General features: G+C 68.9%; 39 protein-coding genes and 2 pseudogenes. 19 read left to right on the top strand and 22 right to left on the bottom strand.

The window, feature by feature from the left end; translation table 11 throughout:
- Positions 1 to 249 precede the first annotated feature (249 nt).
- Positions 250 to 482, top strand: a pseudogene (locus ACWER9_RS23480) (IS630 family transposase); the annotation flags it as partial.
- 46 nt (positions 483 to 528) lie between these two features.
- On the opposite strand, the gene ACWER9_RS23475 reads toward ACWER9_RS23480, so the two are convergent.
- Both ACWER9_RS23475 and ACWER9_RS23470 read right to left on the bottom strand, forming a co-directional pair.
- Positions 529 to 1,392, bottom strand: coding sequence for an RNA polymerase sigma factor (locus tag ACWER9_RS23475; RefSeq protein WP_452303881.1), 864 nt, complete (start codon positions 1,390 to 1,392; stop codon positions 529 to 531).
- Positions 1,393 to 1,706: 314 nt separating this feature from the next.
- The gene (locus ACWER9_RS23470) at positions 1,707 to 3,974 is read right to left on the bottom strand and encodes an MMPL family transporter (RefSeq protein ID WP_452303880.1); all 2,268 of its coding nucleotides are present in this window, start codon (positions 3,972 to 3,974) and stop codon (positions 1,707 to 1,709) included.
- A gap of 293 nt (positions 3,975 to 4,267) precedes the next feature.
- Between ACWER9_RS23470 and ACWER9_RS23465 the strand changes: the two genes are divergently transcribed.
- Positions 4,268 to 4,903, top strand: a complete 636-nt coding sequence (locus ACWER9_RS23465; RefSeq protein WP_452303879.1) for a PadR family transcriptional regulator — start codon at positions 4,268 to 4,270, stop codon at positions 4,901 to 4,903.
- A 302-nt stretch (positions 4,904 to 5,205) separates the two neighbouring features.
- Here ACWER9_RS23465 and ACWER9_RS23460 read toward each other — a convergent pair whose 3' ends face one another.
- The gene (locus ACWER9_RS23460) at positions 5,206 to 5,406 is read right to left on the bottom strand and encodes a DUF808 family protein (RefSeq protein ID WP_452303878.1); all 201 of its coding nucleotides are present in this window, start codon (positions 5,404 to 5,406) and stop codon (positions 5,206 to 5,208) included.
- A 543-nt stretch (positions 5,407 to 5,949) separates the two neighbouring features.
- On the opposite strand from ACWER9_RS23460, the gene ACWER9_RS23455 reads away from it, so the two are divergent.
- From ACWER9_RS23455 to ACWER9_RS23425, 7 genes are all read left to right on the top strand, one after another.
- Complete coding sequence (locus ACWER9_RS23455) at positions 5,950 to 6,462, top strand: flavin reductase family protein (RefSeq protein ID WP_452303877.1); 513 nt, start codon at positions 5,950 to 5,952, stop codon at positions 6,460 to 6,462.
- On the top strand, positions 6,463 to 7,527 hold the full coding sequence (locus tag ACWER9_RS23450; protein WP_452303876.1) for an ABC transporter substrate-binding protein: 1,065 nt from the start codon (positions 6,463 to 6,465) through the stop codon (positions 7,525 to 7,527).
- Complete coding sequence (locus ACWER9_RS23445) at positions 7,524 to 8,360, top strand: ABC transporter permease (RefSeq protein ID WP_452303875.1); 837 nt, start codon at positions 7,524 to 7,526, stop codon at positions 8,358 to 8,360. Before ACWER9_RS23450 ends, ACWER9_RS23445 begins: the two co-directional genes overlap by 4 nt.
- Positions 8,336 to 9,073, top strand: coding sequence for an ABC transporter ATP-binding protein (locus ACWER9_RS23440; RefSeq protein WP_452303874.1), 738 nt, complete (start codon positions 8,336 to 8,338; stop codon positions 9,071 to 9,073). The genes ACWER9_RS23445 and ACWER9_RS23440 overlap by 25 nt, the downstream gene beginning before the upstream one ends.
- A gap of 2 nt (positions 9,074 to 9,075) precedes the next feature.
- A complete protein-coding gene (locus ACWER9_RS23435; protein ID WP_452303873.1) occupies positions 9,076 to 10,407 on the top strand; it encodes an LLM class flavin-dependent oxidoreductase in 1,332 nt (443 codons plus the stop codon).
- 20 nt (positions 10,408 to 10,427) lie between these two features.
- Positions 10,428 to 11,492, top strand: coding sequence for an aldo/keto reductase (locus ACWER9_RS23430; protein ID WP_452303872.1), 1,065 nt, complete (start codon positions 10,428 to 10,430; stop codon positions 11,490 to 11,492).
- Between the two features lie 206 nt (positions 11,493 to 11,698).
- Positions 11,699 to 12,778 (top strand): LLM class flavin-dependent oxidoreductase, encoded by a 1,080-nt coding sequence (locus ACWER9_RS23425; protein WP_452303871.1) that lies wholly within the window; start codon positions 11,699 to 11,701, stop codon positions 12,776 to 12,778.
- A gap of 242 nt (positions 12,779 to 13,020) precedes the next feature.
- Here ACWER9_RS23425 and ACWER9_RS23420 read toward each other — a convergent pair whose 3' ends face one another.
- Complete coding sequence (locus ACWER9_RS23420; RefSeq protein ID WP_452303870.1) at positions 13,021 to 14,556, bottom strand: chitinase; 1,536 nt, start codon at positions 14,554 to 14,556, stop codon at positions 13,021 to 13,023.
- Positions 14,557 to 14,661: 105 nt separating this feature from the next.
- Here ACWER9_RS23420 and ACWER9_RS23415 point away from each other — a divergent pair.
- Positions 14,662 to 15,174 (top strand): annotated as a pseudogene (locus ACWER9_RS23415) (SMI1/KNR4 family protein); the annotation flags it as partial.
- A 381-nt stretch (positions 15,175 to 15,555) separates the two neighbouring features.
- Here ACWER9_RS23415 and ACWER9_RS23410 read toward each other — a convergent pair.
- Positions 15,556 to 17,817 carry an alpha-L-fucosidase gene (locus tag ACWER9_RS23410; RefSeq protein WP_452303869.1) on the bottom strand — a complete coding sequence of 754 codons (2,262 nt, stop codon included), beginning with the start codon at positions 17,815 to 17,817 and terminating at the stop codon, positions 15,556 to 15,558.
- A gap of 180 nt (positions 17,818 to 17,997) precedes the next feature.
- Here ACWER9_RS23410 and ACWER9_RS23405 point away from each other — a divergent pair, with 180 nt between their 5' ends.
- The gene (locus ACWER9_RS23405) at positions 17,998 to 18,417 is read left to right on the top strand and encodes a hypothetical protein (RefSeq protein WP_452303868.1); all 420 of its coding nucleotides are present in this window, start codon (positions 17,998 to 18,000) and stop codon (positions 18,415 to 18,417) included.
- Positions 18,414 to 18,605: a hypothetical protein gene (locus ACWER9_RS23400; RefSeq protein ID WP_452303867.1), complete on the top strand. Its 192-nt coding sequence runs from the start codon at positions 18,414 to 18,416 to the stop codon at positions 18,603 to 18,605. The genes ACWER9_RS23405 and ACWER9_RS23400 overlap by 4 nt, the downstream gene beginning before the upstream one ends.
- Positions 18,606 to 18,612: 7 nt before the next feature.
- Here ACWER9_RS23400 and ACWER9_RS23395 read toward each other — a convergent pair whose 3' ends face one another.
- The 6 genes from ACWER9_RS23395 to ACWER9_RS23370 all read right to left on the bottom strand — a co-directional run bounded on the left by ACWER9_RS23395 (position 18,613) and on the right by ACWER9_RS23370 (position 26,220).
- A complete protein-coding gene (locus tag ACWER9_RS23395) occupies positions 18,613 to 19,644 on the bottom strand; it encodes a DUF808 domain-containing protein (RefSeq protein WP_452303866.1) in 1,032 nt (343 codons plus the stop codon).
- A 400-nt stretch (positions 19,645 to 20,044) separates the two neighbouring features.
- Positions 20,045 to 20,689, bottom strand: coding sequence for a response regulator transcription factor (locus ACWER9_RS23390; protein ID WP_452303865.1), 645 nt, complete (start codon positions 20,687 to 20,689; stop codon positions 20,045 to 20,047).
- Positions 20,689 to 21,906, bottom strand: a complete 1,218-nt coding sequence (locus tag ACWER9_RS23385) for a sensor histidine kinase (protein ID WP_452303864.1) — start codon at positions 21,904 to 21,906, stop codon at positions 20,689 to 20,691. The genes ACWER9_RS23390 and ACWER9_RS23385 overlap by 1 nt, the downstream gene beginning before the upstream one ends.
- Positions 21,907 to 22,015: 109 nt before the next feature.
- Entirely contained in the window at positions 22,016 to 24,556 is a 2,541-nt protein-coding gene (locus ACWER9_RS23380) for an ABC transporter permease (RefSeq protein ID WP_452303863.1), read from the bottom strand.
- Positions 24,553 to 25,308 carry an ABC transporter ATP-binding protein gene (locus ACWER9_RS23375; protein ID WP_452303862.1) on the bottom strand — a complete coding sequence of 252 codons (756 nt, stop codon included), beginning with the start codon at positions 25,306 to 25,308 and terminating at the stop codon, positions 24,553 to 24,555. Before ACWER9_RS23375 ends, ACWER9_RS23380 begins: the two co-directional genes overlap by 4 nt.
- Before the next feature lie 285 nt (positions 25,309 to 25,593).
- Complete coding sequence (locus ACWER9_RS23370) at positions 25,594 to 26,220, bottom strand: maleylpyruvate isomerase N-terminal domain-containing protein (RefSeq protein WP_452303861.1); 627 nt, start codon at positions 26,218 to 26,220, stop codon at positions 25,594 to 25,596.
- 210 nt (positions 26,221 to 26,430) lie between these two features.
- Between ACWER9_RS23370 and ACWER9_RS23365 the strand changes: the two genes are divergently transcribed.
- Entirely contained in the window at positions 26,431 to 26,727 is a 297-nt protein-coding gene (locus ACWER9_RS23365) for a hypothetical protein (RefSeq protein WP_452303860.1), read from the top strand.
- Here the strand turns inward: ACWER9_RS23365 and ACWER9_RS23360 are convergent.
- The 6 genes from ACWER9_RS23360 to ACWER9_RS23335 form a co-directional block, all read right to left on the bottom strand.
- Positions 26,720 to 27,115, bottom strand: a complete 396-nt coding sequence (locus tag ACWER9_RS23360) for an AtzH-like domain-containing protein (RefSeq protein ID WP_452303859.1) — start codon at positions 27,113 to 27,115, stop codon at positions 26,720 to 26,722. The genes ACWER9_RS23365 and ACWER9_RS23360 overlap by 8 nt on opposite strands.
- Positions 27,116 to 27,196: 81 nt before the next feature.
- On the bottom strand, positions 27,197 to 28,825 hold the full coding sequence (locus ACWER9_RS23355; protein WP_452303858.1) for a regulator: 1,629 nt from the start codon (positions 28,823 to 28,825) through the stop codon (positions 27,197 to 27,199).
- Positions 28,826 to 28,837: 12 nt separating this feature from the next.
- Entirely contained in the window at positions 28,838 to 29,530 is a 693-nt protein-coding gene (locus ACWER9_RS23350; protein WP_452303857.1) for a cysteine hydrolase family protein, read from the bottom strand.
- 9 nt (positions 29,531 to 29,539) lie between these two features.
- Positions 29,540 to 30,229 (bottom strand): biuret amidohydrolase, encoded by a 690-nt coding sequence (gene biuH, locus ACWER9_RS23345; protein ID WP_452303856.1) that lies wholly within the window; start codon positions 30,227 to 30,229, stop codon positions 29,540 to 29,542.
- 39 nt (positions 30,230 to 30,268) lie between these two features.
- Complete coding sequence (gene atzF / locus ACWER9_RS23340; protein WP_452303855.1) at positions 30,269 to 32,059, bottom strand: allophanate hydrolase; 1,791 nt, start codon at positions 32,057 to 32,059, stop codon at positions 30,269 to 30,271.
- 98 nt (positions 32,060 to 32,157) lie between these two features.
- The gene (locus ACWER9_RS23335; RefSeq protein ID WP_452303854.1) at positions 32,158 to 32,823 is read right to left on the bottom strand and encodes a GntR family transcriptional regulator; all 666 of its coding nucleotides are present in this window, start codon (positions 32,821 to 32,823) and stop codon (positions 32,158 to 32,160) included.
- Between the two features lie 262 nt (positions 32,824 to 33,085).
- Between ACWER9_RS23335 and ACWER9_RS23330 the strand changes: the two genes are divergently transcribed.
- On the top strand, positions 33,086 to 33,589 hold the full coding sequence (locus tag ACWER9_RS23330; RefSeq protein WP_452303853.1) for an N-acetyltransferase family protein: 504 nt from the start codon (positions 33,086 to 33,088) through the stop codon (positions 33,587 to 33,589).
- Between the two features lie 189 nt (positions 33,590 to 33,778).
- Here ACWER9_RS23330 and ACWER9_RS23325 read toward each other — a convergent pair whose 3' ends face one another.
- From ACWER9_RS23325 to ACWER9_RS23315, 3 genes are all read right to left on the bottom strand, one after another.
- Positions 33,779 to 35,053 carry a cellulose binding domain-containing protein gene (locus tag ACWER9_RS23325; protein ID WP_452303852.1) on the bottom strand — a complete coding sequence of 425 codons (1,275 nt, stop codon included), beginning with the start codon at positions 35,051 to 35,053 and terminating at the stop codon, positions 33,779 to 33,781.
- 79 nt (positions 35,054 to 35,132) lie between these two features.
- Complete coding sequence (locus ACWER9_RS23320) at positions 35,133 to 36,794, bottom strand: family 43 glycosylhydrolase (RefSeq protein ID WP_452303883.1); 1,662 nt, start codon at positions 36,792 to 36,794, stop codon at positions 35,133 to 35,135.
- Positions 36,795 to 36,872: 78 nt separating this feature from the next.
- Positions 36,873 to 38,258, bottom strand: a complete 1,386-nt coding sequence (locus ACWER9_RS23315; RefSeq protein ID WP_452303851.1) for a glycoside hydrolase family 43 protein — start codon at positions 38,256 to 38,258, stop codon at positions 36,873 to 36,875.
- Between the two features lie 564 nt (positions 38,259 to 38,822).
- On the opposite strand from ACWER9_RS23315, the gene ACWER9_RS23310 reads away from it, so the two are divergent.
- A complete protein-coding gene (locus ACWER9_RS23310) occupies positions 38,823 to 39,869 on the top strand; it encodes a LacI family DNA-binding transcriptional regulator (protein ID WP_452303850.1) in 1,047 nt (348 codons plus the stop codon).
- A 44-nt stretch (positions 39,870 to 39,913) separates the two neighbouring features.
- Here the strand turns inward: ACWER9_RS23310 and ACWER9_RS23305 are convergent, their stop codons facing one another.
- Entirely contained in the window at positions 39,914 to 41,926 is a 2,013-nt protein-coding gene (locus tag ACWER9_RS23305; RefSeq protein WP_452303849.1) for an immunoglobulin-like domain-containing protein, read from the bottom strand.
- Positions 41,927 to 42,437: 511 nt separating this feature from the next.
- Here ACWER9_RS23305 and ACWER9_RS23300 point away from each other — a divergent pair.
- Together ACWER9_RS23300 and ACWER9_RS23295 are read left to right on the top strand one after the other, a co-directional pair.
- Positions 42,438 to 43,826: a glycoside hydrolase family 43 protein gene (locus ACWER9_RS23300; protein ID WP_452303848.1), complete on the top strand. Its 1,389-nt coding sequence runs from the start codon at positions 42,438 to 42,440 to the stop codon at positions 43,824 to 43,826.
- A 203-nt stretch (positions 43,827 to 44,029) separates the two neighbouring features.
- Positions 44,030 to 47,698 carry a glycoside hydrolase family 2 TIM barrel-domain containing protein gene (locus ACWER9_RS23295; protein WP_452303847.1) on the top strand — a complete coding sequence of 1,223 codons (3,669 nt, stop codon included), beginning with the start codon at positions 44,030 to 44,032 and terminating at the stop codon, positions 47,696 to 47,698.
- Between the two features lie 74 nt (positions 47,699 to 47,772).
- Here the strand turns inward: ACWER9_RS23295 and ACWER9_RS23290 are convergent, their stop codons facing one another.
- Positions 47,773 to 49,164, bottom strand: coding sequence for an RICIN domain-containing protein (locus tag ACWER9_RS23290; RefSeq protein WP_452303846.1), 1,392 nt, complete (start codon positions 49,162 to 49,164; stop codon positions 47,773 to 47,775).
- A 422-nt stretch (positions 49,165 to 49,586) separates the two neighbouring features.
- Here ACWER9_RS23290 and ACWER9_RS23285 point away from each other — a divergent pair, with 422 nt between their 5' ends.
- Together ACWER9_RS23285 and ACWER9_RS23280 are read left to right on the top strand one after the other, a co-directional pair.
- Positions 49,587 to 51,383: a family 43 glycosylhydrolase gene (locus ACWER9_RS23285; protein WP_452303882.1), complete on the top strand. Its 1,797-nt coding sequence runs from the start codon at positions 49,587 to 49,589 to the stop codon at positions 51,381 to 51,383.
- A 326-nt stretch (positions 51,384 to 51,709) separates the two neighbouring features.
- Positions 51,710 to 52,305 (top strand): endo-1,4-beta-xylanase (locus ACWER9_RS23280; RefSeq protein WP_452303845.1); only part of this gene is annotated, 596 nt, incomplete at its 3' end.

Below are 52,305 nucleotides of genomic sequence, written 5' to 3'. Positions count from 1 at the left end.
GCCGGCCGGCCCCCGACCCGCCGCCCCCCCGCGCCCTGCCGGGGGCGGGGGGCGGGGGGGGGGCGGGGGCGGCCACCCACCACCCGAAGCCGCCCCCGGCGCGCGCCGCGGCCGCGCCGGCGCCCCCCCCCCCCCCCGACGTGACCCCTGGGCCAAACGTCACTAGTGCCCTGACCACAAACGTTGGCCAGGTTGGGTGACACACCCAGCCGGGTCGGCTGCGTGGACCCGGGACGGCCAAGGCTAACGACCTACGCATCCTGGGCCGACCCGATCGAAGCCCATTTCGGGCCACACGTACGTTCGTGGTCGCCGGAGCCGACCACCAAATCCACGTCGCACTGGGCCCTCACCTGCACCGATACCTACGCTGGCGCAACGCCAACGCCCGCCACCGCGACGTCCTAGCCGCTCGCTGCGAACGCCTACGCGTCCGCAGCGAACGACAACACCGCTGGGCCCACTCGGCAGCCAAGGCCGCCCAACCAACCCGGCGAACGTTTGTGCTCAGGGCACTAGCACCGCGGGCTAGAGAGCGTCTCGACGATGTGGCTCGGCGACCAGACGTCGTCCAGCGCCGCCTGTTGAGTTGGCGACACTCGGCGCCGGCAACCCGAAGCGCGGACATTCAGCCTCGGACGGATGCCGCCGTTTGCGGATGTCCGTCGCCGCAGGTGATGCAGAGGCCCGCGTCAGTTCTCGGCCCCCAAGTCTAGCGCTGGTACGCCCGTCCGCCCCGGAGACGCAAGCCGGGACCTGCACGTCCGCCGGCGACACCCGGCCGGCATCGACTTGATTCAGCGCCCTGCGAAGGTCGTTCAGGCACCGGGACCGCACCGGCCCGACCGACCCGGGAGCCAGGCCGAGTGACTGCGCTACCTGGGCGTAGCTGAACTCTTCCATCAGGAGCGCGAGCATGTGCTGACAACGAGGGGACAGCAGCTGGAATGCCTGCCGCAGCCGCTCCGCCCCTTCCCGGGAGAGGACCTCCTCCTCTGCCGAGGCCGCGCTCCGCTGCCCGCGTTCAAGGACCACGACCTCGTCTGTCGGTGCCGGCAATCGCCTGCCACCCAGATGTCGTAGCACCTCGCGCCGAGCCACCATCGAAAGCCACTCGGCCAGTCGCTCCGGCTGACGCAATTGATCGAGCCGACGCCAGAGCCGCAGCCAGGTGGCCTGGCTGACATCCTCGCAGTCCGCCTGGCTCAGCCCATACGAGCGCGCAATCGCGCTGACCAACGGACCGAACCGGCGTACCAGAGTTGCCCAGGCAACCTCGTCCCCCCCTCGACATGTCAATACGAGCGACTCCGTTGTGGCCGACTTCTTCACGAGGCCCCCTACCGAAGGTGAAGAAATGCCCAATTGCGCCTCGGTGACACGTGGGACCATCCCGGATATTCGTACCGGGCGGCCACGGTCGACCGGGCATTCCTGCTGCACGAGTCCTTTGCACTTGGTCCGAGCGATGACATTATGAACTCAAATTATGTGAAGAAAATTAAGGACTCAGCATAGAAGACCGCTGATGATCTGTCAAAAAGTTTTGGCCGTGGGTCGCATTTATTTACGCGCCCGTAAAGTGACCACGGGGGCACGCACCCGCGCCCGACGTGGCATAATTCCTTGCTCTCGCCGCGTCCATGTAGGCCCACCTGGGCATCGTCGTACGTCATCCGACCGGCGACGTGCCCGACCCGGGAATCTCAACTCTTCCGATTGATCACCACATCGACGCCACCGCTGGCGTTCGCCGAACCAGGACCGCCCGGCACCCCGTTCCCGGCGGGCGCCGGCTCTTGGCCCGGGCTGTCCGGAAGACCGTCGTGCTCCTTGATGCCGTGCCGATCCCACCAGCCGGCGACGGGCGCCGGCAGCCACCACGCGGCACGTCCGAGAAGCCGCATCGTGGCCGGCACCAGCAGTCCCCGCACGATGGTGGCGTCCACCACGATGGCGATCACCAACCCGACACCGACCATCTTGATGAAGACGACTCCAGAGGTGGCGAACGCCCCCACGACCACCACCAGCAGGAGAGCAGCACTGGTGATAATGCCGGCCGTACGTTGGACGCCGACTGCGATGGACTCGATCGGGTCACCGGTGCGGTCCCACTGTTCCCGGATCCGCGACAGCAGGAAGACCTCGTAGTCCATCGAGAGACCGAAGGCGATGGCCAGCATGAGGACAGGCATCGTCACGTCGACCATGCCGGTGGGTGTAAAGGCGAGCGGTCCGGCCAGGTTGCCATCTTGGAAGATCAGCACCAGCGCGCCGAAGGACGCGCTCAACGAGAGCAGGTTCATCACGACGGACTTGAGCGGCAGCAGCAATGAGCCGAACGCGATGAACAGCAGCACTAGCGAGGTCACCAGGACAAAGAGCCCCATCCAGGGCAACCGCTTGCCGACAGACTCGAGCAGATCGACCAGTTGGGCCGGACCACCTGTGAAGAGCACCTCGGTCCCCGACGGCGGGGGCACGGCACGCAGCGCGGCGAGCAGCTCCCGTGCCTGCTCGGACTGCGGGTCGAGTGTGTACCGGAGGTCGATGCGCGAAACGTCCTGCCCGGTGGCGACGAGTTGGGCGCCGTCCACCCCGGACACCGCGTCGAGCCGGCTGACGTAATCCTGGACAACGGTCTGCTGCTCGGCGCTCTGAGTCGCACCGTCCAACCGGATCACCGCAGCGCTGATCATTCGTGGAGGGCCGCCTGGGAAGCGCTCGTCGAGCACCTCTGCCACGGTCCGGCTCTCCGACCCCACCGGAAGTACTCGCTCGTCCGCGTTACCCCACTCGACCCGCAGGAAGGGAGCGCCCAGGACCAGAAGGAGGGCGACGATGCCGATGCTGGTCAGCACTGGGCGGCGCATCACCCTGTGTACGAAGAGGTACCAGCCACGACCGGGATCCTTCGACGACGCCTCGACCGACCTGCGCCGACGCGGCAACGGCACCCGCAGCGCGTTGATCCGATGCCCGACGACGGCCAGCACCGCCGGCAGCATCGTCATCGAGCCGACCAGCGCCAGGAGCACCGCCGCCACGCCCCCGAACCCCATCGAGCGTAGAAAGACCTGGGGGAAGAGGGTGAGACTGGCGAGCGAAATGGCGATGGTGAGGCCCGAGAAGAAGACGGTCCGCCCGGCGGTGTTCATGGTGCGTACGATCGCGTCGCTGACCGATCTGCTGATCGGCAGTTCCTCCCGGAACCGGCTGACGATAAACAGCGCGTAGTCGATGGCGAAGCCGAGACCGAGCATCGTGACGATGTTGATAGAGAACGGCGACACGTCGAACCAGTAGGTGAGCACCCGCAGCAGGGTGAACGACCCCAGAATCACCAGGCCCCCGACGAGTAGCGGCACCAGCGCCGCGACCGCGCTGCGGAAGATCAGCACCAGCAACACAAGCAGCAGCGGTATGGAGATCGCTTCAGCGAAGAGGATGTCCTCGGCGACCTGGGCGCTGATGTCACGTGACACCGCCGCTGGCCCGCCGAGCTGCACCGTCAAGCCGGGCGCGGCCAGGTCGTCTTCGATTTCCCGCAACGCATCGCCACGGTCGGCCGCGTTGTCGCCGGCGAGTTGTATCGCCACGTACGTGGCGCGCCGGTCGGTCGAGACGAAAGCATCCTGGTTGGTAGACCAGTAGGACGTGGTCCGAGCGACCAAGTCGGCCGGCAGTGCGGCGATGACGCCATCCACTGCGGCGCGGAACGACGGGTCGTCCACGGTTCGGCCCGCGCCGTCGTACAGCGCGATTACGTCGACCGTCTCGCGCCCCAGGGCCTGCTGAATGCGTTCCTGAGCGCGATAGGACTCGCTGGCCGGGTCGTCGAACCCGCCTTCGGCGTGCATGGCACTGAACAGTCCGGTGCCCCAGACACCGGAAAATACTACAAATGCTAGGGAAAGTGCCAAGAACAACCAACGTCCGCGCACAGCGGCTCGACCCAGAACACCGAACACATCGACCCCCCGTGTTAACGCATCGGCGCAGCGTCGCCCCCACCCATCGACGACCGCCCGGCCCATCGCCACTCTGGCATCTGGCACAGTGGAACGTCAAGACCTTCCCTTATGCTAGGTCGTCAGAAAGACGGCTCCACCCAGATCAAAGATTTGCCCAGGCCGCTGGTGCCCGTGACGACACCGGGGCGGGCAGGATGAGCGGGCACCAGACCCGGTGCCGGCACCACCGCACGGGGCGCGACGGGCTGCCAACCCGGACACGGCCGGCACCACGACGCAGGAGGTCGGCTATGCCCAGCAAACCATTAAACTCCACTGCCGCCTCGATGCTGGGTCTCCTGCACCAGGGGCCGATGACAGGCTGGGACCTCCTGAACGCCGCCGAGCGGTTGATCGGCAATTTCTGGTCGCTCGCGCAGAGCCAGGTCTACCGCGAACTCGCCGCTATGGAGGCGGCCGGGCTGATCACCGCCGGCACCCGCGGCCCCCGGGACCGCCGGCCCTACGAGCTGACCGATGCCGGCCGGGACGCCTTCGCCGAATGGGTCAACCGCGAACCGGGGAAGGAGAACATCCGCTTCCCACTGCTGCTCTCCATTGGATTCGGCCAGCACATCGACCCTGAACTACTTGCGCACTTCGTCGCCGAGCACCGGGCTCGGCACGCCGAACGGCTAGCGGATTACGTGAATGTGATTCGGGATACCGACGAAAGCGGGCGCGTGCCGGACCTGTACCGGCGGGAGACCCTGCGCTTCGGCGTCATATACGAGCAAGCGGTACTGAAGTGGTTCGACAGCCTGCCGGCCGAGGTGCGCGGCGAGGGTCGACCCGCGGCCGCCCGGTTCGCCGCCCAGCACGCCCAGCACGACCAGGACGAACAGGACGAACAGGACGACCAGGAGGAACAGAAGCGGATCCGATGACTGACGCACGCAGCCCCACCTCTTGGCGGTCGCGGGCGCTACAGGCGGTCGCCTCCCTCGCGGGCCTGGTCGTCGTACTGGGCAATGGTGCGCGAACCCGACCAGGCTGCCCGACCTTCATCTGCGTCGACCCTCGCCAGCGACGAAAGCCGACCGTGGCGATCTGACCGGGAGGTCAAGTTGCCGAAGATGTGCGGTCAGGTACGCGGCGCCCCGTCCGCAGAAGCGTCGCTACGCCGAGCTGCGGGGATCGGTGCCGAGGGGGCGCCGTCAGTGCGAGTCGTGCCCGCCGTAGCGACAGCCTAGTACTCGCGACGGTGGAGGGTGAAGGTCAAGACCAGTACGACCAGCACACCGACGATCAGCCCGAGGATCGCGCTGGCCACTGTGTTGACGAGCCAGCCGACAAGCTCGCCGAGGACGCCAGCGGCGTCGTGCGCGGCCTCCTCCACGTGGTGCACGGCCTGATACAGAAAGTGCAGGCCCAGCTGGCCCACGCCCACCCACCAGCAGGATGTGTCCGCCCACCCACAGCACCGCGGCGGTGCCGACCACCGTCAGCACGGTGAGAACGGGAGCTGCCGGACGCGAGCCGGCGGGACGACGACCGACGAGCAGGGACCGCCCGCTCAGACCGAGGGGTCGCCATGCGACAGAGCTGCGCGGCGACCCGCATCAGGTCGACGACTTGGCGGGAGGCGAACAGCCGAACAAGTAGGATTTCAAGCCCCCGGCACCGGGCGGGTCCCAGGGCCTGAAATCCTACTTGACACATAGGAATTGTTGGTTAACGTCGTATCCGTGACCAGCCAACACACCCTGCTTCAGGGCACCGCCATCGCGGTGTCGCGGGGATGCTGCCGTGGCTGGACCGCCGCCAGCGGCTGCTGCCGCTGAGCCCGCACCCCCTCTCCTTCCCTCCGCGCCGCCGGCTCGACGATGACCGGCTGCCGACTCCTCGCACCGATCGACTGTTGCTCGCCGATCTGCGTCCACGCGTACCCGTGGCGGCGCGTACCTGCCTTCGTCGACCCAGGAGGACAGCCATGACCGTCATCGCCGAACCCGTGACTCCGGTCGATCCGGACCTGTTCCGTACTCTTCTGCGCCGGCACGCTGCCGCAGTCGCGGTGGTCACCGCCGCGGGCGAGCCACCGGTCGGGTTCACCGTCACCTCGCTGACATCGGTGTCGCTCCACCCGTCGCTGGTGTCGTTCTGCCTGGCCCGATCGTCGTCGAGCTGGGCGACGGTCGCCGACGCGGAGCACGTCGCCGTGCACCTGCTCGGTGAGAACCAGCAGGACGTCGCGCGAACGTTCGCGACGAGCGGCATCGATCGGTTCGCCGCACATCCAGCCTGGCGGTACGGGCCGCACCGGGTGCCGCTGCTGGACGAGCCGGTCGCGTGGCTCCTCTGCCGAGTGACCCAACGGGTGCCCGCGGGCGACCACACCATCGTGATCGCCGAGCCGCTTGTCGCCAGCCACGGCGACGGCGCGCCTCTGCTCTACCACATGGGGCGTTACGCCGCCCTGCAACCAGCGACAAAGGAGTTGTAAGTGACCTCACCATCCCTCCTGGACCGTCGGGCGTTCCTGTCCGCGACCCTCGGCGCGGTCGCACTGGGCCTGACCGCCTGCGCCGGTGACGACACACCCACTGAGGCGTTGGCCGCAGGAGCTCCGCTGCCGCAGGCCGTGCCGAAGGGCACCAAGCTCGTCGTCGGCGACAAGGAGCACCAGAAGGCGATCGAGTTCTCCGGCGAGGCGGACAAGTTCAGCTTCGAGGTGGAGTGGGCGAACATCAGCGGCGGCCCGCAGACCCTGGAGGCATTCCGTGCGAAGGCGCTGGACGTCGGCTCGGTGGCGGACATCCCGCCGATCCACTCGCACTGGACCAATATCCCCACGAAGATCGTGGCCTCGAAGTTCCGCCAGGACCCACTCAACCACGCCATCTACCGGCTCGGCATCGCACCCGGCGTCACGGTCGCCACCCTCGCCGACCTCCGCGGGAAGAAGATCGCGTACAGCCCCGGGCAGGCGCAGGGAGCGCTCGTCCTGCGGGTACTCCACAAGGCCGGCCTCACCAAGAAGGACGTCAAGCTGGTGGAGCTGCCGAGCACCGGCGATGTCTACGCGACCGCGCTCGCGAGCCGCCAGGTCGAGGTCGCGCCGATCGGCGGGGTGCAGATCAAGCGCTACGAGACCAAGTACACCCGCGACGGCGCGACGACGATCGCCCATGGACTGCGCGACGACCCCGGTCACCTGTACGCGCCCGTCACCGTGCTCGGTGATCCGGCGAAGGCGGCGGCGATCCGCGAGTACACGCAGGCGTGGGCGCGGGCCTGGCGGTGGCGCGAGGCCAATCCCGACGAGTGGATCGAGCGGTACTACGTCAAGGACCAGGGACTGACCGCCGACGACGGCAGGTGGCTGGTCGCGAACAGTGGCGTGGCCGACATCCCAACGAGTTGGACCGAGGCCATCGCCCGGCACCAGGAGACCATCGACCTGCTGGCGAAGGAGACCGGCAACAAGCCCCTCACGGCTGAGGACCTGTACGACCGACGGTACGAGTCGGTGGGCGCACAGGCACTGGCTGCCGGAGGTGCCCAGTGAGCGCCTCGACCCTGGCCCGACCCCGGTCGGACGCCGCTGCTCCCACCGGCCGGCCGCGGCGCCGGCTCAAGCCGGGCCGCCCGATCCCGTTCGGGGCGGCGATCGGTCCGACCCTGCTGCTGGCGGTTTGGGCGGCCGGCTCGGCGACCGGCTGGATCGACCCCCGTACGCTGTCGGCACCCTGGACCGTAGTGATCACGGCGGGTGACCTCATCGCGGACGGCCGACTGCAGGACAACCTGGCCATCTCGGCGCAACGGGCGGGCCTGGGCCTCGCCATCGGCACCGCCGTCGGTCTGGTGCTGGCCGTGCTCGCCGGTCTGAGCCGGTGGGGCGAGGCCATCCTCGACGGCCCGATCCAGATCAAGCGAGCCATCCCCGCACTCGCGCTGATTCCGCTGCTCGTCCTCTGGTTCGGCATCGGCGAGCAGATGAAGGTCATCACCATCACGTTGGGTGTGTTCGTTCCCGTCTACATACACACCCACAACGGGCTGCGCAGCATCGACAGCCGCTACGTCGAGCTGGGCGAGTCGCTCCGCCTGCGGCGGACCGCCTTCGTCCGCCGGATCGTGCTGCCCGGCGCGCTGCCCGGCTTCCTGCTCGGTATGCGGTTCGCGGTCGTCGGGGCATGGCTGTCCCTGGTGGTCGTCGAGCAGATCAACTCGACCAGCGGCATCGGCTACATGATGGAGCTGGCCCGCGAGTACGGCCAGACCGACGTGATCATCGTTGGACTCGTGCTGTACGGACTGCTCGGCCTGCTGTCCGACGGCGCCGTCCGGCTGACGCAGAGGAGGGCCCTGTCGTGGCGACGCACGCTGGCGGACTGACCGCATCCCGGGCCGTACGCGTGCAGGGCCTGGCGCGAGGGTTCGGGGACCGGGTGGTCCTCGACGGATTCGACCTGGAGATCGGCACGGGCGAGTTCGTCGCGCTGCTGGGGCGCAGCGGCTCGGGCAAGAGCACACTGCTACGTGCGCTCGCCAGCCTGGACGGCGACGCCACCGGCTCGGGCCTGATCGACGTACCGGAGAACTCGTCGGTCGTCTTTCAGGACGCCCGGCTCCTGCCCTGGCAGCGCGTGCTGGACAACGTCGTCCTCGGCCTGCGCGGGCCGGACGCCACCGAGCGCGGCCGTGCGGCCCTCGCCGAGGTCGGCCTCGCCGGGAGGGAGCGGGCCTGGCCCAACGAGCTGTCCGGCGGCGAGCAGCAACGTGTGGCGCTGGCCCGGGCGCTGGTGTCCGAGCCGGAACTACTGCTCGCCGACGAGCCGTTCGGCGCGCTGGACGCGCTGACCCGACTGCGCATGCACGCCCTGCTGCGCGTACTTCATGCCCGGCACCGACCCACGGTGCTGCTCGTGACACATGACGTCGACGAAGCGATCACGCTTGCCGACCGGGTGCTCCTGCTGGACAGCGGTCGGATCGCCGTCGACCTCGCCATCGACCTGCCTACACCGCGGTCGTACCGACAGCCGCAGTTCCTCGCGTACCGCGAGACCCTGCTGCGGGCGCTCGGCGTCAACCAGACGGAAGGATGAGCATGCTGCACCTCAACGCGTTCCTGATGGGCGTCGGCCACCACGAGGCGGCCTGGCGGCTGCCCGAGAGCGACCCGTTCGCGCAGACCGACGTCGAGCACTTCACGCGCCTGGCCCGCATCGCCGAGCGCGGCAAGCTCGACTCGTTGTTCCTCGCCGACAGCCCGGTGCTGTGGAACAGCATCGGTCGACGGCCGGGCGGCACACTGGAACCAACAGTGCTTCTCACCGCCCTGGCCGGAGCGACGAGCCACATCGGGCTCATCGCGACCGCGTCGACGACGTACAACGAGCCGTTCAACCTGGCCCGCCGCTTCGCGTCGCTGGACCACATCAGCGGCGGGCGGGCCGGGTGGAACATCGTCACCACCGCCGGCGAGAAGGCGGCCCGGAACTTCAACCTGGACGACCTGCCGGCGCACCGTGACCGGTACGAGCGGGCCGCCGAGTTCATCGAGGTGTCCCTGAAGCTCTGGGACAGCTGGGACGACGCAGCGCCGCTCGGCGACAAGGACGCCGGGCGATGGGGCGACGACGATCTGCTCTACCCGCCGGAGCACTCCGGGCGGCACTTCCGCGTCGCCGGCCCCCTCAACGTCCCACGTTCCCCGCAGGGCTACCCCCTGCTGGTGCAGGCCGGTTCGTCCGAGGACGGCAAGGACCTTGCCGCCCGCTACGCGGAGGCCGTCTTCACCGCCCAGCAGACGCTCGCCGAGGCGCAGGCGTTCTACAGCGACCTCAAGCGGCGTGCCGCGCAGGTCGGCCGCGACCCGGACAGCATCAAGATCCTGCCGGGCATCGTTCCGGCCATCGGGGCCACCGAGGCCGAGGCCCGCGCCCTGGAAGAGGAGCTGGACCGGTTGATCAAACCGGAGTACGCCCGGCAGCAGCTCGCCACGACGTTGCGGGTCGCTCCGGAGGACCTGGACCTGGACAAGGAACTGCCCGCCGACCTGCCGAGCGAGGACGAGATCGAGGGCGCCAAGAGCCGGTACACGCTGATCGTCACGCTGGCCCGGCGCGAACGGCTGACCGTCCGCCAGCTCATCGGCAGGCTCGGCGGCGGGCGCGGGCACCGTACCTTCGCCGGCACACCGGAGCAGGTCGCCGACGCCATCGAGCAGTGGTACCGCGGCGGCGCGGCCGACGGCTTCAACATCATGCCTCCCGTACTGCCCTCCGGGCTGGAGACGTTCGTCGATCACGTCGTGCCGATCCTGCAACGCCGTGGGTTGTTCCGCACCGAGTACACCGGGAGCACCCTGCGCGGGCACTACGGGCTGCCCCGACCCGCCAACCAGTTCACGCGGCAGCTCACCACCGCGTCCCGCTGACCCACCGCGAAGGAGAAGTCATGGTCGACCAACGACCCTTCGGCCACACCGGCGTCCGCATCAGCTCGCTGACCCTGGGCGCGATGAACTTCGGACAACGGGGCAACCCGGACCACGAGGACGGCATCCGGATCATCCACCGGGCCCTCGACGAGGGCATCACCGCCATCGACACCGCTGACGTCTACTCCCATGGCGAGTCGGAGGAGATCGTCGGAAAGGCCCTCGCGGGCGGACGGCGCGACGACGTCTTCCTGGCCACCAAGTTCCACGGTCAGGTCGGTGACAACCCGCAGCACCGCGGCAACTCGCGCCGCTGGATCGTCCGATCGGTGGAGAACAGCCTGCGTCGGCTGGGCACCGACTGGATCGACCTCTACCAGGCACACCGGCCGGAGCCGGACACCGACTTCGACGAGACCCTGGGCGCGCTCACCGACCTGGTGCGCCAAGGCAAGATCCGTTACATCGGCACGTCCACGTTCGAGCCGTCCGCGATCGTCGAAGGGCAGTGGATCGCGCAGCGACGCGGCAGGGAGCGGGTGGTCAGCGAGCAGCCGCCGTACTCCATTCTGGCCCGTGGCATCGAGCGCGAGGTGCTACCGATGGCCCAGCGGTACGGTCTGGCGGTCATCCCGTGGAGCCCGCTTGCAGGCGGCTGGCTGTCCGGCCGCTACCACTCAGGGCTGACCGCGCCGATCTCCGGACGCGCCGAGAGGCTTCCGGCTCGCTTCGATCCGACCCTGCCCGCCAACGCCGCCAAGCTGACCGCCGTCGACGAACTGGCCGCGCTCGCCGACGAGGCCGGACTCACCCTCATCCACCTCGCGATCGCCTTCGTCCTGGAACACCCGGCGGTCACGTCGGCGATCATCGGGCCGCGTACCCTTGCGCACCTGGAGTCACAGCTCGGCGCCGCCAAGGTGACCCTGTCCGAGGACGTGCTGGACCGCATCGACGCCATCGTCCCGCCCGGCACCACGCTGAACCCCGCCGACGCCGGCTATCAGCCACCGTGGCTGACCGATCCCGCGTACCGCCGTGGCCGCGGCTCACCGGCGCGGCGGATCGGGGTGGCGCCGTGAGCGACAGCCCCTCGTCCACCCCGCACGTCGTCGTTCTGGTTGGTGACCCTCGTGCCGGGTCGCGGACCATCACCACGATCGACGCACAGCGGGCCGGCATGGCGTGACACGACCCTGACCCGGTTCACCCCCAGGCGCAGCGGGCACCGCCCGCCCTGCGGGCGATGCCCGCTGCCGCCATCTCACCAGCTGGAAGGCCGCCACCGATGAGTCCCACGTTGCTCTGGTACATCCCGAACCAGGTCCGGCCCGGCCACCGCGGCGACGACGTGATCGAACACCACAACAGCCTGGACACGCTCACCAGCCACGCCAGGGCCCTCGAGCACCACGGGTGGGACGGCGCGCTGATCGGGACCGGCTGGGGACGACCCGACACCTTCACCGTGGCCACCGCACTCGCCGCCCGCACGACGACATTCCAGCCCCTGATCGCGATCCGGCCCGGCTACTGGCGGCCCGCCAACTTCGCCTCCGCCGCCGCGACCCTCGACCACCTCAGCCAGGGCCGAACGCTCATCAACATCGTCTCCGGCAAGGACGACCTGGCCGCATACGGAGACGGCGCGAGCGACCCCACCCACCGCTACGCCCGCACCAAGGAATTCCTCCAGATCGTGCGCAAGCTGTGGACCCAGGAGAGCGTCACCTACCAGGGAGAACATTTCGCCGTCACCGACTCGCACCTGGCGCTCCGACCGGTCGTACACGGTGAACGCAGACACCCGCGGCTCTACTTCGGCGGCGCCTCCCCCGCCGCTGAGGAGGTGGCCGCCACCGAGGCCGACGTCCAGCTCTTCTGGGGCGAGCCACTCGACGGCGTGGCCGATCGAATCGAGCGGCTCAAGCAGCTCAGCGACAAACTGGGACGCGAGCACCCGCCGCTGGAATTCGGGCTTCGGGTCACCACACTGGTGCGGGACACCACCGAACAAGCCTGGGCCGATGCCGAAGCCAAGGTCGCCCAGATGGCCAACGGCACAGGTGCCGCACGTGATCAGAACTGGCGGGCCGCCGTCGGTCAGCGCCGGCTGCTCGACCTCGCCGCGCGCGGAGAGGTCCTGGACGACAACCTCTACACCACCCCCGGCAGGTTCGGTGGCGGTGGGGCAGGCACCACCTGGCTGGTCGGCTCTGCCGAGGAGGTAGCGAGCTCGCTGCGCAAGTACCAGCGGCTGGGGATCACCCACTTCGTGCTCTCCGACACGCCCTACCTGGCCGAGATCAAGCGACAGGGTGACCAGCTTCTGCCGCTGCTGCGCACCCGGTCACCCAGTCACGCGTGAGTCGCGGCCAACCGCTGCGGACAGCCAGGAGTGTCCTCATCGATGCGGGTGAAACCCACCGACGGAACGCGGGAACACGACGAGAGACCAGCTTCAGCTGGGACGCTGCGTGTGCGGGGCTCTCAACTCACCACAGTTGCCACTCGGTGCCGCAGTCGCGGCCCGGTCCATCCGGACCGGGCCGCGAGGCCGACTCGGGCCGCTGACGGGCGGCGGGGCCCGCTGGTCAGGTCACTGCCGGGTCAGGGCAGTGCCTTGAGGAACGGGCCGTGATTGAGCCGGAATTCCCAGGAGTAGTAGCGGTCCCAGTTGATCGACCAGGTCATGAGGCCTCGGAAGTTGGGGTTCGTTCCGCTGCGAGGGGTGTAGGTGCCGCAGTTCTGGCCTCGGACGAGGCAGGTCACCGCTTGTTGCACGCCGGCCGGGGCGAGGTAACCGTTGCCCGCGCTGGTGGAGGAGGGCGCCCCGAACGCGACCTGGTCCTCGCGCAGTGCGGGGAAGACCGCGTTGGCGTTCCCGGCGACGGGGAAGCCGGCCAGCAGCATGTCCGTCATCGCGATGTGGAAGTCCGCGCCGCCCATGGTGTGGTACTGACCGTCGAGCCCGACGATGGGGCCGGAGTTGTAGTCCTGGACGTGCAGGACGGTAAGGACATCACGCAGCGCGTGGATCACCGGCAGGTATGAGCCAGCCCTGGGATCTTGGCCACCCCACGGGCCTGAGCCGTAGAACTGGTAGCCGAGCTGCACGAAGAAGGTCTCCGGTGCCATCGTGAGCACGAAGCCGGTTCCGTAGCGCTGCCTGAGCTCACGGATCGCGGAGATCAGGTTGACCACGACGGGGGTGGTCGGGTTGCGGAAGTCGGTGTCGCCGGCGTTGAGGTAGAGGGAGTGGCCCTCGAAGTCGATGTCCAGGCCGTTGAGGCCGTACCGGTCGATGATCGCCGACACCGAGCGGACGAATGTGTCACGGGCGGTGGTCGTGGTGAGTTGCACCTGCCCGTTCTGACCGCCGATGGACAGCAGCACCTTCTTGCCTTGCTGCTGCTTGGCGCGGATCGCCGCGGTGAACTGGGCCTCGGTCTCCACGTTCGGACACTCGGCAAGGGGGCAGAGTTGGAAGCGGATGTCGCCGGAGGTGACGGAGGTGGGTTCGCCGAAGGCGAGGTTGACGATGTCCCAGTCGTCGGGCACGTCGGCCATCCGCAGGTACCCGGCGCCGTTGGCGAAGCTGGCGTGCAGGTAGCCGATCAGGGCGTGCTTCGGTAGCCCGTTGTTCGGTGGACTGGTGGGCGGCGGGGTCGTCGGTGGTGTCGTGGTGGGCGGTGCCGTGGTCGGCGGCGTTGTCGTGGGGGGTGCCGTGGTGGGGGGTGCGCCACCGCCGCAGGGCGCGCCATTGAGCGTGCAGTCGACGGGCGAGCCGGAGCCGGTGGCCAGGAAGCCGAATGACGCCGACGCACCGGGAGCCAGCGTGCCGTTCCACGAGCGGTTGGTGAAGGTGTGCCGCTGCCCCACGCTGCTGACCGTGGCGTCCCAGTACGAGCCGAGGGTGGTGCCCGACGGCAGGGTGAAGGCAACCTGCCAGCCGGTGATCGTGCTCGACCCGCCGTTGGTGATGGTGTAGCGGCCCTCCCAGCCGGAGCCCCAATCGGAGGTCTTGGTGAACACGGCCGTCGGGCCGGCCGCCAGGGCTGGATATGCAAAGGTCAGGGTCGCCGCGGCGGCAGAGACCAGGGCCGCCATGACAGCCAGGAACGGTGTTCGGAGTTTGCGCGCCATCCGGTCCTCCCGAGGGGTGCCCGATGAAGAATATCGACGGGAGACTAATTATTAGGTTTGTTAACTGAAGATGTCCAGGGGTGCGGAGGTCTTTGGACGCGCGTGATGCTCGGGCAACCGGCGCTGGGCGACTACCGTAAGCACGTGCTCGATCCCATGATCGTCTTCGATGCCTCGGGTCCGCTGGAAAGCCCGCTCACTGACGAGGTCCTGCGTGAGGTGGAGGCGCAGCTCGGGCGCAAGTTACCTGCTGCGTACGTCGACCTGGCCCAGCGACACAACGGCGGAATGTTGGCCCGTGACGCCCATCCCTCGCCCAGCCGAACCTCCTGGTCCGCAAACTACGTGGGGGTGTACACCCTGGCGGCGATCGGTCGGACTGCTCCCTTCAGCCTGTGCGGCGAACTCGGCAACGCGTTCTGGATAGCGGAGTGGGGCTACCCCGACATTGGTGTCTACATCGCCGACTGCCCCTCGGCGGGCCACGACATGATCGCCCTCGACTACCGGTCCCCTGGAGAGCCGAGTGTCGTACATGTCGATCAGGAGTGGAACTACAAGGTCACCGTCCTCGCCCCCGACTTCGAAACCTTCCTGGCTGGCCTCGTCGAGGAAAACCGAGTTCGATGGAGACGACTGATCGCAACCCGCCAGCCGCGCGGCGACCCCGGAGCGCAGTGGGCTCGCAGGTATCGCTGGGTTGCCAGAACCAGTTGTGCCGCACCGACATGGTGCCGTTGCATTCCGCCGGAGACCACCGCAGCGCGACGTCACCGTTGGTGGGCACGACAGACCACTCCGACGTACGCGAAACGCCAGCCTGGTTGCCGACCCAACGCACGTCCGATCCGCCGTCATTCTCGATGATGGCGATGCGCTTCCGGCAGTTCAGAGGACTACCTCGATGCTCCGTCCCGAACGAACACGATGGTGTGCTGGGCGTGCCTCCCGCAATCGCTGAAGGTAGCGGGAGGCACGCGCGGGCGAGACCGCTGGTGATCAGGCTGCGGTGATGGTCCACAGTAGGTTGGTGCTGCCGTCCCAGTTCCACTGTTTGACCGGGGAGCCGGAGGCGACCTGACTGCCGCCGTCGAGCACCAGTCCGGTCGTCCGGTTGGCGATGCGGTAGCGCCGGTTGCCCTGGTCGGTGATCTGCCACTGTTGGTTGTTGCCGCCATTCCAGGGGGCCTGCTGGGCGGCAGCCCCGTTGGTGGTCAGCCCGTAGCCGTCGACGACCATGCCGTTGGTGCGGTTGACGATCCGGTAGAAGCCAGTGCCCAGGTCGACGATCTGCCACTGGAGGTTGGTGCTGTTGTCCCAGCTCCACTGCTTCAGCGGCGATCCGGTGGCGACGTTGCCACCGCTGTCCAACACGAGACCGTTGGTGACGTTGGTGATCCGCTGATATGTCGCGGGGTTGAAGGTCACTCGCAGGGAGGCGATGGCGTCGTTGTTGCCGGTGTTGCGCAGGTCCGGGTTGTCGGCGGTGAACGTCCAGCTCGTGCCGCTGAAGTTGTCGTTCGCGTACCCGATGATCTGGTGTCCGGTCGGCACCCGGACCGAGGAGACGCTGCGCAGCCCGATCCCGGCGGACTGGAGTTGGGCGGCGGTGTAACTGCCGACGGCGAGGGCAGCCCCGGTGGCGTAGTTGACGTCGGCGTACACCCCGAGCGCCGCCGTGGGGGTGGATCCACCACCGAGGGTGGGAATGGTGCCGGAGAAGGTCAGCTTCACCACGTAGGCGGGTGCGCTGAACGGAGCGCTCGACGATGGCAGGGTGATCCGGAGCCCGGAGGCGTCCTGGGTGCGGGTTGGCAGGTTGAGGTAGCTGCCGGCGGTCGATCCGAGGAGTTGCACCCCGGTCAACGTGCTGAGGTTGATTCGGTTCGACGACAGCGTGGTGATGGTCACCGAGCTGCCCGGCCAGCCGAGGATCGTCGCGTACAGGACGCGGTTGTCCTTGGTGCGGGTGAACCGGATGTCCTGCGCGTTGCCGGCGACGGGCGCCACGAAGTAGCCGCCGCCCATCTTGGTCGGTCCCTCGCCGTAGGCGGACCAGGCGCGCGTGGAGTAGACGGACTCGCCGAAGCGGCCGAGGTAGTCGCCGATGCCGAGCAGGATGGTGCGCTGGCCGGACGGGATGGTGCCGTCAGCCGTCGGCGCGATGTTGAGGACCATGGTGCCGTTCTTGCTGACCCGGTCGATCAGCGAGTGCAGCATCTGGTTCAGGGAGTAGTAGCCGATGCCGACGGTGTAGCACCAACTGGAGCTGCTGATGCTGTCGTCGGTCAGCCAGTACGGGTTACGGATCTCGGCCGGCCCGCCGCGCTCGTAGTCGTAGACGGTGCCGCCGTTCTCCAGGCCGTCCTTGTAGGTGGCGACGACCTCCTTGTCCCAGGCGACGGCCCGGTTGTAGTAGTACGACAGGAACTTCAGCCGCTGCGCGTCGCTGATCCGGCGCAGGTCGAAGTCCTGCCAGATGAGGTCCGGCTGGGCCTGGTCGATGACCTCGCGCAGCTTGTCGTACCAGAGCTGCTCCTGCGCCGTCGTGCCGAGCTGTCCGTAGAGCTTGCGCAGGCTCGAGTCGGACTGCTGTGGCACCCACTGGTAGAAGCCGGTGAAGTTGAACGCGTGGTGCATCGCGACCAACACCTTGAGCCCTCGGCCGCGGATCGCGTCGGTATGCAGGCGCAGCAGGTCGAGCCGGGGGCCCTTGGCCACCGAGTTCCACTCGTTGACCTGGCTGTTCCACATCGAGAAGCCGTCGTGGTGCTCGGCCACCGGCCCGGCGAACTTCGCGCCGGCGTCGACGAACAGCTGCGCCCACTCGTCCGGGTCGAAGTTGCCGCCGGCCGACCTCAGCTTCGGCGCGAACTGCACGAAGCGGCCGGACCGGTCGTACGCGCCGTTGATGAAGTTGTGGTACGGCCAGGCCGACGGGTCGCCGTAGGTGTTGCGGTGGTGGTTGTTCTCGCCCGAGCCGGAGTTGTACATGTTGCGCGGGTACCACTCGTTGGCGAACGCCGGGACGCTGAACACGCCCCAGTGGTAGTAGATGCCGAACTTGGCGTCCTGAAACCACTCGGCCGCCGGCGGGTGTTGGCCGACCGAATCCCAGGTGGCGGAGTAGCTGGTCGGCCCGGGAATGGCGGCGTGGGCGGGAATCGCGCGGATCAACCCGCTGGCACCGACGGCGGCTGCGGCTCCTCCCACGCCGAGTGCGGACAGCAGGGTACGACGGGTGATCGGGGGACGGGACATGGGGATCCCTCCAGGGCAGGGTGATGGGTGGCGGGGCGGGCAACTCGAACATCTGACGTTAAGCTCTGCCATCGGTCTACGTCAATGCCATGAATGTCCACTTTGACACCTTTAGCCACGGCAATCGATAGGATTGGCTCGTCGCTCGGCTTCCCGGATGTCGGATGTATCAGGGAATGAATGTTGCGGCTGCCGGTCAGGTCACGCACCGAGGCGGGTCGGCCCGTGAGTTGCCGGCGCAAGGGTGATGCCGAGTTGTCGGAAGATGGCGCACAGGTGGGCGTCCACGCTTCCTGGGCTCACGAGCAGGTGCGCGGCCGACAGCTTTCGCCGCGGCCGCGCCTCGGCGGGTGTGGTTCAGAGTTCGTCGTGGCTGACGAGAATTCGGAAGAGCTGGTAAAGCAGACTCACCCGGCCCACAGCGGTGCCGATGATCAGCTTTCCGTCCTGTCCGCAGGCAACGCCTGGGCCAGCGATCTGGTCGTCGGCGTTGCCGGCGCCGTCCTGATCCTTGACGTCAAACCTGAAGCAGGGCGCGGAGGTCTGCGGCCGAGCCGCATTGCAACCGGAGAAGCAGACCTGCCCGCTCGACCCGGTTGACCGGATCGGGCGGGTCCAAGGCGGGCGGCGCGACATCGTGGCAGACGGCGTTCGCCCTGACCAGCGAAGAGCTGCGCCCACTGGCGTTACCCGCGATGCCGGCCCGTCGAATGCTGGCATTCCTCGACGGGCGGTACGACACCTGGTACCGCGACATCACACTCGAACCCGTGGCCGAGTGGCGGTGATTTGCGGTCAACCGCGCGGCGCTCGGTCCGTAGGAGCGTCGAGACGCCGAGCTGCACGGCTCGGCGGCGCGGGGATGGTGCCGTCAGTACGAGTCGTGGCCGTCGCAGCCGCAGCCTTGGGTTTGCGGCGGTGGAGCGTGAGAGTCATGACCAGCACGACCAGCGCTCCGACGATCAGCCCGAGGATCGCGCTGGCCACCGTGTTGACGAGCCAGCCGACGAGCCAGCCGAGAACACCCGTGGCGTCGTGGGCGGCGACCTCCACGTGGTGCACGGCCTCGTACAGGAAGTGCAGGTTCAGCTCGTTCGTGCCGAGCAGCAGGATGTGCCCGCCCACCCACAGCATCGCCGCGGTGCCGACCACCGTCAGCACGGTGAGAACCATCGGCATCGCCCTGACCAGACCGCGACCGAACGTGGCGACGGTGCCCGAACGTTGCGACAGGCGCAGCCCGGCGTCGTCCATCTTCACGATCAGGGCCACCACGCCGTACACCAGGACGGTTATGACAACGGCGACGACAGCCAGGATCACCAGGCGGGACCAGAACGCCTCATCGATCACCTCGTTGAGGCTGATGACCATGATCTCCGCCGAGAGGATCAGGTCGGTTCGTACCGCCCCGGACACCAGTGTCGTCTCGTCCTGCACCGTCTCCTCGCCCGCGCCGGAGGCACCGTGATGGGCGATCTTGGCCCACACCTTCTCCGCGCCTTCATAACAGAGGTAGGCGCCGCCGAGCATGAGGATCGGAGTGAGCAGCCAAGGCACGAACTGACTGAGCAGCAGCACCGCCGGCAGGATGATGAAGAACTTGTTGCGCAGCGACCCCACGGCAATGCGCTTGACAATCGGCAACTCGCGCTCGGCCGCCAGGCTCCGCACGTACTGCGGCGTGACGGCAGCATCGTCGACGACCACGCCCGCAGCCTTGGCGCCGGCCTTCGCGGCGGCCGCCCCGATGTCATCGATCGACGCGGCAGCGGCACGGGCCAGCACCGCCACGTCATCCAGCAGGGCTACGAGTCCACCGGCCAAGGGAGGGTCCTTCCAGGGTTGCGCAGAATTCGAACTGACCTATTCTCGCTCAGGTCCCTGCGCGCGGCACGACACCGCCCGGTCGTATTAGGCGGTGGAGGCACTGCTACGGCCGCGCCAACCGTCTACGAGTTTCCGCAACGCTTCCCGGTGGATGGCGAGTTCGGCACCGTCCCGGTCGGCTCGGGCTACGGTGAGCGTGCCCAGGACCGCCGGCCCGCTCCGCGGCTGCGCGGGACCCTGCCCGGAGTTGCTCCCGGTAGCGCCGGGTCACGCGCGCGACCTCATCGTCGACTGGCGTCGACATCGCCGCCGCAACCATGCACCCCCACCCGCCGCCCGCACTGCCCAGCGCGGCCGGCGGGGTCGACCCACGGACAGGGTGGGTCACCTGTTCGTATCAGTGGTTGAGGTAGGCGAGGACCGCGCGGACTCGCCGGTTGGCGTCCTCGGCCGGAGGGAGGTCGAGCTTGGCGAAGATGTTGGTGATGTGCTTCTCCACCGAAACCGGCGCGAGGACGAGCGCCGCGCAGATGGCCGCGTTCGACAGTCCCTGCGCCATGAGGTCGAGTACTTCCCGTTCCCGTGCGGTGAGCCCGTCGACCCCGTGGTTGCGGCTGTTACGGGTGAACAGTTGCCGTACCACCTCCGGGTCCAGGGCGGTGCCACCGTTGGCGACCCGCTCCACCGCGTCGAGGAAGTCGTCGAGGGCGGTCACGCGGTCCTTGAGGAGGTAACCGACACCACCCCGACCGTCTGCGAGCAACTCCACGGCGTAGGCCCGTTCGACGTACTGGGAGACGATGAGCACCTTGGTGTCCGGGTCGGTCGCGCGCAGCGTCAGCGCGGCGCGCAGTCCCTCGTCGCGGAAGCCGGGTGGTAGCCGGACGTCGATGATGGACAGGTCTGGTCGGTGCTCGGTGACGGCCGTCAGCAGGGCGGGTGCGGTGTCGACGGCGGCGACGACGGTGTGGCCGGTGTCGGTCAGTAGCCGCACCATGCCGTCCCTGAGCAGCAGCAGGTCCTCGGCGATCACGATGCGCATCAGTGGGGCAGCTCCGCGGACAGGACGGTGGGACCGCCGGGTGGACTGGTGATGGTGAGTCGCCCGTCGAGTGCCTCGACGCGGCGGCGCAGACCGTCGAGTCCGGATCCGGTCGGGTCGGCGCCGCCCTGCCCGTCGTCGGTGAGGGTGACTGTGACGCTGACGGCGGTCCGGGTGAGGCTGACGACGCAGGTCTTGGCGTCGGTGTGCTTGCCCGCGTTGGCAAGCCCCTCGGCGATGACGAAGTAGGCCGCCGACTCGACCGCCGCCGGGTAACGGTCATCGGGGTCACCGCGGATCTCGACGGCGAGCGGGCTGTCGCCGGCTAGGGCGGCGACAGCGGCGTGTAGGCCCCGGTCGGTGAGGATCGGTGGGTGGATGCCACGTACCAGCCGGCGCAGCTCGGCGAGGGCGTCGTCGAGTTGCCGGCGGGCAAGCTCGACGTCTGATACGGCGGCGGCGCCGGTTCGCAGCTTGCGGGCCGCCAGTGCCAGCGTCATGCCAGCAGCGACGATTCGGGCTTGGGCGCCGTCGTGCAGGTCCCGCTCGATCCGACGCAGCTCCGCCGCCTGGGCATCGACGACCCGTCGGCGGGTCTGGGCCAGACGGGCAGCTTCCTCGACCAGGTGCCGATGCGCGCCGGGAGCCAGCAGTGCCCGGGCCAGTTTGGCCTGGGCCAGTCCAGCGGTTCGCAGGAGCCACGCGGTCACCGGCAACAGCAGCACGCCGAGGACGGTCAGGCCGAATCGGCCCGGAACGGTCGTCATGAGCGGGCGCATCGGAAACGGGGCGTGCGGGTTCGGTACCGCCCACGCCCACAGCGGTGCCACGACGGCGGCGAGGTGGACGACAGTGACCACGGTGGCCGCGATGCCGCCGGCCAGGCCCAGCGGGAAGAGCACAACCAGCCAGGCCAGGTCTCGCCACGTGGCCGGTTGCACCGCGACGGCGCTGATCCGTTGCCGGATGGTGCGGCCCTGGCTCGGTAGGTACGGCGCGGCGATTGCGGTGCCGAGCACCCAGCGTGCCCGGCACCGTTCCAGGTTCGCGAGGCGCCGGGTCACCCAGGTGGCAGTAAGGAACGCTGGCCCGCCGAGCTGCGTGATCGCCAGCAGACCGACACCGAGGATGGATGCCAGGACCCAGGCAAGGCCGACGAAGCCGGCGACGAGGCTGCTGACCAGGTACGCCAGCGCCCACGCCGTCATGCGGATCATCGCGGCGATCGTACCCGCAGCACGCCGGCACCAGTCGATGGCCGCCGGCCGGACCCGCCCCCCGACGATACGGAGGACGGGTCCGAGCGGCGACTCGTGGGGAGCACGGTCAGCGTCCGTCGCTCAGGGCCGGCAGGCTGCGGCGCCGCAGCAGGACTCGGGCCGGTAGGGCACCCGCGACCAACCCCAGTGCCGCGACACCACCGAGCATCCCCAGGTAGGTGCCGGCATCGACGAACACCCGTAACGTACCGTCCTGCGCGGTGCTGAAGGCACCGACCACGATCGCGGTGACCAGGACGCCCAGCGCCAACCCGGCGCTGACCGTGATCATCGCTTCGCGTCCGAGGAGCCGGTGCAGCTGCCTGGTCGTCGCCCCGACCAGCCGCAGGTCGGCGAACTCGCGACGACGCGCGGCGGTGGCGATGGCGAAGGTGTTGACGACCGCGATCGCCGTGAAGCCGAGGGAGATGATCACCATGAGCTCCCAGGCGCCCTGCTGGTTCTGCGCGTCCGAGGCGGGTGCCGCGCCGAGCGTGGGAGTCAGCCGCAGGTCAGGCCACGAGGCCGCGATCCGATCCGGTACGTCGCCGCTGTAGCGCAACCCGACCGTGCTGACCAGTCCGCGCGGGTCGTGTGCCGCCACCAGGGCCGCGGGCAGCGCGAGGTCACCGAAACCACGGGCTCGGGCGTACACCCCGGCCAGTCGCAGGTTGACCTGGTGACCGTCGGCGAGCCAGATCCGCACGTCGTCGCCCAACCGCCATCCGTACTGGTCGACGATGTACTCGCTGGCGGCGAACGTCCCCGTGCCCGGCAGCGTCCCGGCGCGCAGGTCGAGGTCGAGCGCGGTCTCGGTGCCGGCCAGCAGGAGCCCCTGCGTGACGTAGTCCTCGGGCTTGCCGCCCTGCTCGACGATGGCGCGGGTCGGCAGCGTGGCCGCCGCACCTGTCACACCGTCGAGGGCGGCGAGCCTTTCGACGGTGCCGAGTGGAAGCCCGCCCGGCGCGGTCACCTGCGCGGTCGCGGATGCCGTCCGGTCCACCTGCTCCTGCGCGGTCAGTTCGTCGATCAGGGAAGTGTTGAGCAGCATGGTGGCATTGATCGCGAACATGAGAACGAGTGGAACCGCGACCGCCGCGACCCGACGCGGCTCGGCTCGGGTGACCAGTCCGGCCAGCCATCCGGTGGCGCCTCCGGCGCCGACGAGGCGGGAGACCGGTGTCGTGAGCACCCGGATCAGCAGCGGGCCGAGGGCCGCGACCGTGCAGAGCAATAGTGCGGACGATACGAAGCTCATGCCCATGCCGAGCGGCCCGTCGAGCGGGACGAAGACGAGCAGCGCGACCGCACCGGCGGTGGTCACCACCGCGATGGCAGTCCGCAGGACGAAGCCGCCGGTCGGTGCGTTCGCGGTCTCGGCGAGCGCCTGCGTCGGAGCGATCCGCACCGCTCTGCGGCCGGCGATTCGGGCACCGATGAAGGTCACCACCATTCCCGCCACCGCGGCGGCGATGAGCACGAGCACATTGGTCCGTACGCCAAACTGGGCCGGCACCGCGCCCAGGTCCCGGAACCGGGCGGCCACCAGGTGGGCGAACACCACACCCAACGGCGCGCCCGGCAGCGCGGCGAGCCCGGCGAGCAGGGCGCTTTCCACGCCGAGCAGGCGGCGTAGCTGACCGGGGGTCGCGCCGGAGGTGCGCAGCAGGGCCAACTCGCGAAGACGCTGGCGTACGCCGAGCGTGACCGTGCCCGTGAGCACGAAGATGGCCGAGAACGCCGTGATACCGATGACGAAGCCGAACATCGAGATCGGACCGATGTAGTCCGGCAGGGATCCGGGCAGGTCGGCCTTGACCCGGTCCACCCCGGTCAGGACCGGCGCCTCACCGGCGGCCCCCTCGACGGCGCGCCGAAGTGCGACCAGATCGGCACCGGGGTTGACCAGGACGGCCACCGCGGTCGGGCCGGGCAGTCCCGACACCGACGCCGCCTCGCTGTCGGCGACGAACAACGCACCCTGAGCCGGCAGCCCGTCCCGCCCGGCCGGCGCGGCCACGCCGGACACCGTCATCTCGCGGACGCCGGTCTTCGTGGTGACGACGAGACGTCCGCCCACCGTGGTACCCGAGCGGTTGGCGAGGTCGGCGTCGATGACGACCTGTCCCGGGCTGGGCGCCTCGCCAGCGCGCAGCGCGTACGGGGTCAGCGGTGCCGAGGCCCACCCGTGTCCGATCACGGGAGCGTCGTCGGCGCCGCGCAACTGACGGCCGTCCGGTGTGCGCGCCTGCACCGGGAAGGCGAGGTCCGCGACCGCGGTGGTCACGTCCGGGAGGTCGCCCAACCGGCCGGCAAGATCCAGCGGCAGCGAGCCGGCGCCAGTGAGCCGCTCGGACTTGACCTTGCGCTTGACCTTGACCTTGTCCTTCTTGTCCTTGGTGGTGACCTTCTCGAGGGTGACGTCGCGGTCGCCTGAGACGACGACCGCTGCCGCCGCGAACCGGTCGGCCGGCGGCTTCGCCGTGAGCACGGAGGCAAGCAGTAGACCGCCGCCAGCGAGCAGCGCCACGGCCAGCAGCGCGGCGAAGAACGTGCCAGCGTACGCACCGCGGTGCTGGCGAAGCGTGCCGAGAGCGAGCCGGATCATCGGACGGTCACCGCCATCATCTGCGCCGCGACCTTCTCGGCGGTCGGGTCGGCAAGCTCCGAGACGATCCGACCGTCGGCGAGGAACACCGCGCGGTCGGCCCACGCGGCGGCGGACGGGTCGTGCGTCACCATGACGATCGTCGTTCCGGTGCGGTCCACCGCCTCGCGCAGCAGCCCGAGCACCTCACGGCCGGTCGACAGGTCCAGCGCACCCGTCGGCTCGTCGGCGAAGATGACCTCCGGTCGACTGGCGAGGGCACGAGCGAGCGCGACCCGCTGGCGCTGACCGCCGGACAGTTGGCCGGGCCGGTCGTTCTCCCGTCCGGTGAGCCCGACCCGGCGCATCACCTCCCGCGCCCAGTCCCGGTCCGGCTTCGTCCCGGCCAGCCGCTGCGGCAGCAGGATGTTGTGCCAGACCGACAGCGAGTCCATGAGGTTGTACGACTGGAAGACGAACCCGACCCGCCGCCTCCGTGCCTGAGTGAGCTGCGGCTCACGCAGGCCGCCGATGTCCTCACCGGCGAGGAGTACCCGGCCGCTGTCGGGCCGATCGAGGCCCGCCGCGCAGTGCAGGAGCGTCGACTTGCCCGAGCCCGATGGTCCCATCACCGCGCAGAACGAGCCGGCCCCGAACGCGACCGACACACCATCCAACGCTCGGGCGCCACCTCCGCCGGGATAGGTCTTCGTCACGTCGAGCACCTCGACGACCAAGCCGCCGGCCGTCATAGTCATACCGCTGTTTCGCATGGTGAGAAGCCTGATCGAGAGGGCGTTCGCGGAACACACGGCGACCCATGATCATGGTGGTGGGGAAACCCCTACCGTCAGAGGTTCGGCGTGGTGACAAGCTGCCCGCTCGGCAGGCTGTACGCGGGAACTCGTCCTCACCGAACTTGTCTCCGCCGTACAACCAGCCGGGCAGGACCGATCGGCCGAGGGGCAGGTAGGCCGTCAAGAGCACACCGATCGCCGCGCCTTGTCAGCAGCAGGTGACGGCGCGCTTTCACGGCGATCCGGGAGGGCCTCCGGCGTTCAGAGGGCGGCGATCGAGGTGGGAGCTCGTTCTTGCCGCGCCAGCGCGCGTATCAGGTCCAGGGAGCCGTGTCGCCAGGCGGCGAGGCTGCTCAGCAGATGGATCGTCGCTTCGGCCGCTGCCACCGGCATCGATGGCGTCGGCAAGTTGAGGCTGACAGCTAGGTCGTCGATGTGCACGACCAACTCCATGACTCGGGTCAACAGGAAGTCATCGACCCTCAGGCCCCAGTCACCGAGGTTAACGATGCGGTCGAGAGGTTGTGCTGGCACCACGGCCCGCAGCTCGGTCAAGGCGGCGTCGACCATGTCCGCGAGATCCGCGGCGGTCGTCGACGCGGCTGCCTGCTCGCTGCGGTGCCGGATGCCGATGTTGTCAGCGCTGCCAACTCCCGACGTCACCCAGGTGTTGCCGGCGAAGTGTTCCAGCACCGAGATCGCGGACTGTCCTGGCGCGGCGGCGAGGAAGGTCACCGTGTGAGTTACCTGGTAGGCAAGATGGAGAGCCAGGCCGGCCGTCGAGAAGTCGGCCAACGCGCTGGGCGTGGACCACCGCTCGGCCAGTATCGGTTCGCGCAGCAGAACTGCGGCGGTCTCGGCGGCGTCGAGAAAGGCGCGTCGGATCATCGAGTGCACGCTATGCCCCGCGGGCGCCTGTTGTCATGGGTGCTCCTGCCCGCGAGGGGTAGTACGTGGGCGTCAGGAGATCCGCCCCGGCGGTAATGAGTGTTCGTACAACCTCGGACAAGCGCGCACACCCCGACCGTGGCGATCGCCGAATTGGCACCCATACGCTCAGTGCCGACCACAGCCCAACAGAGAAAGCGAGGCCAGGTCTTGAAGAAATCACTGCTGGCGCTGGCGACAGCCGCCATGCTCCCGCTCGGCGTGCTGGCCGCGCCGAGTCCCGCGCTTGCCGCCGGTTGCACGACCACCTCGACCATCCTGATGCGGTTCGCGGACGGGTCACCGTTCCGCTCCGGCTACAGCAGCACATCCCCGTTGATTGGGTACGCCTACTCGGACTACACCTACGCGATGAACGGCCGCTGCACCAGTGCAGCCGGCCTCCTGTGGTACCGGGCTGCTGGCTCACCGACGATGTACATCTACAGCGCCCACCGAATCAACTAACTTCCCGCACCGGGCAGTCCGGAACGGAGACGTGGGCGGTGACGATCCGCCAGCCGACGGGTAGGCGTACCCAGGTCTGGGTCTGCCGCCCGGTGGGCGCGCCGCCGGCGTACCCGAAGCGGGTCGTCACCACCGCGAGGTCCCCGCCGAAGGCGGTGACCACCGGGTCCACCAGCCGGCGACCGGCCGGCGGTGGCGGTTGCGCGGCCCGCCACTTGCGCTGCTCGTCCAGCCCGTACTGGTGGTCGGCGAGACCGAACCGCACCGTCCGGTCGGAATCCCAGAAGTACGCGCAGATCCGGTCCGCGTCGCCGTCGGCCAGCGCCCGTTCGTAGTCGGCGAAGGCCGCCGCCACCTCGGCGACGACGTCGGCCCGGTCGATCTCCATCCGGTACGTCCCTTCGATCCGTCGGGTCGGGTGTCGGCCGGCCCGGTCGGGAGCCGCTACCTCGCGACCGGGCCCGCCCACTCAGCCGGGCAGCGCGGACGCTTCCCGGTCGGTGTCCGTCCGCTCGCTGGCGGGGTCAGCGCGATCGGGCTGCTGGTCCGGTTCGACCTCCTCCGGGTCGGGCTCGCGGGGCGTCGGGCGGCCGAGCGCGAAGACGGCGCAGATCACCGCCACGAAGAGATAGCCCAGTGCCACCTGGCCGTTGGCGTTCCACTCGATCCGCTCGCCGTGAATCAGCCCGATGAACGACAGCACCGCACCGGAGCCGGCGAAGATCGCGGCCCGGACGAAGCGCCTGTCGATGATGAAGACCACCACCGCGCCGAGCACCAGCCCGGCGAGGATCGCGCCCTGACCGAGCACCAGCAGCCCGTCGTAGATCACCCCGGCGCCGTTGAGCGCGTCGTCACCGACCGCTGCGGCGGTGGTGCCGGCGGCGGCAAGGGCGTTGTCGATCTGACCGGTCGCCCAGGCCGCGATGTTCGGGATCAGCGCGGCGACCACGGCGGCAGCGTGCGCCCGGGGCGTCGCCTGGAACGCCTGCGCCCCGATCAGCAGCCCGATGTAGAGCAGGATCGGCACGATGGCCGCCGTCGGGAAGATCGCCCCGAGCAGCCCGAACATGCCGAGGAAGCACAGCACCGCGATCACCACGCCGGTCGCCATGGAGTAGCCGCTGCGTCCGCCCGCCGCCTTCCAGCCCGGGTGCCCGACGTAGACGGCGGGTGGGAACGGCGAGCCGAGCGCGGCCCCGACCACCGCGCCCGCGCCGTCGGCGAGCAACACGCTGCGCAGGTTGTAGTTGTCTCCCGCGGTGGCCGCGCTCTCCACGTTGGTCATGCCCTCGGTGAAGTTGTAGACGCCGAGCGGGATGGCCGTCGCCAGCAGGGGTGCCATGTCGGCCAGCCCGGCGCCGAGCAGGTCCAGCTTGAACGAGGGTACGGCCAACGCGATGTCCCGGGCCGCCGCCGTGACGTCCGGCACCGACATCGCGCCCCCGGCCCAGCCGATCGCGGTGCCGAGCAGGAGCGCGGCCAGCCCGATCGGGAAGTTGAACGGCAGCTTCACGTCGGTGAGCAGGCCGATCAGCAGCAGCGCGAAGACGGGCAGGGCGACCCAGGCCATCCGCCACATCTGCCCGGCCGGGTTCATCGAGATGAAGGTGATGGAGATCCCGGCGAGGGTGCCGAGCAGCGCGGCCCGAGGCGCGTACCGGCGGATGTAGGGCCCCACGAACGCGCCGATCAGCACGATCACGCCGATGATGAAGGCCCACGCCAGCCCGGCCTCCCAGGCCCGCACCGGGTCCTGGGTACGCAGGTAGATCGGCAGCATGATGACGAAGATGACGATGAACATGTGCGGCACGCTCGGCCCGTACGGCAGGGCGGTCACGTCGGTGCGGTTCTCCCGTCGGGCCAGCCGGCGGGCCAGGTAGGTGTAGTAGATGTTCCCGGCGACCAGGGCGATGCCGAGCGCCGGCAGGATCGTGCCGAACACCTCCCCCTCGGGAAGGTTCACCACACCGAGGCAGAGCCCGGTCAGGGTGAGCACGTTGACCAGGACGTTGACGCCGAAGCCGAAGAATGCGTTGGTGTCGCCGCGTACCCAGTACGGGAGCGGGGCGACTGTCGGTGTGGTCGAGGCCATGACTACTCCCGGTCAGGACGAGGGCTGCAACACGGGGGTGGCGGGCAGCACGGCGCGCACCTGCGCCGAGTCGGCGACCCAGCCGAAGATGCCGCCCTGGGCGGCGACCATGTCGAGACCGACCCGCTGGAACTCGGGAAAGTAGGACCCGACACAGTCGGCGAGCACGAGGCACTCGTACCCGCGGTCGTTGGCCTCCCGGACGGTCGTGTGCACGCACACCTCGGTGGTGACCCCGGCGACCAGGAGGCTGCGGATGCCCCGCTCGGCGAGCACGGCGTCCAGGGCGGTGGCGTAGAAGGCACCCTTGCCGGGTTTGTCGATGACCGGCTCGCCGGACAGCGGCCTCAGCTCGTCGACGATGTCGTGGCCGTACTCGCCGCGGATCAGGATCCGGCCGTTGGGCCCGGGGTCACCGATCCGGCGGCTCGGCGCCCCACGGCTGAGCTTGGCCGGCGGGCAGTCGGACAGGTCGGGAAGATGCCCCTCGCGGGTGTGCAGGACGCTCAGACCGACGGCGCGGGCGTCGGCGAGCAACGCGGCGAGCGGGGCGATCGTGCGACGCAGCTGGCCGACATCGTTGCCGAGACTCTCACCGAACCCGCCGGGTTCCAGGAAGTCGCGCTGCATGTCGATGACGAGCAGCGCCGTGGTGGCGATGTCGAAGGCGTACGGGCCGGGTCGCGCGGCGGCGATTGTCAGCACTGTCCCACCTCACTCGGCCATGGCGGCGATGACGTCGTCGGATGTGGTCACGCAACCGAACACGCCGCCCTGCATGGTGACCATGTGCAGCGCCGCGTCGTGGTTGGCCTTGTCGGTGGCGCCGGTGCAGTCGGACAGGATCAGGCACTCGTACCCACGGTCGTTCGCCTCGCGCATGGTCGTGTGCACGCAGACGTCGGTGGTGATGCCCGTCAGGATCAGGTGGGTGATGCCCCGGGTCCGCAGCACCAGGTCGAGGTTCGTGGCGTAGAAGGCGCCCTTGCCCGGCTTGTCGATGACCACCTCGCCGGCCACCGGGGCGACCTCGGGCACGATCTCCCAGCCCGGCTCGCCCCGGACCAGGATCCGACCGGCCGGGCCGGCCGAGCCGATCTCGGCTCCGATACGCGCCGAGCGCCACCGCTTGTTCGCCGGGAGGTCGGACAGCTCAGGATCGTGCCCCTCCCTGGTGTGTACGACGAGCATGCCGAGCGCGCGGGCGTGCTCCAGCAGGCGGGCGGTGGCCGGCAGACCGGCCCGGGTGAGCCCGATGTCGTAACCCATCGCGTCGACGTAGCCGCCCGGTCCGCAGAAATCGGTCTGCCAGTCGATGCAGAGCAGTGCGGTACGCGCGGCGTCCGCCACGCCGTCGTACGGCCACGGATAGGGGTTGGCCGGGACCGGTCCGATGCTGCCCATCCTCTCGCCTCCTGTCGTCATCGCGGTTGTCTGTCCGCCCTATTGCCGGACGGCCGCGCCCCGGTATGCCCGCCATCCGCCGGCGGCGCTGATGTCCTCGGCCGGCGGGGCGGCCGCGTACGCCTCACAGAGGAAGCCGAGCACGTCCCGCCCGTCGTGCAGCCGGACCCAGCCGAGCGAGAGCGGAGCCGGCACCCCGGCCAGCAGCCCACCGACCGCGTGCCCGGGCACTCGCCACAGCTCGACCTCGATGGAGTGGCCGGCGGGTCCGCCCGGCGCTACCCGCACCAGACCGGGCAGCCCCTCGCCGTCCGGGGTGTCCATCCGGAACAGCCGGTAGAGCGGGGCGGTGCGGGCGGCGCCGACGAGGAATGCCCCGCGCCCGACCAGCTCGGCGTTACGCGACTCGCCTGTCAGGTGCCGGCCGACGACAGCCACCAGCAGCTCGGCCGCTGCTGGGACGACCTCGACCGCTGTGCCGGGCGCCTCGCCCTCGGTGAGGGTGGCGGCCAGGCGGGCCAGTGTGGTGTCGGTGAACGCCGGGCCGACCAGGGTCAGGCTCGCCGGTCGTCCGGCGCTGGTGAAGCCGTTGGGCACTGTCACCGCGGCCAGGTCGAGCAGGTTCGCGAACTGGGTGTAGCGGCCCAGCATGGCGTTTCGCCCGATCGGGTCCTCGGCGATCTCGTCGAGCGTGAACGTGGTGCCGACGGTGGGCACCACCAGCACGTCGATGTCCTGCCAGAGCTGGTCGACCTGCGCGCGCAGCTCACGCAGGCGGTGCTGGCCCCGGAAGGCGTCGACCGCGTCGTGGCGCCGCCCGGTCTCCAGCACGGCTCGGGTGACCGGGTGCACGGAGTCCGGGTGCGATCGCAGGAAGTCGTCCAGGGCGACGAGTCGCTCGGCCACCCAGGGCCCGCGGTAGAGCAGGTCGCCAGCGTCGAAGAAGGCGCCGAGCGGCACCGACCGTGGTGACCCGACGAAGGTCCGCAATCGTTCCACCCCCGCGGCGAACCGGGCCTCCTGCCCGGTGTCGCCGAAGAACTCCAGGTCTCCTGAGTGGGGCACCCCGAGGCGTAGCGTTCCCGGGATGCGGGGAACCACCTGCTCCGTCGGCAGCGGACGCCCCCAGGGGTCTGCCGTCGTGACCGCACGGGCCGCGTGCAGCACCTCGACGGCCCCGGCGACGTCGGCGGCGAAGACTGACACGCAGTCCAGCGAGCGGCAGGCCGGGACCACGCCGGCGGTGCTGAGCAGTCCCCGGGTGGGCTTGAGGCCGACGATCCCGTTGAGCGCGGCGGGCACCCGACCGGAGCCCGCGGTGTCCGTACCCAGAGCGAAGCTGACCTGGCCCGACGCCACCGCCACCGCGGAGCCGGAGCTGGAACCCCCGGAGATCAGGCCGCCGCCGAAGACGCTCTGGCAACTGCCGTACGGCGAGCGGGCCCCGGTCAGGCCGGTGGCGAACTGGTCCAGATTCGTCTTGCCGACGAGCAGCGCGCCGGCGTCGAGCAACCGGCGCACCACCGGGGCGTCCTGGGCCGCCAGGTACCCGAAGTCGGGGCAGCCCGCAGTGGTGACCATGCCGGCCACGTCGATGTTGTCCTTGACCGCGAACGGGATGCCGTACAGCGGCAGTGCCGGGTCACCGCGACGGGTCAGCGACCGGGCGCGCTCACGCAGCCGGTCGGCCGGGACCGTGCTGATCCAGACCGGTCCCCTGTCGCGCCCGGCGAGCCCGTCCAGAACGCGTTCGGCCTGGTCCGCCGGGGTCAGGCTGCCATCGCGGTACGCCGACCGAAGGTCCGAAATCGATCGTGATGGATCTGGCATACTGTCGATTGTCGACAGTTCTGTTACGGCAAACCGCGCGCTACGTAACGACAATATGACGGCGCGTGGAGCGAGCCGGCCGGCCTTCGTGTCCCACCTCAGCCGAGGTACGAGCGGGCTCCGTGCCCGGTGAGCACGGTGAGCACCTCCTCCGGGTCTCCCCCGACGACAGCCTCGTAGAGCCGCTCGTGCCGGTGAACCCCGTCCAGCGGCTGCGCCATCTCCGCCTCGCGGCGCAGGTTGACTGCCATGTAGAGCTGCAACTTCACCAGGATCGAGCCGTACACGGCGGAGAGTTGCCGATTGCCGGCGAGCGCCACCAGCTCGACGTGGAACTTCCGGTGCGACTCGGCGACCGCCAACCGGTTGCCGGCCCGGGTCGCCTCTCTCATCCCATCCAGCGTCGCCCGCAGACCGGCGAGATCGCTCTCCCGGCCGACGGGGATCCCCGCCCGCACCGAGAAACGCTCCAGCACGTCACGCAGCTCGTACAGCTCCCGCACGTCGCGGTCCGACAATGTGGCTACCCGCACCCCACGCCGGGGCACGTGCTCGACCAGACCCTGCTGAGCGAGCAACCGCAGCGCCTCCCGCAACGGCGCCCGGCTGATCCCCAGCCGGCGGGTCAGCTGCTCCTCCACCAGGCGTTCACCCGGGTTGCTCTTGCCGCTGAGGATCTCCCGGGTCAGCCGAGAGACGGCGAGGTCCACCAGACTGACGCTCTCCAGCTCACCATCCACCGTCGATGCGACCCCGTCGTTCACTCCGACGAGTCTGCCACCTGCTCCCCGACGGCCACCCGTCGGCGGCGGGCTGCCAGGCATCGGCGGGCGCCGTCCTCATGGTGGTCTTGTGTGGGTCCGACTCGGAGACGGGCCGCTGTATCCCCGCCTTGATCTCGGCCAGGTGTAACGCTCAGGATGCCGGCCGCTACGGGACGCCGAACACCGAGCGTGACGACTCGTCGTGTGCCCGCGCGCACTGTCTGCGGCTACGTGAGTTAATCCTTTGCCCGTTGTCCCCTCGATGCGGATGATCCGGTCCGTGGGCCTCTCGCGTACCGGACATGTGGGTTTAGCAGTACCTCGGCGTGCTGGCCCCGAGGATGCCCGAGCGGTCGCCGACCTTCTTGTCCGGTCCCGTCGGGCCGCAGTCGGCGCCATCCCTGCTTCGGTCCACCCGGATAACGAGGTTCGAGAGTGGGTCCGCGCCATCGTCATTCCCGAGCAAGAAGTATGGCTGATGGAGGACACCGGCAGTCGACCGCTCGCGGTGCTGGCTCTGGATGGTGAGTGGGTCGACCAGCTCTACGTCGACCCGGCCTTCACGGGCCGGGGGTTGGGCTCCCACCTCATCGAGCTCGCGAAGTCTCACCGCCCGGCGGGACTTCAGCTGTGGACGTTCGCGACCAACACCGGGGCGCAGAGGTTCTACCGTCGCCACGGATTCACTCTGACTGAAAGGACCGACGGGTCCCGCAACGAGGAGAATGCGCCCGACATCCGCTTTGTTTGGACGGCGCCACCGTAGCCGCCGAGGCAACCGCTCAACGGCACGTGCGGACACCGCCCTACCGCCTCCCCGGGCGCCGACGCTGACCCCTGCCCGCGCGGCGGCCGTCCACGCCAGGGTTACCAGCGCCGCCCCGGCCCCCGCTGCCCCGGCCTTGAGCACGTTCCTCCGTGTCACATCAGACATGAGTTCCTCAAACCGCGCGGATCAGAGGCGGGTGCAGGTGAGGGACGGTGTCGTCGCCGCGCCGTTGGCGGTGAGACCGAAGGTCGTGGACGCGCCGGCGGCCAGGGCACCGTTCCAGGTTTCGTTGGAGACGTTCTGGGTGCTGCCGCTGGGTGCGTTACGGCCGCCCCAGATCTGGGTGATGCTTTGCCCGTTCGCGAACACCCAGCTCACTCGCCATCCGGTGATGGCAGCGGCGGCGGTGACCGTGACATCGGCCTGGAAGCCGCCCGACCACTGGTTCACGGTCTGGTAGGTGGCCGCGCAGCCGCCCGTCGGCGGGTTCGGCGGCGGCGTCGTGGTTGGCGGGGTCGTCGGCGGCGGGGTGGTGGGCGGAGCGCCGGTGAACTGGGTGAAGAATCGCCACACCTCGCCGGGGACCCAGGTCCGTGAGCCGCTGTCACCGCCGGCGCCGTCCTGTGGTGCGGCGATGTGGCCACCGTCGAACGCGGCCCACGCCACGGGGTAGCCGGCCCGGCAGCCAGAGTAGGTGTAGACCGTGTGGGTCAGGCTGCCCGCCCTCGGCTCCGGCGGGCTCGCGGCGGTGCAGCCGTTGTTGCGGACGAAGCGGTCGCGCAACGACCGTCCGCTGGTGATGCTGTCGCCGATGCCGTGCACGCCGAGGTACGCGATCGGCTGGGTGCCACCACTGCACCCGCTGAGCGTGCCGGGCGAGGACTGGACCGCGACCGCGCGGAAGACTGTCGGCCGTGCACAGGCGAGCGCGTGGCTCATCGCACCGCCGTAGCTGAAGCCGACGGAGAACCGTTGCGTCGTGTCGACACAGAGGTCGCCCTCGATCCTGCGGAGCATGTCGTCGACGAAGGTGACGTCCTCGCCACCGGAGTTGGCCCAGCCGTTGCCGATGCCCTGCGGCGCCACGAAGATCGTGCTGTTGTTCGACAGCCGCAGCAGGCCGTAGTACGCCCAGACGTCCCGCTGGACGGTCTGGCCGGTCGCCACGTCGACGGCGGTGCCGCCCCACCAGTGGAAGCCGAAGACCAGCCGGTACTGGCGGTTGCGGTCGTACCCGTCGGGGAGCTTCAGGATGAAGCTGCGGTTCTTGCCGCTGCTCTGGATGGTGTACGTGCCGTTGCCCAGGGTGGGGGCCTTGCCGCAGCCGGCGGTCGCTGCCAGCGGGCTAACCTCCGCGGCGGACACGGGGCCGGGGGTGTTGGCGAGCGCGGCGCCGGCCATTGCCGCGACGAGTACCGCCGCGGTTGCCAGTGCGCCGGCGATGGACGAACGTCTTGCCATGATGTGACTCCTCTGTCGGTCGGTGGTCGCCGGTGGGCACCGCAGCGGGCCAGATGTCGCGCCCGCTGCGGTGCGACGGTCAGGTGGTGCAGGTGGGTGATGGTGTCGAGGGCGTGCCGCCGCCGATGAAGCCGAACGTGGTCGACCCCGCCGCCGGGAGTGCGCTGTTGTGGCCGACGCCGGTAACTGAGGCCGTCGATCCGCTGGTGCTCAGGGTTCCGTTCCAGACCTGGCTGATGGTCTGACCGTTGGCGAGGGTCCAGCGAACCGTCCAGCCGTTGATCGCCGCCGCGCCGGCCGTGACCGTCACCTCTGCCTGGAAGCCGCCGGTCCAGGAGTTGACGGTGCGGTAGGTGGCGGTGCAGCCAGTCCCGCCGGGCGGCGGCGTGGTCGGGGGCGGCGTGGTGGGAGGCGGCGTGGTGGGAGGCGGATCGGAGCCCTGGTGGAACTGCCACCAGTTGACGTTGTAAAGGTTGCCGCTACCGCCGGCGAACCGCAGGTACACGTCCTGAATGCCGGTCGCGCCGCTGATCGGGCAACTGACGGTGGTCCACGTCTGCCAACCGCCGGTGCCCGCAACGGCGCAGGTGCCCACTGTGGTGCCATTGACACCGCCCAGCCGCACCTCGATGCGACCACCACTGGACCCGGAGGCCACCCGGGCGGTGAACGAACCGGCACCGGAACCGAACGCCACACCCTTGACCTTGATGTAGTCGCCGTTCTCGATCCAGCCGACGTTCATGCCACCTTCGCTGGACGCTTCGGTCTCGACCCCGGAGGACCAGGCGATCGTCTCGGCCTCCTGCCGCAGATACGGGTTGAGAGTGCCGACCTGCGGCGCGCCGGAGGTGGTCATGGTGATCGTCGGGATGGTGCCGTCGGAGCGGTAGGTGAACTTCTCCACCGCCACCGATCGGGTGAAGCCGCCACCGCCCGGCAGGGCGCCGTTGTGGTAGAAGAAGTAGGAACCGCCGTTGAAGTCGATGATGGCGGGGTGGTTGGTGAACGCGTTGCCCTGCCGGGGCATGATCGTGCCGCGGTAGGTCCACGGCCCGGTCGGGCCAGGCGCTGTGGAGTAGGCGATGAACTCCGAGCAGCATTCGGCGGCGAAGATGTTGTAGTACGTGCCGTTGCGCTTGTAGACCCAGGGTGCTTCCTCGTACAGGGTGGGGCGGCTCGTGTTGCCGCTGCGGGCGCCGAATCCGGCCGCGGTCAGCGGGATCCGGGTCGGGCTGCCGGAGAACGAGGTCATGTCGGTGTTCAGTCGGACGTACCAGAGGTTGGGGTTCCCCCAGTACAGGTACGCCTGCCCGTCGTCGTCGACGAACGCGTGCGGGTCGATCTCGCCGTTCTCCACGAGAGGTCGTCCGATGGCGTCCCGGAACGGGCCGGTGGGGCTGTCCGAGACCGCGACACCGATGGCCATCCGACCGGTGGCCCGGTTCTTGACCGGCACGTACCAGTAGAAGCGGCCGTTGCGGTAGACGGTCTGGCCGGCCCACGCGTCGGCGCTGGCCCAGCTGAACGTGGCCAGGTTCATGGGTACGCCGTGGTCGGTCCAGTTCACCATGTCCGCCGACGAGTAGACGCGCCACTCGCGCATCGTGAAGTAGGTCGAGCCGTCCTCGTCATGGCCGGTGTAGAGGTAGACGCGCCCGTTGTGCACGAGCGCCGCCGGGTCGGCCGTGTAGATGGTCTGCACGATGGGGTTGTCCGCGCGCGCCGCCGGCGGCGTCAGCACGAGCACGCAGAGCAGGCTCGCGAGCAGTGCGAGAGCCCGCCGCCGAACAGTGTTCGTCACGATGACCTCCCTCGGTCAGGACGTGATGCGGAAGGTGGCGTCCTGCCTGTCGTTCGCGCTCGAACTCGCGCTGAGCGGGTCGATCCGCAGCACGTTGCCGGCGTGTCGCAGGTACCGGTCCGGGAAGTTGTAGGAGCGGAACGAGGTCCACGTGCTGTCCGCCAGGCCGGCGGTGCGGTGGAAGGTGGCGTCCGCGCGGAAGGTCGCGGTGCCGTTGTTCGGGTCGAGGCGGATGGCGTAGTTGCTGTGCCGCAGGAAGTTTCCCGGACGGTTCACCGACTCGAACGAGACCGCGGCGGCGTCGGCCAGGCCCGGCACCAACCGCCACAACTGGTCCTGGTACGGGTCGAACGGGTACGGGTCGAGGCGGCCGATGCTGTTGGAGTGTCGGACGAAGTAGTCCGGCAGGTTCGATGACTTGAGCCGCACCCAGTTCGGTGTACCCCACCGGGAGACCAGCCCGTTGTACTCGGCGTCGCTGATGCCCTGGATCGAGCCATGCTTGGAGTTCAGCGGTGGGGTGTAGTCACGTTGGTTGAGTGACGTCCACGAGTTGCCGCCGATGGTGGAGGTGGACCAGATGTAGTAGTCGGCGTTGACCGGGCTGAACGAGTCGCCCCAGAGGTACCAGCCGTTACCTTCGTTGCGCTTGACCAGCAGCGGCGCCTCGATGGCGTTGCCCATCCGCAGTCCGCCGGTGTAGGTGGTGAAGCTGTTCGGCGCTCCGGTCGAGGAGCGGGCGCCGTAGAGGTTGCCGTTGGAGAGGTTCTTGTAATACAGGTACGTCGTGCCGCCGTCGACGACGATGTCGCCGTCGAGGACGCCGAAGCCGGGGCTGAAGAACACCTGCTGGGCGCTGACGTTGACGAAGTCGCTGGTGTAGTTGACCATCAGGACGTCGCCGCCGCTGTTGCACGAGTAGACGATGCCGTACTGGCCGCGAGAGGCGTCCCAGAAAGCCGTCGGCGCCCAGGTGTGCGCGTTGAGGGTGTGCATCCGGATCCGGCGGTAGCCGGTGAAGTTCGTCAGGTTCGTCGAGTCCCACACGTGCAGGTACTGGCTGTTCTGACCGAAGTTGGTGCCCTTGAGGTCGGTGGCCAGCACGACGAAGGTGCCGTCCTGCTTGCGGAACACGAACGGGTCACGGAGGCCGAGTTGCCCCTGCGTCGGGGTGACCACCGGGTTGTTCTGGTTGAGGGGTGTCCAGTTCAGACCGTCGCGGCTGACCGCCAGGTGGAGGCCGTAGTCCGCGCCCTGGAAGCTTGGCGTCTCGGTGAAGTAGGACATGACGTACGCGGTGTTCGCCGCCCACGCCACGCCGGGCAGCCCGGCCACGGACGCCGCGGTCAGCGCGCCCGACGCGGCTGCCGCTTTGATCAATGCTCGTCGACTGATCGCCACGATACTGAACCTCTCTGGCGTTGTGCCTGTTGATGAGACTTGTCGAGGTGCGCGGTCGAATCCGGGACTGCCGGACCGATGCCAGGGCCGGGGCAGACGGTCGTCGCCGTCGGCGGGGTTCTGGTAGGAGGCCACACGTCACGGGTTCGATGGCAGTGAACAAGCGCTGCCGGTCGATGTCGGCGCCATGGCCAGGCCAGCGACGAAGATCATCGTTAGCGCTAACAGGTGCGGCCCGTCGCACCCAACGCTGGATTCACCGATGTCTCGCTGGCGCCCGAGCTCCCGGACGGCGCGCCACCTTTGCCCACATCGACTCTCGTGGATCGCAAGGCGGTCGTCAAGGTGTGACGACCATGTTTCGCGAAAGTTTTGCCCGGCAACCGGACCCCGATCGAGCTCCCGGACCTCGCCGTCCGAGCATGAGCCCCGCATCTCAGGCAATCGGCGCGAAGGACGAACGCACGAAATGTTGTCGTGAACATTTCTGCAGCGTCGGCGTGTGCGGGGCGGAAGCCTTACCGACGGGCTGAGCACGACAGAGCCGCCCGTAGACTTTCTCTCGTGATCGAGGATGGTCAACGGCGGAGCGCCCGCAAGCCCTGGCGCGGTGACCTGCCCATCGCCACGATCGCCGAACTCGCCGGGGTCTCCCCACCCACGGTCTCCAAGGTTCTCAACGGCCGAGGTGGCGTGGGCGAGCAGACCCGGCAACGAGTGGAGGCGCTGCTACGCGACCACGGCTACCGCCGGCGACAGTCCAACAGCCCGACCCGCTGCATCGAGGTCGTCTTTCACCAGATGCTGCCCTCGATCGCCATGGAAATCCTGCGCGGCGTGCACGAGGTCGCCGGCGCGAGGGACTGCACAGTCGGCTTCACCGATGTTCGCCGACGTGTGTTGGCGGGGCTGCCCTGGATGGAACCTCTGCTACTTCGCCAGCCGACCGCGGTCATCACCGTCTTCTCCCTGGTCACCGCCGATCAGGGCGAGCGCTTCGCCGCCGGCGGCATACCGCTGGTCGCCATCGACCCCATCGGTGAGTTGTTCCCGACGCCCGCCGTCGGGGCGAACAACTGGAGCGGCGCCCTCGCCGCCACTCGGCACCTTCTTGACCTCGGCCACCGGCGGATCGGTGTGATCACCGGGCCGGTCAAGGACCTGTCCGCACGGGCCCGCCTGGACGGCTTTCGGGCTGCACTGGATTACGCCGGCGTCCCGTTCGACGAGACCCTCGAACGACGCGGTGTCTTCACCTTCGAGGACGGCCACGACCTCGGTGCCCAGTTACTGACCCGATCCGACCCGCCCACGGCTGTCGTCTGCGGCAACGACCTCCAGGCGTTCGGCGTCTACGCCGCGGCTCGGGAGGCGAACCTGCGCATTCCTGACGACCTCAGCGTGGTTGGCTTCGACGACGTCGACCAGGCCGCGTGGCTGGCACCGCCGCTGACCACGGTGCGACAGCCGTTCGGTGAGATAGGTGCCACCGCGGCACAGCTCGCGCTGGCCCTGACCGACGGGCAGCCTCTGACCCAGGAACGATATGAACTCGGCACGACTCTGGTGGTCCGTGGCAGCACCGCACCACCCGCCTCCGGATCAGCCTGAAAGCGCGAACTGGTGGTGGCCCGGGGTCCGGGCCACCACCACGATCACGAGCAGGAGATCTCGCCGTACGCCACGGTCTGTGTTGCCTGCACGATCCGGCCGTCGACCACTGTCGACGCCGTCACGCTGACCGCCCCGGCCGGAAGGCTCTTCTGGTGGATGGTGAACGGGTGGGACCGCTCCTTGCCGGCTCGCAGGTTGTTGAAGTACTTCGCGCCGAACTCGGATTGCACAGCGACATCCATCGGGGTTGAGCCCTCATTGCGCACCACGGCGGTCAGCTTCACCGTGTGCCCGGCACACGTCGACTCCAGAGTCGCCGACACACCGACGACGTCGACCTGGAATGAGGCGGTCCGCGTCTGACCCGCCACCGTGTAGGCGACGGTCACCGTCTGCCTGCCCGGCTTGTTCGGGTCGTACCCCGAAACGGTGTACCCGCCGTGGCCGGCGAGCAGGACCTCGTCGCGGACGCCGTCGGTGTAGTCGGCCGTGACCACCAGACCGGTCAGGTCGAGGGCCTGACCGAGGGCGTAGCTGGTCCGCGTCGGAGGCGTCCGCACCGAGACCGACGACGGGTCCGCGCCACGCAGGGCGGCGTGCTCCGCCTGGGTCAGCGCGAAGATGTTCCCATGGCGGATGACGCCGAGGGCGAGGTTGTAGTTCGGTTTCTGCGTCCAGTCGATGGGCGTCCACTCGCCGGAGGCGAGGTCGTCGCCCCAGTACGGGTGAAGCTGCTCCTCCAGGCGGTTCCCGGACGGCGAGCCGAGCCACTTCTGGTCGGCATAGAGGTAGTAGCCCGCACCCCGCGCGTCGCCAGGGTTCGCCTTCACCACCATCGGCGCCTCGGCGTAGGTGGTGGCCATGGTGTCGTGGGTGATGCAACCCTTGACCAGCTCCCACTGCTCGGGCGGCGCGAGCACCGACGCGGCCCGTTCCTGGTAGATGTCCTCGGAGCCGCACGAGGGGACGTGCTTGGTGGTGCCGACACCGGTGGAGGTGCGGTCGGTGACGAAGCGGTGGTAGGACCCGTCCTCCTCATCCTTGATGACGACGGCGTCGAGGGTGCCCTTGCCCGGCCTGTCGATCATCACCTGGGCCGGTGTGAACGTCACGAAGTCACGGGTGGTCGTGTAGAGGGTCTGGTTCCGGGTGAGCGGGTAACGGCCGTTCGGGTCGGTACGGTCGGGCGTGTAGTAGGTGCCGCTCGGGTACATCGAGGATGTCCAGTACACGACGTACGCCTCGATCGTTGGATCCCAGATGGCCTCGGGCGCGAACGTCATGCCCGCCTCCGGTGGTGCCACCAGGACGTGTCGCTGCTCCGACCATGTGCGCAGGTCGGTGGACTCCCACACCTCGATGTGGCGGCTGGCGCCGCTCTGCGCCCAGTCCCAGTTCTGCCACCCGTACGCCCGGCCGTCGACGTTCAGATCGGTGGCGACGAGGTAGAACCGGTCGCCCTCGGGCGACCGGACCACGGACGGGTCGCGTACGGCGTGCATGCCCTTCGAGGAGCGGAGGAAGACCTGCCCGTCGTTGGCCGCCTCCCATCGGGTCGCGTCGTTGCCGACGCTCGTGGCCAGGTAGATCTGCTGGCCCTCCTGGCTGTTCGACCTGGCGAAGTTGACCATGCCGTACCGGGAGAACGGCGCGAGTTCCACTGCCGGTCGCACCGTCAGGTCGAAGTCGCGGCAGGCCTGCCGACCGTCGGCGCGAGCGCACGCCGTCAGGGTCACCCCAACCGGCTCGGACCCGGGGGGCGGGCGGCGGACCACGCCTGGCGCGATCGGCCCGTCCGCGGTGTCGGACACGACCGTCGGATGAGACGACCTCCAGGTGACCATCGCCTGCGGCACCGCCGGCACCGTGGTCGGAAGCGTGACGTTGCCGCGTACGTCGTCAGAGTCGGGGATGACGATCCGGGCCAGGGCCAGCTCCGCGAGCCCGGCCGGGCCGACCTCCCCGGCTCGCGCCACCGGCCCGGCTCCCGCCACCACCAGCGAGACCGCCACCATGCCGACCGCCGCCACGACCAAAGCGCGGGTCAGCGCCACGACGCCCTCCGACCCGGCTCGCACCGATTCATCAAGCTGACGCCCATCGGGTCCTCCTATGTTATCGCTAACACGTAGGCGCCTAGCATTGAAACATCGAAGTAACTCGCCGTCAATGGGCCCGCAATCCGCGCTATCGACCATCACAAATCGGCAATGGTCAGACGTCTGACGCCTGACGACTGTCATCAAGTACGGCCTTGCGCGACCGTACGGCTATCCGTATGTTATCGATAACATCGATGTTTCTCCCTTGTTTCGGCTCATCGATCCCGGTGCCGACTCGTCCGTCCACAGTGGTCGGACAGGCTCCGCGATGAGCGACCACCACGCGAAGCCGGCCCGCCCTGCGCTGCCTCCTCGCGTGTAGCGACAACCGTGGCAAACGCTCGCGGCTCGACGGCACCACCGGCATACCGGGTCGCCCCCGTTCCCCGATCCGGCCCGCCCCGACCCACGCCCGGCCGCCACGGCCCCCACCACCACCAACCGAACGAGAGAGGTCTCCCCCATGGCCCTGACTCGACGAGCTTTCACACTTGGCGCGGTCGCCGCCGGCGCGGCCACCGCCACCGGCCTGACGATCACGCCCGGCGCGGCCTCAGCCGCCACCTACACCGGGTACGTCATGACCTACTTCACCGAGTCGCCGAACTTCGTCGGCGCCGACTACGGCCTGCACGTCGCCGTCAGCCGGGACGGCCTCAACTGGACCCCGTTGAACCAGAACAACCCGGTGGTCACCCCCACCGCCGGGCAGCTGGGGCTGCGCGACCCGTTCATCTTCCGCAAGCAGGACGGCACGTTCATCGTGATCGCCACCGACCTACGCGGCACGAACTTCGGCACCAACAGCCAGTACCTGCACGTGTGGGACTCGACGAACCTGACCAGCTTCACCGGTTACCGCCGGCTGCGGATGCACACCTACAACGCCCACACCTGGGCCCCGACGGTGTTCTGGGACGCCAACCGCGGGCAGTACGGCATCGTCTACTCCTGCAACAACGGCGGCGACGTGTTCCTGGTCAACTACACGTCGGACTTCCAGTCGGTCAGCTCACCGCAGGTCTTCTTCAGCCCCGGCTTCGGCGTCCTGGACGGCGACATCGTCGTGGACGGCGGCACCACGTACCTGTACTACAAGAACCTCGCCAACGGCAACCTCTACGGCGCCCGCTCGTCCACCGGAGCGCCGAACAGCTTCACCACCTACACCGGCGGGCTGCGACAGGGCGACGCCATGGAGGCACCCCTGCTGGTCAAGCGCAACGAGGGCAACGGCTGGTACCTCTGGGGCGACTCCTTCATCCCGGTCAACGCCGACTACTACGCCTGGTCGAGCAGCAACATCACCGCCAACGCCTGGACCGTGCTGAACCAGCGCGACTACACCCCGCCGCTCAACGGCAAGCACGGCTCGATCCTCGGCATCACCGAGGCCGAGTACACCGGCGCGGTCAACCGGTGGGGCACCCCGAACTGGGTACGGCTCAAGTCGTCCAACTTCCCGGACCGCTACGTGCGGCACCTCAACGGCGTCGGCCGCATCGACCCGTACCCGTTCGACCCGTATCAGGACCAGATGTGGCGGATGGTGCCCGGCCTGGCCGACTCCGCCGGGGTGTCCTTCGAGTCGGTGAACCGGCCCGGCAACTTCCTCCGGCACAGCAACTACGCCATCCGGCTCGAACCGAACACCAACACCGCGACGTTCCGCGCCGACGCGACGTTCCACCGCACCGCCGGCCTCGCCGACTCCGCGTGGACCTCCTTCCGCTCGTACAACTTCCCGGACCGGTACCTACGACACAGCGGGAACGTGCTGCGCATCGACCCGTTGAGCGCGTCCTCCAGCGCCACCGACCGGCAGGACGCCACCTTCCGAATCACGTCGTAACCAGCGGGGAGGGTCCGCTATCGCGCGGGCCCTCCCTCCCACCTTCTCGGTACTACACGGAAATCTGTCGATGCTTCCCGCCGGGCGGTGCGGCGGCCCCCCGTGGAGGCGTCCTGCGGAAGGAACCCACGATGCCCGAAGCACAGGGACCACCGGTTCGTCGTCGTCTCCTCCTCGGCGGCGGCCTGGGAGCCCTCGGAGCCATGGCGATGCCCCCGTTGTCGGGGGCCGCAGCACCACCAGGGGCCGCAGCACCACCAGGGGCCGCGGCCGCGCCCTGGGTCGACCCACCCAACGGCTACCCCGAGTGGAACAACAACATCGGGATCTTCCAGGTCAACGCCCAGCCGCCGCACGCGACCCTGATGCCCTACGCGGACCTCGACCAGGCGCTGAACGCGGACCGCACCATCTCGCCGTTCCGGTCCAGCCTCGACGGCACCTGGCGGTTCCAGCACGTCAACCGGGCGGCCGACCGCGATCCCAGCTTCCACCGGACCGATCTGAACGACAGCTCCTGGCGTCCTCTCGGGGTGCCGGCCAACTGGCAGCTACACGGGTACGACTTCCCGATCTACACGAACATCGCGTACCCCTGGTGGGGGCCCAGCGGCTACGACGAGGCCCGGACGCCACCGTTCGTGCCGACGCAGTTCAACCCCGTCGGTCAGTACCGCCGGACGTTCCAGGTCCCGTCGAGCTGGCAGGGCCGGCGCGTCCACATCCACTTCGAGGGCGTCAAGGCAGCCTTCTACCTGTGGATCAACGGCACCCGGGTGGGTTACCGCGAGGGCTCGTACACCCCGGCGGAGTTCGACATCACCGACCACCTCCAGGCAGGCACCAACCTGATCGCGGTCGAGGTCTTCCGCTTCCCGGACGGTGACTGGCTCGAGGACCAGGACATGATCCGGCTCTCCGGGATCTTCCGGTCGGTCTACCTCTACTCGTTGCCGACCGTGCACCTACGCGACTTCAAGATCGAAACGCCGCTGCGGGACAACTACACGAATGCCGACCTGGTGGTCGCCGCCAGCCTGCGCAACAGCGGCGTCCAACAGACCGGCACCTACACGGTCGAGACACAGCTCTACGACCAGAACCGGCAGCCGGTGTGGTCCGAACCGCTACGCACGCAGATCGCCATCGGCTCGGTCGCCGCCGGGCAGGACGCCAACGGGCGGGGCACGAAGGGTGTCGCGGGCCCCCGCCTCTGGTCGGCCGAGTACCCGAATCTCTATACGGCGGTGCTCCAGCTGCGCGACCCGTCGGGCGCGATCGTCCAGACCGTGTCGACCAGGGTCGGCTTCCGCGAGTTCGCGATCCGCAACGGTCTGATCCGGGTCAACGGCCAGCCGGTCTCGCTGCGCGGGGTCAACCGGCACGAGATCGACCCCGACCGGGGTGCCGCGCTCACCCGCGCCGACATGGTCCGTGACCTCCGGGTGATCAAGCAGCTCAACATCAACGCGGTCCGGACCGCGCACTACCCGAACAACCCGACCTTCTACGAACTCGCCGACGAGTACGGCCTCTACGTCATGGACGAGGCCAACCTGGAGACACACGGGGTCATGGCCGGCTACCCGGCCTCCCGGACGGACTGGACGGCACCCGTCCTCGACCGGGCCAGCGCGATGGTGCACCGGGACAAGAACCACGCCTGCGTGGTCATCTGGTCGTTGGGCAACGAGGCCGGCGGCGGCAGCAACTTCGTCGCGATGCGCAACTGGATCCGGGCGGCCGACCCGACCCGGATCATCCAGTACCAGGGCGACAACCGACCAGAGGTCAGCGACCTGCGGGTGGAGGGCTACGAGTCCCTGGCCCGCACCGAACAACGCGCCCGCGACGCCGACTCCCGGCCGTACGTGTCGCACGAGTACGCCCACTCGATGGGCAACTCGACAGGCAACCTCAAGGAGTACTGGGACATCTACCGGCGCTACCCGATCCTGCAGGGCGGATTCATCTGGGACTTCGCCGACGAGGCGATCCGTCGACCGGTGCCCAACGGCGGCGGCGCGACGTACCTGTCCTACGGTGGCGACTGGGGCGACCGGCCGGACTTCGAGGGCAGTTTCTGCGGCAACGGCATCGTCGACGCCGACCGGAAGATCGGCGGCAAGGCCGTCGAGGTCAAACAGGTCTACCAGGCGATCATCGCCGCCGCGGGCACCGACATCACCACCGGAAGCGTGCGGATCACCAACGAATACCTCTTCACCAATGTGAACGCGTTCGAGGCGCGCTGGTCACTTGTCGCCGACGGTCAGGTGATCCAGAGTGGCACCCTCAGCGCGCAGCAGGCCGACGTCGCGCCGCTGACCACCAAGACCATCCAGGTGCCGATCCAACGTCCGGCCACCATCGCGCCCGGCGCGGAGCACTTCCTGTACCTGTCGTTCCGGCTGCGTGCCGCGACGGTGTGGGCCAGCGCCGGGTTCGAGGTGGCCAAGCAGCAGTTGCCGGTCACCTTCGGCAGCCCACCGATCCAGCCGACGCCGGTCACCAGCGTGCCGACACTGGCCCTGTCGGAGACCAACACCAGCGTCGCCGTCACCGGCACCGGCTTCGCCGTCACCATCGCCAAGGCGACCGGTCTGATCAGCTCGTACGACGCGATGGGTATCCGGTTGGTCAACTCCGGCCCCACGCCGAACTTCTGGCGGGCGCCGAACGACAACGACCGGGGCAACGGTCAGCCCACCCGCAACGCGACCTGGCGTCGGGCCGGCGCCAACCGGAGCGTCACCGGCGTGGTCGTGACCCGACTGTCCGACCGCGCGATCCGGGTCACTGTCAGCGGCAACCTTCCCACCACCACCGTCTCGACGTACGCCACGACGTACACCATCTTCGGCAACGGGGAGATCAGGGTCGACAACTCGCTGCGGCCCGGGGCCTCGACCCTGCCCTACATTCCCGAGGTCGGGACGATCCTCATGCTGCCCGGCGCGCTGAACCGCCTGCGGTACTACGGTCGCGGGCCGCAGGAGAACCACTGGGACCGCCGCACCGGCTCCGACGTGGGCGTGTACCAGTCGACCGTCGCCGAGCAGTGGACCAGCTACCTGCGCCCACAGGAGAACGGCAACAAGACCGACGTCCGCTGGGCGGCGCTCACCGACAGCGTCGGCCGTGGCCTGTTGGTCGCCGGCGATGGGCTGCTGGAGGTGAACGCGTCGTACTTCACCCCGGAGGACCTGTCGGTCGGAGTCCGCCACGACTACCAACTGACACCGCGCCAAGAGGTGGTGCTGCGGGTCAACCACCGGCAGATGGGCGTCGGCGGCAACGACACCTGGGGCGCGCACACCATCGACGCGTACAAGATATTTCCGGATCGGACCTACAGCTACACCTACCGACTGCGGCCCCTACCGGACGCCAACCAGGCGATGGCCCTGTCCCGACAGCCGGTCGGCGAGGTCACCAGCGGTGGGCCGGTGCAACCGGGCGTCTACTACCGGCTGGTGGCCCAGCACAGCGGAAAGGCCGCCGACGTTAACGCCAACTCCACAGCGCCCGGTGCGCGACTCATCCAGTGGGCCATCGGCGGCGGGCTGAACCAGCAGTTCGACTTCGTCGCCGCCGACAGCGGTCACTACCGGGTACGGGCCCGGCACAGCGGCCTCGTCCTCCAGGCTCCGACCAGCAGCGGCGCCGACATCACCCAGCAGACCGACACCGGCGTCACCAGTCAGCACTGGCGGTTGGTGGACCACGGTGGCGGCGTGGTGAGCCTGGTCAACCGGCAGAGCGGACTGGCGATGGACGTCTACGCGGCCTCGACCGCCGACGGGGCGAGCATCGCCCAGTGGACCTACTCCGGCAACCCCAACCAGCGCTTCCTACTCCAACGCGCCTGACCCGAAGGGCCGGTCGGGTGGACGTCAGCTCCACTCGACCGGCCCGCCGGGTCAGCGCCGGCTCTCGCCCAAGGTCACTGGAACTGGGTGAAGAACCGCCAGGTCTCCCCGGGGACCCAGGTCCGGGAGCCGCTGTCCCCCGCCGCGCCGTCCTGCGGAGCGGCGATGTGGCCCTCGTCGAACGCGATCCACTCCACGGGATATCCCGCCGCACAGCCCGAATAGGAGGTACGGATGTGAGTGAGACTGCCGGATCCGGGCTCACGGGGGCTCTGCGCGGCGCAGCCGTTGTTCTGCACGAAACGGTCACGCAGAGACCGACCGCTGGCGATGTTCAGCACGCCATCCCGGATGCCGTGCACACCGAGGTACGCGACTCGGCCCGTACCGCCGCTGCATCCGCTGAGCTGCGCGCCGGACAGGACCGCGACCGCACGGAACACGTTCGGGCGCGCGCACGCGAGGGCGTAGCTCATGCCCCCGCCGAAGCTGAACCCGGTGGCGAACCGCAGACGCGTGTTCACGCAGAGCGCGCCCTCGATCAGCCGCAGCATGTCGTCGGTGAACGTCACGTCCTCGCCACCGGCGTTACCCCACCCGTTGCCCAGGCCCTGCGGCGCCACGAAGATCGCGCTGTTGTTCGCCAGCCGCTGCAGCCCGTAGTACGACCACACGTCCCGCTGAACCGTCTGACCGGTGGCCACGTCGGTTGCCGTGCCACCTCGCCAGTGGAAGCCGAACACCAGTCGGTACGGGTTGGTGTTGGTGTAGTTGTCCGGCACCCGGAGGATGAACGTGCGGGACTTGCCGTTGCTGGTGATGGTGTGCGTGCCGCTGCCGATCGCCGGGGCCTTGCCGCAACCGGCGGTGCCGTTTCCGGGGGTGCCCGGGTTGCCGGAGTCGCCGACCCGGACCAGCTGCCACTGCTGGTGGTTGCCGCCGAAGTCGTCGTACTGCACCACGTTGCCGCCGTCGGCGGTCGAGGCGCTCTGCACCTCCACGACCTTGTTCGAGTTCCGGTTGAGCAACCGCACGTAGCCACCGGCCGAGTCAGCCAGCCGGAACTGCTGGTTGGTGGCGTTACGGTCGGTCCACTGCACGATCGCCGTGCCGTTGGCCGTCGAGGCGCCGGAAACGTCGAGCACCTTACCCGAGTGCCGGGACTTCAACCGGTAGAAACCTCCTCCGGAGTCGACGAACTGCCACTGCTGCCAGTTGCCGTCGTTACGCGACCACTGCGCGATCCGCGCGCCGTCGACAGTGGACATGTTGTAGAGGTCCAGCGCCTTGCCGCTGTTGCGGTTGACCAACACGTACCAGGCGTTCACGTCCACCGTTGCCGCGGACGCCGGAGTGATGCCGATCAGCCCGAGCACGCCGACCAGGACGGCGCTCAGCGCCCCGGCGACGAGGGGTCGACGCCAGCGACGTCGCGGTGCGGGACGGAACCCGCCGGGTTCATTCATGGTCTTCTCCTTTTCTGGGCGCGCGAAGACAGCAGGGTGAATGTCGACGGGCTGCTTCGTGCATGCCGGAACCGCGAAACCGCGGTGCCGCTCCGCGCGCGCCGTGGCGGTGGTGATGGAATACAGATGTTAACGATCACAATGAGGAGTGTCAATGTGAATACCTAGGGAGTACGCCCGATCATCATGACCAGTGCGGCACCTTCACACACCCGGTCATCGCAGGCTGCGATGTTTGCACCGTGCACCACAGATCGCAGCTACACCTGCGCAAAGTCGTCCAGGCGCCACGATTCGTCCGTGAGCTAAACCATTCACCACTGCTCAGATGTTGTCGTTAACACCCTCCACCACCCGACCTGCAGGAGGCACAAATCGTGAACCCACGCGCTCGATTCCAGGATGTACGGAAACTACGACGTATCATCGCCGCGATCACCAGCCTGCTCTGCGTCCTCGCACTGGTTCCCGGCACGGCCAGGGCCGACAATCCGATCGTTCAGCACATCTACACCGCCGACCCGGCGCCGTTGGCGCACAACGGTCGGGTGTATCTGTACACCGGCCACGACGAGGACGGCTCGACGTACTTCACGATGCGGGAGTGGCGGGTCTTCTCGTCGGCGGACATGGTCAACTGGACCGATCACGGTGTGCCGATGAACCTCGCGACGTTCGCGTGGGCGGACGCCAACGCGTGGGCGGGTCAGGTCATCGCACGTAACGGAAAGTTCTACTGGTACGTGCCGGTGCGCCAGCGCTCCAACGGGCAGATGGTCATCGGCGTCGGGGTGGCCGACAGCCCCACCGGGCCGTTCCGCGACGCGATCGGCCGGCCCCTGGTCGGTAACGGCGAGATCGACCCGCACGCGTTCATCGACGACGACGGGCAGGCGTACCTGTACTGGGGTAACCCCGGGCTGTGGTACGTCAGGCTGAACCCGGACATGATCTCCTTCTCGGGTAGCGCGACCCGGATTCCGCTCACTACGGCGGGCTTCGGCACCCGTACCGGCAACGCGTCCCGGCCGACGCTCTACGAGGAGGGCCCGTGGGTGTTCAAGCGCAACGGGTTGTACTACAACGTGTTCGCGGCGGAGTGCTGCTCGGAGTTCATCGCGTACTCCACCGCGACCGGGCCGACCGGGCCGTGGACGTACCGGGGAACGATCATGCCGCGGCAGGGCGCGAGTTTCACCAACCACGCCGGCGTGATCGACTTCCAGGGCGGCTCGTACTTCTTCTACCACAACGGGGCGCTGCCCGGCGGTAGTGGCTACACCCGCTCGGTCGCGGTGGAGAAGTTCTCCTACACGAGCAGCGGCATGTTCCCGACGATCAACATGACCACCTCGGGGGCGCCGCAGGTGGGCACGCTGAACCCGTACGTACGGCAGGAGGCCGAGACGATCGCCTGGGGCTCGGGGATCGAGACCGAGGTGTCCAGCGAGGGCGGAATGAACGTCGGCTGGATCGAGAACGGCGACTACATCAAGGTCAAGGGTGTCGCGTTCGGCGCGGGTGCGACCTCGTTCAGCGCCCGGGTCGCGTCCGCCACCAGCGGCGGCCGGATCGAGGTACGCCTCGACAGCGCCAGCGGCCCGGTGGTGGGCACCTGCACCGTGGGTGGCACCGGCGGCTGGCAGACCTGGACCACCAGCACCTGCGCGGTCAGTGGGGCCACCGGCACCCACGACCTCTACCTGCGCTTCGCCGGCGGCAGCGGCAACCTGTTCAACATCAACTGGTGGCAGTTCAGCGGCAGCGGCGGCAGCGGTGGCAACCTGCTCACCAACGGCGACGTCGAGAACGGCACGACGGGTTGGGCTGTGCACGGCAGCGGAACGATCTCCCGCAACACGAGCCTGGCGCACGGTGGCAGCGGATCACTGTCGATCACCGGCCGCACCGGCGCCTGGAACGGCGCCGGTCAGGACGTGACCAGCAAGCTCACCAACGGCAAGAGCTACACCACGAACGTCTGGGTACGCGCACAGAGCGGCACCCCGGCGGCGAAGGCGACACTGTCGCTGACCGCGAACGGCACGACGAACTACCTCCAGCTGACCCCGGCGGTGGCCGTGAACGTCAACGGCTGGACCCTGCTCACCGGCACGACGACCGTGTCGTGGAGCGGCACGCTCACCGGTGCCACCTTCTATGTCGAGACGGCGGAGGGCACCGACAGCCTCCTCGTCGACGACGCCTCGTTCCAGTGACGGGTGCTGCCGGAGCCGTGCCCGTACGGCTCCGGCAGCGCGGCATCGCCCCACAGCGCTCCGACTTCGGCGCTGTCGGTGACATCTTGACGAACGACATGTTATCGCTCACAGTCGATGGTTGAGGGCGGCCGCACCCGTGGTTCACCGGGCGAGCCTGCTGTGGCCCCTCGGAACATGACGTCCGTCCAGGGCATGCCGGACGTCGTGTCAGGACTCCCCGCACTGCTGCCGCGACGGCGACAGGCGCCGACGTCTCCGTTCCCGCAGGAGCAGGTCGTGCGCCGCGCCTCTCATCGCTGCACCACCACAGAGAAGGACTCCGCATGAATCACAGAAGAGCCCTGCGAGCGGCGGTGACCATAGCGGTCACCGGCGCTCTCGCCGCCGGAATGACGATGGCGCTGACCACCTCGGCAAGCGCCGGCACGACCCTCGGCGCCTCGGCGGCCGAGAAGGGCCGCTACTTCGGCGCGGCTGTCGCGACGAACAAGTTGTCCACGAGCGTCTACACGACGATCTTGAACCGTGAGTTCAACAGTGTCGTGGCCGAGAACGAGATGAAGTGGGACGCCACCGAGCCGCAGCAGGGTCGTTTCAGCTACACCGGTGGTGACCGCCTGGTCAGTCACGCGCAGGCCAATGGCATGAGCGTTCGGGGCCACGCGTTGTTGTGGCACGCGCAGCAGCCGGGCTGGGCGCAGGGCATGTCGGGCAGCGCGTTGCGCAGCGCGATGATCAACCACGTGACCCAGGTCGCCACGCACTTCCGGGGGAAGATCTACGCCTGGGATGTGGTGAACGAGGCGTTCGCCGACGGTGGCAGTGGTGGGCGTCGTGACTCGAACTTGCAGCGTACGGGCAACGACTGGATCGAGGCGGCGTTCCGGGCGGCGCGGGCGGCGGATCCGGGTGCGAAGTT

It is taken from the genome of Micromonospora sp. NPDC003944, from assembly GCF_053605225.1.
The sequence above is the reverse complement of the archived record's forward strand: the minus strand, read 5'-3'. Positions and strand labels throughout refer to the sequence as shown.

Excerpts from the sequence above, each read along its gene's own strand:
- biuH (WP_452303856.1), bottom strand. The coding sequence starts at position 30,229 with ATGGGCAGCATCGGACCGGTCCCGGCCAACCCCTATCCGTGGCCGTAC.
- ACWER9_RS23430 (WP_452303872.1), top strand. The coding sequence starts at position 10,428 with ATGGTCGACCAACGACCCTTCGGCCACACCGGCGTCCGCATCAGCTCG.
- ACWER9_RS23405 (WP_452303868.1), top strand. The coding sequence starts at position 17,998 with ATGTTGCGGCTGCCGGTCAGGTCACGCACCGAGGCGGGTCGGCCCGTG.
- ACWER9_RS23295 (WP_452303847.1), top strand. The coding sequence starts at position 44,030 with ATGGCGATGCCCCCGTTGTCGGGGGCCGCAGCACCACCAGGGGCCGCA.
- ACWER9_RS23355 (WP_452303858.1), bottom strand. The coding sequence starts at position 28,825 with ATGGCCTCGACCACACCGACAGTCGCCCCGCTCCCGTACTGGGTACGC.
- ACWER9_RS23330 (WP_452303853.1), top strand. The coding sequence starts at position 33,086 with ATGCGGATGATCCGGTCCGTGGGCCTCTCGCGTACCGGACATGTGGGT.
- ACWER9_RS23465 (WP_452303879.1), top strand. The coding sequence starts at position 4,268 with ATGCCCAGCAAACCATTAAACTCCACTGCCGCCTCGATGCTGGGTCTC.
- ACWER9_RS23420 (WP_452303870.1), bottom strand. The coding sequence starts at position 14,556 with ATGGCGCGCAAACTCCGAACACCGTTCCTGGCTGTCATGGCGGCCCTG.
- ACWER9_RS23435 (WP_452303873.1), top strand. The coding sequence starts at position 9,076 with ATGCTGCACCTCAACGCGTTCCTGATGGGCGTCGGCCACCACGAGGCG.
- ACWER9_RS23385 (WP_452303864.1), bottom strand. The coding sequence starts at position 21,906 with ATGATCCGCATGACGGCGTGGGCGCTGGCGTACCTGGTCAGCAGCCTC.
- ACWER9_RS23300 (WP_452303848.1), top strand. The coding sequence starts at position 42,438 with ATGGCCCTGACTCGACGAGCTTTCACACTTGGCGCGGTCGCCGCCGGC.
- ACWER9_RS23425 (WP_452303871.1), top strand. The coding sequence starts at position 11,699 with ATGAGTCCCACGTTGCTCTGGTACATCCCGAACCAGGTCCGGCCCGGC.
- ACWER9_RS23290 (WP_452303846.1), bottom strand. The coding sequence starts at position 49,164 with ATGAATGAACCCGGCGGGTTCCGTCCCGCACCGCGACGTCGCTGGCGT.
- ACWER9_RS23410 (WP_452303869.1), bottom strand. The coding sequence starts at position 17,817 with ATGTCCCGTCCCCCGATCACCCGTCGTACCCTGCTGTCCGCACTCGGC.
- ACWER9_RS23370 (WP_452303861.1), bottom strand. The coding sequence starts at position 26,220 with ATGATCCGACGCGCCTTTCTCGACGCCGCCGAGACCGCCGCAGTTCTG.
- atzF (WP_452303855.1), bottom strand. The coding sequence starts at position 32,059 with ATGCCAGATCCATCACGATCGATTTCGGACCTTCGGTCGGCGTACCGC.
- ACWER9_RS23455 (WP_452303877.1), top strand. The coding sequence starts at position 5,950 with ATGACCGTCATCGCCGAACCCGTGACTCCGGTCGATCCGGACCTGTTC.
- ACWER9_RS23475 (WP_452303881.1), bottom strand. The coding sequence starts at position 1,392 with ATGGTCCCACGTGTCACCGAGGCGCAATTGGGCATTTCTTCACCTTCG.
- ACWER9_RS23390 (WP_452303865.1), bottom strand. The coding sequence starts at position 20,689 with ATGCGCATCGTGATCGCCGAGGACCTGCTGCTGCTCAGGGACGGCATG.
- ACWER9_RS23375 (WP_452303862.1), bottom strand. The coding sequence starts at position 25,308 with ATGCGAAACAGCGGTATGACTATGACGGCCGGCGGCTTGGTCGTCGAG.
- ACWER9_RS23380 (WP_452303863.1), bottom strand. The coding sequence starts at position 24,556 with ATGATCCGGCTCGCTCTCGGCACGCTTCGCCAGCACCGCGGTGCGTAC.
- ACWER9_RS23360 (WP_452303859.1), bottom strand. The coding sequence starts at position 27,115 with ATGGAGATCGACCGGGCCGACGTCGTCGCCGAGGTGGCGGCGGCCTTC.
- ACWER9_RS23325 (WP_452303852.1), bottom strand. The coding sequence starts at position 35,053 with ATGGCAAGACGTTCGTCCATCGCCGGCGCACTGGCAACCGCGGCGGTA.